52 protein-coding genes and 1 tRNA gene (1 of these 53 cut by a window edge) are annotated in these 56,627 nt (G+C 61.6%); 30 read left to right on the top strand and 23 right to left on the bottom strand.

Annotated features, from left to right (window positions below):
• The 4 genes from BLS57_RS05750 to BLS57_RS05735 form a co-directional block, all read right to left on the bottom strand.
• A protein-coding gene (locus BLS57_RS05750) for a type II and III secretion system protein family protein (RefSeq protein ID WP_093740051.1) crosses the window boundary here: on the bottom strand, positions 1-585 show its 5' end (the start). 852 nt of this gene lie to the left of the window's left edge; the window shows 585 of its 1,437 coding nt (coding positions 1-585); the start codon lies at positions 583-585; the stop codon falls past the left edge of the window.
• A 205-nt stretch (positions 586-790) separates the two neighbouring features.
• Complete coding sequence (gene cpaB / locus BLS57_RS05745) at positions 791-1,651, bottom strand: Flp pilus assembly protein CpaB (RefSeq protein ID WP_093740049.1); 861 nt, start codon at positions 1,649-1,651, stop codon at positions 791-793.
• 144 nt (positions 1,652-1,795) lie between these two features.
• A complete protein-coding gene (locus tag BLS57_RS05740) occupies positions 1,796-1,978 on the bottom strand; it encodes a hypothetical protein (protein WP_093740047.1) in 183 nt (60 codons plus the stop codon).
• A gap of 123 nt (positions 1,979-2,101) precedes the next feature.
• Positions 2,102-2,284 carry a Flp family type IVb pilin gene (locus BLS57_RS05735; RefSeq protein WP_093740045.1) on the bottom strand — a complete coding sequence of 61 codons (183 nt, stop codon included), beginning with the start codon at positions 2,282-2,284 and terminating at the stop codon, positions 2,102-2,104.
• Between the two features lie 362 nt (positions 2,285-2,646).
• On the opposite strand from BLS57_RS05735, the gene BLS57_RS05730 reads away from it, so the two are divergent.
• Positions 2,647-3,480: a lytic transglycosylase domain-containing protein gene (locus BLS57_RS05730; RefSeq protein ID WP_208597522.1), complete on the top strand. Its 834-nt coding sequence runs from the start codon at positions 2,647-2,649 to the stop codon at positions 3,478-3,480.
• Between the two features lie 94 nt (positions 3,481-3,574).
• Here the strand turns inward: BLS57_RS05730 and BLS57_RS05725 are convergent, their stop codons facing one another.
• The 7 genes from BLS57_RS05725 to tldD all read right to left on the bottom strand — a co-directional run bounded on the left by BLS57_RS05725 (position 3,575) and on the right by tldD (position 12,051).
• On the bottom strand, positions 3,575-4,198 hold the full coding sequence (locus BLS57_RS05725) for a CoA transferase subunit B (RefSeq protein ID WP_093740041.1): 624 nt from the start codon (positions 4,196-4,198) through the stop codon (positions 3,575-3,577).
• On the bottom strand, positions 4,198-4,932 hold the full coding sequence (locus BLS57_RS05720) for a CoA transferase subunit A (RefSeq protein ID WP_425274330.1): 735 nt from the start codon (positions 4,930-4,932) through the stop codon (positions 4,198-4,200). Before BLS57_RS05720 ends, BLS57_RS05725 begins: the two co-directional genes overlap by 1 nt.
• A 67-nt stretch (positions 4,933-4,999) precedes the next feature.
• Complete coding sequence (locus BLS57_RS05715; RefSeq protein WP_093740039.1) at positions 5,000-5,587, bottom strand: L,D-transpeptidase; 588 nt, start codon at positions 5,585-5,587, stop codon at positions 5,000-5,002.
• A 147-nt stretch (positions 5,588-5,734) separates the two neighbouring features.
• Positions 5,735-8,407: a type I DNA topoisomerase gene (topA, locus tag BLS57_RS05710; RefSeq protein ID WP_093740037.1), complete on the bottom strand. Its 2,673-nt coding sequence runs from the start codon at positions 8,405-8,407 to the stop codon at positions 5,735-5,737.
• A 279-nt stretch (positions 8,408-8,686) separates the two neighbouring features.
• Entirely contained in the window at positions 8,687-9,856 is a 1,170-nt protein-coding gene (dprA, locus tag BLS57_RS05705) for a DNA-processing protein DprA (protein ID WP_093740035.1), read from the bottom strand.
• Positions 9,857-9,934: 78 nt separating this feature from the next.
• The gene (locus tag BLS57_RS05700; protein WP_093740033.1) at positions 9,935-10,633 is read right to left on the bottom strand and encodes a DUF4336 domain-containing protein; all 699 of its coding nucleotides are present in this window, start codon (positions 10,631-10,633) and stop codon (positions 9,935-9,937) included.
• Positions 10,630-12,051, bottom strand: a complete 1,422-nt coding sequence (gene tldD / locus BLS57_RS05695; protein WP_093740031.1) for a metalloprotease TldD — start codon at positions 12,049-12,051, stop codon at positions 10,630-10,632. The genes BLS57_RS05700 and tldD overlap by 4 nt, the downstream gene beginning before the upstream one ends.
• Positions 12,052-12,230: 179 nt before the next feature.
• Between tldD and coxB the strand changes: the two genes are divergently transcribed.
• From coxB to BLS57_RS05645, 10 genes are all read left to right on the top strand, one after another.
• Complete coding sequence (gene coxB / locus BLS57_RS05690; RefSeq protein ID WP_093740029.1) at positions 12,231-13,148, top strand: cytochrome c oxidase subunit II; 918 nt, start codon at positions 12,231-12,233, stop codon at positions 13,146-13,148.
• A gap of 57 nt (positions 13,149-13,205) precedes the next feature.
• The gene (cyoE, locus tag BLS57_RS05685) at positions 13,206-14,141 is read left to right on the top strand and encodes a heme o synthase (protein WP_093740027.1); all 936 of its coding nucleotides are present in this window, start codon (positions 13,206-13,208) and stop codon (positions 14,139-14,141) included.
• The gene (locus BLS57_RS05680; RefSeq protein WP_093740025.1) at positions 14,141-14,308 is read left to right on the top strand and encodes a cytochrome C oxidase assembly protein; all 168 of its coding nucleotides are present in this window, start codon (positions 14,141-14,143) and stop codon (positions 14,306-14,308) included. The genes cyoE and BLS57_RS05680 overlap by 1 nt, the downstream gene beginning before the upstream one ends.
• On the top strand, positions 14,308-14,883 hold the full coding sequence (locus tag BLS57_RS05675) for a cytochrome c oxidase assembly protein (RefSeq protein WP_093740023.1): 576 nt from the start codon (positions 14,308-14,310) through the stop codon (positions 14,881-14,883). Before BLS57_RS05680 ends, BLS57_RS05675 begins: the two co-directional genes overlap by 1 nt.
• 35 nt (positions 14,884-14,918) lie before the next feature.
• Positions 14,919-15,725 (top strand): cytochrome c oxidase subunit 3, encoded by an 807-nt coding sequence (locus BLS57_RS05670; protein WP_093740021.1) that lies wholly within the window; start codon positions 14,919-14,921, stop codon positions 15,723-15,725.
• A gap of 95 nt (positions 15,726-15,820) precedes the next feature.
• On the top strand, positions 15,821-16,507 hold the full coding sequence (locus BLS57_RS05665) for an SURF1 family protein (protein WP_093740019.1): 687 nt from the start codon (positions 15,821-15,823) through the stop codon (positions 16,505-16,507).
• Positions 16,508-16,511: 4 nt separating this feature from the next.
• Complete coding sequence (gene thrC / locus BLS57_RS05660) at positions 16,512-17,900, top strand: threonine synthase (RefSeq protein WP_093740017.1); 1,389 nt, start codon at positions 16,512-16,514, stop codon at positions 17,898-17,900.
• Positions 17,897-19,159: a M16 family metallopeptidase gene (locus tag BLS57_RS05655; RefSeq protein ID WP_093740015.1), complete on the top strand. Its 1,263-nt coding sequence runs from the start codon at positions 17,897-17,899 to the stop codon at positions 19,157-19,159. The genes thrC and BLS57_RS05655 overlap by 4 nt, the downstream gene beginning before the upstream one ends.
• Positions 19,159-19,743, top strand: a complete 585-nt coding sequence (locus BLS57_RS05650) for a GNAT family N-acetyltransferase (protein ID WP_093740013.1) — start codon at positions 19,159-19,161, stop codon at positions 19,741-19,743. Before BLS57_RS05655 ends, BLS57_RS05650 begins: the two co-directional genes overlap by 1 nt.
• Positions 19,744-19,899: 156 nt before the next feature.
• Positions 19,900-21,315, top strand: a complete 1,416-nt coding sequence (locus tag BLS57_RS05645) for an FAD-binding oxidoreductase (protein ID WP_093740011.1) — start codon at positions 19,900-19,902, stop codon at positions 21,313-21,315.
• A 3-nt stretch (positions 21,316-21,318) separates the two neighbouring features.
• On the opposite strand, the gene BLS57_RS05640 is transcribed toward BLS57_RS05645, so the two are convergent.
• Positions 21,319-21,849, bottom strand: coding sequence for an adenine phosphoribosyltransferase (locus BLS57_RS05640; protein WP_093740009.1), 531 nt, complete (start codon positions 21,847-21,849; stop codon positions 21,319-21,321).
• 159 nt (positions 21,850-22,008) lie between these two features.
• Entirely contained in the window at positions 22,009-22,881 is an 873-nt protein-coding gene (locus tag BLS57_RS05635; protein WP_093740007.1) for an S-methyl-5'-thioadenosine phosphorylase, read from the bottom strand.
• A gap of 168 nt (positions 22,882-23,049) precedes the next feature.
• Between BLS57_RS05635 and BLS57_RS05630 the strand changes: the two genes are divergently transcribed.
• Positions 23,050-24,141, top strand: a complete 1,092-nt coding sequence (locus BLS57_RS05630) for a glycosyltransferase family 2 protein (RefSeq protein WP_167356376.1) — start codon at positions 23,050-23,052, stop codon at positions 24,139-24,141.
• A 125-nt stretch (positions 24,142-24,266) separates the two neighbouring features.
• Positions 24,267-25,898 carry a SulP family inorganic anion transporter gene (locus BLS57_RS05625; RefSeq protein WP_093740003.1) on the top strand — a complete coding sequence of 544 codons (1,632 nt, stop codon included), beginning with the start codon at positions 24,267-24,269 and terminating at the stop codon, positions 25,896-25,898.
• Between the two features lie 216 nt (positions 25,899-26,114).
• On the opposite strand, the gene BLS57_RS05620 is transcribed toward BLS57_RS05625, so the two are convergent.
• On the bottom strand, positions 26,115-26,720 hold the full coding sequence (locus BLS57_RS05620) for a flavin reductase family protein (RefSeq protein WP_093740001.1): 606 nt from the start codon (positions 26,718-26,720) through the stop codon (positions 26,115-26,117).
• Positions 26,721-26,825: 105 nt separating this feature from the next.
• On the opposite strand from BLS57_RS05620, the gene BLS57_RS05615 reads away from it, so the two are divergent.
• Both BLS57_RS05615 and BLS57_RS05610 read left to right on the top strand, forming a co-directional pair.
• Positions 26,826-27,305, top strand: coding sequence for a GNAT family N-acetyltransferase (locus tag BLS57_RS05615; RefSeq protein ID WP_093740358.1), 480 nt, complete (start codon positions 26,826-26,828; stop codon positions 27,303-27,305).
• 50 nt (positions 27,306-27,355) lie between these two features.
• Positions 27,356-28,123 (top strand): EcsC family protein, encoded by a 768-nt coding sequence (locus BLS57_RS05610; protein WP_093739999.1) that lies wholly within the window; start codon positions 27,356-27,358, stop codon positions 28,121-28,123.
• A gap of 57 nt (positions 28,124-28,180) precedes the next feature.
• Here the strand turns inward: BLS57_RS05610 and modC are convergent, their stop codons facing one another.
• From modC to modA, 3 genes are read right to left on the bottom strand one after another with little or no spacing between them, the layout of a single operon-like run.
• Positions 28,181-29,266 carry a molybdenum ABC transporter ATP-binding protein gene (gene modC / locus BLS57_RS05605; protein WP_425274329.1) on the bottom strand — a complete coding sequence of 362 codons (1,086 nt, stop codon included), beginning with the start codon at positions 29,264-29,266 and terminating at the stop codon, positions 28,181-28,183.
• A complete protein-coding gene (modB, locus tag BLS57_RS05600; RefSeq protein ID WP_093739995.1) occupies positions 29,266-29,958 on the bottom strand; it encodes a molybdate ABC transporter permease subunit in 693 nt (230 codons plus the stop codon). The genes modC and modB overlap by 1 nt, the downstream gene beginning before the upstream one ends.
• The gene (modA, locus tag BLS57_RS05595) at positions 29,948-30,685 is read right to left on the bottom strand and encodes a molybdate ABC transporter substrate-binding protein (protein ID WP_093739993.1); all 738 of its coding nucleotides are present in this window, start codon (positions 30,683-30,685) and stop codon (positions 29,948-29,950) included. The genes modB and modA overlap by 11 nt, the downstream gene beginning before the upstream one ends.
• 93 nt (positions 30,686-30,778) lie before the next feature.
• Here modA and BLS57_RS05590 point away from each other — a divergent pair, with 93 nt between their 5' ends.
• From BLS57_RS05590 to ptsP, 5 genes are all read left to right on the top strand, one after another.
• Positions 30,779-31,258, top strand: coding sequence for an NUDIX hydrolase (locus BLS57_RS05590; protein WP_093739991.1), 480 nt, complete (start codon positions 30,779-30,781; stop codon positions 31,256-31,258).
• A gap of 52 nt (positions 31,259-31,310) precedes the next feature.
• Entirely contained in the window at positions 31,311-31,775 is a 465-nt protein-coding gene (locus BLS57_RS05585; RefSeq protein ID WP_093739989.1) for a DUF1178 family protein, read from the top strand.
• 11 nt (positions 31,776-31,786) lie between these two features.
• Positions 31,787-32,431, top strand: a complete 645-nt coding sequence (locus BLS57_RS05580) for an SDR family NAD(P)-dependent oxidoreductase (RefSeq protein ID WP_093739987.1) — start codon at positions 31,787-31,789, stop codon at positions 32,429-32,431.
• Positions 32,432-32,511: 80 nt separating this feature from the next.
• On the top strand, positions 32,512-33,750 hold the full coding sequence (locus tag BLS57_RS05575; RefSeq protein WP_093739985.1) for an aspartate kinase: 1,239 nt from the start codon (positions 32,512-32,514) through the stop codon (positions 33,748-33,750).
• 179 nt (positions 33,751-33,929) lie between these two features.
• On the top strand, positions 33,930-36,173 hold the full coding sequence (ptsP, locus tag BLS57_RS05570; RefSeq protein WP_093739983.1) for a phosphoenolpyruvate--protein phosphotransferase: 2,244 nt from the start codon (positions 33,930-33,932) through the stop codon (positions 36,171-36,173).
• An 84-nt stretch (positions 36,174-36,257) separates the two neighbouring features.
• Here ptsP and BLS57_RS05565 read toward each other — a convergent pair whose 3' ends face one another.
• From BLS57_RS05565 to BLS57_RS05555, 3 genes are all read right to left on the bottom strand, one after another.
• Entirely contained in the window at positions 36,258-38,351 is a 2,094-nt protein-coding gene (locus BLS57_RS05565) for an oxidoreductase (RefSeq protein WP_093739981.1), read from the bottom strand.
• Positions 38,352-38,459: 108 nt separating this feature from the next.
• Complete coding sequence (locus tag BLS57_RS05560) at positions 38,460-39,338, bottom strand: glycosyltransferase (RefSeq protein WP_093739979.1); 879 nt, start codon at positions 39,336-39,338, stop codon at positions 38,460-38,462.
• Entirely contained in the window at positions 39,335-40,054 is a 720-nt protein-coding gene (locus BLS57_RS05555; protein ID WP_244153607.1) for a sulfotransferase family protein, read from the bottom strand. Before BLS57_RS05555 ends, BLS57_RS05560 begins: the two co-directional genes overlap by 4 nt.
• Positions 40,055-40,451: 397 nt before the next feature.
• On the opposite strand from BLS57_RS05555, the gene BLS57_RS05550 reads away from it, so the two are divergent.
• Positions 40,452-42,641, top strand: a complete 2,190-nt coding sequence (locus BLS57_RS05550) for an NADP-dependent isocitrate dehydrogenase (RefSeq protein WP_093739975.1) — start codon at positions 40,452-40,454, stop codon at positions 42,639-42,641.
• Between the two features lie 181 nt (positions 42,642-42,822).
• Here BLS57_RS05550 and BLS57_RS05545 read toward each other — a convergent pair.
• A tRNA-Cys gene (locus BLS57_RS05545) sits at positions 42,823-42,896 on the bottom strand.
• A 142-nt stretch (positions 42,897-43,038) separates the two neighbouring features.
• Here BLS57_RS05545 and BLS57_RS05540 point away from each other — a divergent pair.
• From BLS57_RS05540 to BLS57_RS05515, 6 genes are all read left to right on the top strand, one after another.
• Complete coding sequence (locus BLS57_RS05540) at positions 43,039-43,692, top strand: protein-L-isoaspartate O-methyltransferase family protein (protein WP_093739973.1); 654 nt, start codon at positions 43,039-43,041, stop codon at positions 43,690-43,692.
• A gap of 94 nt (positions 43,693-43,786) precedes the next feature.
• On the top strand, positions 43,787-45,211 hold the full coding sequence (locus BLS57_RS05535) for a TolC family outer membrane protein (protein ID WP_093739971.1): 1,425 nt from the start codon (positions 43,787-43,789) through the stop codon (positions 45,209-45,211).
• A gap of 73 nt (positions 45,212-45,284) precedes the next feature.
• Positions 45,285-46,457, top strand: coding sequence for a hypothetical protein (locus tag BLS57_RS05530; RefSeq protein ID WP_093739969.1), 1,173 nt, complete (start codon positions 45,285-45,287; stop codon positions 46,455-46,457).
• A gap of 114 nt (positions 46,458-46,571) precedes the next feature.
• Complete coding sequence (locus tag BLS57_RS05525) at positions 46,572-47,030, top strand: (2Fe-2S)-binding protein (protein ID WP_093739967.1); 459 nt, start codon at positions 46,572-46,574, stop codon at positions 47,028-47,030.
• 2 nt (positions 47,031-47,032) lie between these two features.
• A complete protein-coding gene (locus BLS57_RS05520; protein WP_093739965.1) occupies positions 47,033-49,273 on the top strand; it encodes a xanthine dehydrogenase family protein molybdopterin-binding subunit in 2,241 nt (746 codons plus the stop codon).
• Positions 49,270-49,851: a hypothetical protein gene (locus tag BLS57_RS05515; RefSeq protein ID WP_093739963.1), complete on the top strand. Its 582-nt coding sequence runs from the start codon at positions 49,270-49,272 to the stop codon at positions 49,849-49,851. Before BLS57_RS05520 ends, BLS57_RS05515 begins: the two co-directional genes overlap by 4 nt.
• A gap of 3 nt (positions 49,852-49,854) precedes the next feature.
• Here the strand turns inward: BLS57_RS05515 and BLS57_RS05510 are convergent, their stop codons facing one another.
• Positions 49,855-50,790 (bottom strand): YihY/virulence factor BrkB family protein, encoded by a 936-nt coding sequence (locus BLS57_RS05510; protein WP_093739961.1) that lies wholly within the window; start codon positions 50,788-50,790, stop codon positions 49,855-49,857.
• Positions 50,791-51,162: 372 nt separating this feature from the next.
• On the opposite strand from BLS57_RS05510, the gene BLS57_RS05505 reads away from it, so the two are divergent.
• Together BLS57_RS05505 and BLS57_RS05500 are read left to right on the top strand one after the other, a co-directional pair.
• Complete coding sequence (locus tag BLS57_RS05505) at positions 51,163-52,125, top strand: alpha/beta fold hydrolase (RefSeq protein ID WP_093739959.1); 963 nt, start codon at positions 51,163-51,165, stop codon at positions 52,123-52,125.
• Between the two features lie 4 nt (positions 52,126-52,129).
• Positions 52,130-54,553, top strand: coding sequence for a tryptophan halogenase family protein (locus BLS57_RS05500; protein ID WP_167356374.1), 2,424 nt, complete (start codon positions 52,130-52,132; stop codon positions 54,551-54,553).
• Here BLS57_RS05500 and grrM read toward each other — a convergent pair.
• A complete protein-coding gene (grrM, locus tag BLS57_RS05495) occupies positions 54,498-55,649 on the bottom strand; it encodes a cyclophane-forming radical SAM/SPASM peptide maturase GrrM/OscB (protein ID WP_167356373.1) in 1,152 nt (383 codons plus the stop codon). The genes BLS57_RS05500 and grrM overlap by 56 nt on opposite strands.
• A gap of 264 nt (positions 55,650-55,913) precedes the next feature.
• Here grrM and BLS57_RS05490 point away from each other — a divergent pair.
• Positions 55,914-56,627: Ig-like domain-containing protein (locus BLS57_RS05490; RefSeq protein ID WP_425274328.1), on the top strand; the 714-nt coding region annotated here is incomplete at its 3' end.

The following is a 56,627-nucleotide window of genomic DNA, read 5'->3' as shown; positions in this document are numbered from 1 at the left end:
GGATTTGGACACGTTGCGCTGCATCTCGGCAAAGCGCACTTTCATCATCACCTGCTGAATGCCACCTACGCTCATCAGATTGCTGACCCGCTCGGGCGCGTAGCGTTCTGCGAGGTCCAGCGCACGTTGCAGCCGCTGGGTAGAGGAGACGACGCCGGACAGCACAATACCGTCATTGGCAGTACGTACTTCGATCCGCTCACCGGGGAGGATCTGGCGCAGGCGTTCTTTGAACTCCGACACATCCGCCGCAACGCGCACATCGACGTTGGTGATCAGCTGGCCCGCGGCATCAAGCAGCGTCAGCGTGGTCAGACCGGGCGACTTGCCCAAGACATAGATCGTACGGTCCGACAGGGAGGAGATATCGGCAATGCCGGGGTTGGCAATGCTGAGTTCCGCGAAGGGAATGTCACTTTCGACCACCACCGCGCGGTTCATGGGGACGTCCAATGTGGAAGCCGTGCCGCGTTTGACCACCCGTAACGTGTCGGCGAGGGCCGTATTGGGCAGGCTCATGGCCAATGGCATGGCGCCCAGCGTCAGCCCCAATAGGGCTGCTTTCAGAAATCTATCGATTTTCATGTGACCTGCCTTTTTGATCACGCCTCGGAATGGGTCTTTGCGCCCTTCGTTTGAGCTACTCTGCGGCAATTCCAATTTTATTGCAAGAATCAAGCGCTTCGCCACCATTCCGCATGTGGGTAATCGGCAACATAGGGGAAAAATGCAAAACGCCGCAGAGGGCTGCGGCGCTTTCTAATGTTCTGAGTAACCGGTTGAAAACCTGTTAGTTTGTGCAGGGGATCGGGATCTCTACCACCTCGGCGCCACGGCGGGTGCGGATGGTGCAGACCTTTTCCTGCGCGACTTCGGCAATGGTCTCTTGTGCCTTGATGCCCAGCAGGGAGCGCTGGTCGACCTCGATGGCTTCGGCCACGGTGTCGTCATTCACGCCAACTAGGGACAGCGACAGTTTACCGGTCGACTGCGCCTGCGCCAAAGCAGCCACCTGCTGCGGGTTCACCGCCACGGTCACGGTTTTGGCGATCGAGGCTTCCTCCATTACCAGCGCATCAGCGCTTTGGTCGATGGCGATAAGCGGTACGGCGGACTCGATGAGCTTAGTGACATCACCATTGCTCGACTGGCTGCCCAGGTTGATCCGGCCTGTCCAGTAAACGTCAACTTTGTCACCGGGGCGCAGGAAGCCCGAAACACCCGAAGAGACATCAACTTTGATGGTAAAGGCGCGCATGCCTTTCGCGAGACGCGAGGTCAGTCCCGAATCTTCGCCGGGCTCCGTGACTTTAACGGCCATGATGGCCTCGTCTTTCTCAATATTCCGCAAGACGACACGCTGTTCTCGGACGTTCTCGGGGAAGAGGTCGCTCTCGGCGAGGAAGCTGCCTTCGGGAATTGCGTTCTCAGGCCATTTTACCTCGCGCACGTCTTCGCGGGTGAGCGGCTGACCGTATTTCAACGGCTTGTCGGCTACCCAGACTGTCTTTGTTGGAACGACTTTAGCCAGCGCAGCCTGCGCTTGGGCATGGGCTGCCTGATATTGTGCAATCTGGTCTTTTGCCAGATATACGGCCCCGCCGGCAAGTGCGATACCTACCAAAAGGACCAGTCCGAATACGGCTCGCATATTGTTACCTCATAACTCGGGGCGGGCGATCCCGCCGGTGTATCCGCAGCATGATAGCTGCGGAATGTGGCGATACTTGGTCGGCATCAGGGCGAAAGCGGGAGAAGGCTGGCAGCAAGAGTAGCTCGTCCAGCTTCAGGTGAATTAGCCGCTGCCGTATTTGGCGATCAAACTGGCACCTAGCTCGTCCAACATACCCACGGCTGAACCATGGATCGTACCCAAAATTAGGAGCCCCAAACTGACAACTGCTGCAGCGATGACGACCCAGTCAACTGTGACAGCACCGTTTTCAGCGTAGATAAAATGAGTGATAGACTTACGCATATGGGTCTCCGTGCGGTGAGCGTATCACCGAAAAAATGCAAAGGGGGCCACGCCCCGGCACAGGAAGTGGCCCCTGCATCTGCCAGGCACAAAGTGGCCCCCTCAGATCGATGGTTCGACGGATTACTGGGCGTCGAGCTGGCTGTCCATGTCACCGGTGATCTGTGTTGTCAGGTTGGTCGCGCTGGTTTCGATGGATGTGAAAGCAGCAACGGCAAGGCCGACAATCGCAGCGGTCAGAACGACCCAGTCAACTGTCACGGCACCGTCTTCGTCTTTGCGGAAGTTTTTGATAAAGTTCATCATGGCATGTCCCTCCAAGGATCATTTGATTTAAGTTCTCAACCTCGCCGTCTTGTCAGGCCCGTTCTCTCACATTGGGCTGTCCGACTTGGTATGGTCCTATATAGCCTCGGGAATGGGGCGCGAATTTGGCGGCAAATGTGACTTTTACCCTCTCGCAACATATTTTTGCGTAGCCAGTGCTAAGCTGTTGTAAACACGTGTATTAGGAGCGGCTTAACAGTTTGAATGCCCCTTTAGACCGTGGTTTTCGGGCAAATTGGGGCGAAATTGCCATGATCTGCCGCCCGATTTGCTGGCCCGATTCCCTGATTCATGGAATATTGCGCAGGTAAGACGCATAAGACGTTGAAGTGAGCAGGCAGATGTATCGTATCTTAGCAGTTATGGCGTTGGGCGCGTTTTGCGGCCTTACTACCGGGAGCGCGGCTTGGGCCGACGGTCCCAAACCTTTTCCCGAGTTTTCTGCAAAACGGATTGCTCCGCCCAAAAGGGGTGCCAAACGCATTACCGTGCAGATTGACCCCGCAGCCCGCGCTGCGGCTGCCGCTGAAGTTGATACTGGCCCCGCGGTGGCTGCCACACCGTCGGGTGCTATTGCACCGCTCAAGCCGGGGCAGTTTGACTGGTTCTGGGATAAGATCTCGCCCGCGGCTGACCGCGCCGGAGCGGGGCGCTTGGGGCCAGCTTTGGCGACACTGGCAGGTGCCGGGCCAAAGATGCCCGCACCGCGCTTGCAGCAGATGCAGGATCTCGCGCGGCAGAATGGGATCGACATCCTGCGCGCCACTGTCGGGACGCGCGTCTCTCCGGCGCTGGTTCTGGCGGTCATTGCCGTCGAATCTTCCGGCCGGACCGAGGCGGTCAGCCGGGCTGGGGCGCAGGGGTTAATGCAACTTATGCCCGATACGGCGGCGCGATTTGGCGTCAGTGACAGTATGATAGCCGGCGAGAACATCAGCGGCGGGGTAAAATACCTGGACTGGCTGATGGGGGAGTTCGACCGCGACCCGATTTTGGTGCTGGCGGGCTATAACGCGGGGGAGGGCTCGGTACGCAAACATGCGGGGGTGCCGCCGTTCGCCGAGACGCGGGATTATGTACCCAAGGTGCTGGCCGCTTTTCAGGTGGCGAAGGGGCTCTGCATGACGCCGCCCGAATTGCTGAGTGACGGCTGCGTTTTTGCGGCGATGAACTGACGGGGGCGCTTGTGGTGCGCCGCCGGGGGATTTCCTCCCCCGGACCCCCTCCAAGTATTTCTGGCCAAAAAGAGGGGGGCGGGGGAGGTTACGCTTAGACGATAGTGGCGTCGGTGGCGGCGCGCAGCTCGTCTTCGGTGACGCCATCGGCGCATTCGACGATTTTCAGGCCACCTTCGACCACATCCAGCACGCCAAGGTTGGTGATGATCCGGTCGACCACGCCTTTACCGGTCAGCGGCAGGGTGCATTCCTTAAGCAGCTTCGATTCACCGGCCTTGTTCTGGTGATCCATGACGACGATCACTTTTCGCACGCCAGCGACGAGGTCCATCGCGCCGCCCATGCCTTTGACCAGCTTGCCGGGAATCATCCAGTTCGCCAGATCGCCATTCTCGGCCACTTCCATGGCACCGAGGATCGCCGCGGCAATCTTGCCACCGCGGATCATGCCAAAGGACATGGCGCTGTCAAAGTATGCGGTGCGGCTCAGCTCGGTGATGGTCTGCTTGCCGGCGTTGATCAGGTCGGGGTCTTCTTCGCCCTCAAAGGGGAAGGGGCCCATGCCCAGCATGCCGTTTTCAGACTGCAGGGTAATGTCCTTGTCGCCCACATAGTTCGCCACCAACGTCGGGATGCCGATGCCGAGGTTCACATACATGCCGTCTTCGAGTTCTTCCGCTGCGCGGGCGGCCATTTGATCTCTATCCCAAGGCATTATGCTTCCTCCCGCTTGCGTGTGGTGACTTTTTCGATGCGTTTCTCGTGCTCGCCTTGGATGATGCGATGCACGTAGATGCCCGGCAGGTGGATGTGGTCGGGGTCGAGGCTGCCGCGGGGGACGATTTCTTCGACCTCAACGATGCAGACCTTGCCGCACATGGCCGCGGGCGGGTTGAAGTTGCGCGCGGTCTTGCGGAAGACGAGGTTGCCGGTGTCGTCGGCTTTCCACGCCTTCACGATCGACAGATCGGCGAAGATGCCTTCTTCGAGGATGTAATCCTCACCGTTGAACTGCTTGACCTCTTTGCCCTCGGCGATCTGGGTGCCGACGCCGGTCTTGGTGTAGAACCCGGGGATGCCCGCGCCGCCGGCGCGCATGCGCTCGGCCAATGTGCCTTGGGGGTTGAACTCTAGCTCCAGCTCGCCGCTCAGATACTGGCGCATGAACTCGGCGTTTTCGCCCACATAGGAGGAGATCATCTTTTTGACCTGCCGCGTTTGCAGCAGAATGCCGATGCCGAAATCATCGACGCCCGCATTGTTAGAAGCGAATGTGAGGTCTTTGGCCCCGTTTTCCTTGATCGCCTGCAAGAGCAATTCAGGAATGCCGCACAGGCCAAAGCCCCCTGCGGCGATCAACATGCCGTCCGACAATACGCCTTCCAGCGCTTCGGCGGCGGATCCATAGATTTTGTTCACGGCGACCTCCCCTTGGTTTCGTCGCGCCATATGTGACGCTGCGCTGCCGCAGTGTCAATTACGTGGAGCTACGCAAGGGAGGCCGCCGTGAGCGGGGTCAGATAATGCGGACTTGGGTGCCGACAGGGCACATGCCGAAAAGCTCTTCGATCTTTTCGTTATAAAGCCCGATGCAGCCGTCCGAGGACCGGCGACCGATCTTGCGCGTGTCATGGGTGCCGTGGATGATATAGGCGGGCCAGCTCAGATACATCGCATGGGTGCCCAGCGGGTTGTCGGGGCCGGGCGGCATGTATTTGTAATGCGGGAAACGCTCCATCATCGACGCAGTGGGGGTCCAATCTGGACCGACCTTCTTGCGCACGATCTTGGTATAGCCGCGCTTGGTCAATTCTTCGGTGGCGGGCACAGAGGTCGGATAGACTTTGTAGGTCTGGCCATCTGCGCTCCAATAATGCAACGCGCGGCTCACGGTGTCGGCCACGATCGCGCCTTTGCCAAGGCTGTCGAAGTGGTCTTGCCAACGCTGGGTCGCAAAGCTCGATGTATTGCGCTGCACAGCGGGTTCATTGGAGAACTCGCGTGCGGCTTGCCCCACTTCCTGAGCGCTCAGGATGGACGGGGTCATCAGTGCCGCGCCGCTGGTCACGAGCACGCGACGCCGGGTGAATTTCATGCCTGACATTTTTGCTGCCTTTCCTATTGGTCTTGCCGGATGGTTGATCGAAGAACCAAAGGGGAAATGCAAATCACATATTCATGATATGCGATGCGATGTCGCAGGGCAGGCGGAACCGCGCCGAAGGGCGCGGCTCGGTCGCTGCAGATCGGCTCAGGCGTCGTCGGCCTTGGCCTCGGCTTTCTTCGCCGCCGGCTTTTTGGCGGTAGTCTTTTTGGCCGGCGCTTTCTTCGCAGCAGGCTTCTTGGTCGCCGCCTTTTTCGCTGCCGGTTTTTTGGCAGGGGCTTTCTTTTTGGTCGCGGCCTTGCGCTTGGCCGGGGATTTGGCGAGCTTTTCTTCGATCAACTCCACCGCACGCTCCATGGTCAGGTCCGCCGGTTCGATCTCTTTCGGGATCGTCGCGTTGACCTTTTCCCACTTCACATAAGGTCCGTATTTGCCTTCCATGACATTGACCGCACCGCCCATATCGGGGTGCTCGCCCATCTCGCGAATTGGCTTGGCGGCCTTGCCGCGCCCGCCACGGCTGGCGACTTTCTCGGCCAGCAGCTGCACGGCGCGGTTCATGCCAACGGTCCAAACCTCGTCGATACCCTCAAGATTGGCATTGGTGCCGCCCCGGTCCGATGTGCTCTCGGCATGTTTGATGTAAGGCCCGTAGCGGCCGATGTTGGCCCAGACCATCACGCCGTCCTCAGGGTGGGGGCCAATCTCACGCGGGAGAGACAGGAGCATGACACCCTGTTCCAGCGTCAGTTCTTCGGGCACCCAATCCTTGGGGATCGACTGGCGCGGAGGCTTTTTGTTCTCTTCCGTCACCGGGCCGCGCTGCACATAGGGACCAAAGCGGCCCTTGAAGATGCGGATCTCTTCGCCCTGATCTTCGCCCAGCAGTTTCCCGTCAGGGGGAATGGCGGAGGCTTCGGCTTCGGGGTCCGGCGGGCCAAAGGGGCGGGTGTAGCGGCATTCGGGGTAGTTCGAGCAGCCGATGAAAGCCCCGCCAGAACGCGCAGTGCGCATGGACAGGCGGCCAATCTCGCAGTTCGGGCAAAGCCGCGGATCGCTGCCGTCTTCGGTGGGCGGGAAGAGATGTGGCTCCAGCACCTCGTTAATCTTTTCCAGCACCTCGGTGATCCGCAGCTCCGAGGTCTCGGCAATCGCCGCCGAGAAATCGCGCCAGAAGCGGCGCAGCACTTCTTTATAGGCGGCATCGCCAGCGCTGACCTTATCAAGCTGGTCTTCCAGATCGGCGGTGAAGTCATAGCCGATGTATTTGCGGAAGTAGTTTTCGAGGAAGGCCGTCACCAGCCGCCCCTTGTCTTCGGGGATCAGGCGGTTGCCGTCCTTGCGGACATATTCGCGGTCCTGAATCGTGGTGACGATGCTGGCATAGGTCGAGGGGCGGCCGATGCCCAATTCTTCCATGCGTTTGACCAGCGTCGCTTCGGTATAGCGCGGCGGCGGCTGGGTGAAGTGTTGCTCGGGCGTGACGCTGCGTTTGTCCATCGCGTCGCCTTGGGAAATCTGCGGCAGACGCTTGTCGTCTTCGTCGACCACATCATCGCGGCCTTCTTCATAGACGCGTAGGAACCCGTCAAAGAGCACAACCTGACCGTTGGCGCGCAGGCCGACTTGACCGTCATCGCTGCCGACCTCCACCGTGGTGCGCTCAAGCCGGGCGCTTTCCATTTGGCAGGCGAGGGTGCGCTTCCAGATCAGATCATAGAGTTTGGCCTGATCGGCGTCGAGTTTCAGCGCTTTGGCGTCCTTGGTCATGTCCGTCGGGCGGATACATTCGTGGGCCTCTTGGGCGTTTTTGGCTTTGTTTTTATAGATCCGCGGCTCTTTGGGCACGTAGTCCGCGCCAAACCGATCCTTGATCGCGTCGCGCGCCATGGTCACGGCTTCGGGGGCCATGTCGATGCCGTCGGTCCGCATGTAAGTGATGTGACCGGCTTCATAAAGACGCTGGGCGGTCGACATGGTCTGGCGCGCGCCCATGGAGAATTTGCGGCTCGCCTCTTGCTGCAGGGTCGAGGTCATGAAGGGGGCCGAGGGGTTGCGGCTGGCCGGTTTCGCCTCGACGTTCATGACTTTCAGCGCACGGCTGGTGATCGCCTGCACGGCCATTTCGGCCTGTGTCGCTTCGGCGAGATCAAAGCGGTCCAGCTTCTTGCCCGCAAGCGAAACGAGACGCGCTTCGAACTCCTGACCACGGGGCGTGGCGAGCAGCGCTTTGACAGACCAGTATTCGCGGGCGCGGAAGGCTTCGATCTCCATCTCACGCTCAACGATCAAGCGCAGGGTGACCGATTGCACCCGGCCCGCGGATTTTGCGCCGGGCAGTTTACGCCAGAGCACCGGCGACAGGTTGAACCCCACCAGATAGTCCAGCGCGCGGCGGGCGAGATAGGCTTCCACCAGCGGCATGTCGACTTGGCGCGGGTTCTCCATCGCCTCGGTCACGGCCTTTTTGGTGATCTGGTTAAAGACCACGCGGCTGACGGGCGTATCTTTCTTGATCGATTTGCGCTTGGTCAGCGCCTCTTGCAGGTGCCAGCTGATCGCTTCGCCTTCGCGGTCGGGGTCAGTCGCGAGGATCAATGCGTTGTCTTTGGCCAGCGCATCGGCAATGGCTTTGACGTGTTTTTTGCTGTCGCTCGCCACTTCCCACTTCATGTCGAAATCGGAATCCGTATCGACCGAACCATCCTTCGGCGGCAGGTCCCGCACGTGGCCGTAGGAGGCGAGGACGGTGTAATCATCGCCCAGATATTTGTTGATCGTTTTGGCCTTGGCGGGGGATTCGACAACGACGACGGGCATAAATACAGGGACCTTGGATCAAAATTTGGGGCGGCTTTGCGCTGTCTCATGTGGGATGGCAGGGGTGTTTGTCAATGACGCTGCTGTGGCGGAGGGCTTTGCGTCAGTCGGATATGCGGCAGGTCATCGGGCAAATCGGGGTTCGCAGATGAGGCAAAGAAGCGCGACTTTGGGGCCAACGGCCAAAGCCAGTTCTCATGGCTGCGTCAGCACTATGGCGGCAAGCTGAACCCTGCAGTCGACATGCCGGTTGCGAGGCAAACCCTGGATTGGAGCGCTTCATCCGGTCCGGTTCAGCAACCCGCCGGGCTGTCGCTCGATCTCACCTTCCAACTCCAGATCGACAAGGACAGGCGCGACCTCGGTGCTGGGCACCTGCAAATCCCGGATCAATTGATCTTCTGCCACCGGGGCCGGGCCGAGGCGCGAGAGTATCTGTGCGTGGAGTTTCGCGACTTGGCGCAGGCTACGGCTTGGCTTCGGTGGGCGCGGCGGTGGTTCGAGCTTTCTATTCGGCTTGTCCGGAGAGCGCTCGAAAGCGTTCTTCTCCAAGTCAGGCAGCATCTCCAACACGTCTGCGGCTGAGCGCACCAGCACCGCACCGTCGCGTATAAGCATATTGCAGCCCGCCGCACGAGCGTCGAGCGGATGGCCCGGCACCGCCAGTACCTCGCGTCCCTGATCCAGTGCGTCACGCGCCGTGATGAGGCTCCCCGAGCGTGCTGCAGCCTCCACCACCAGCGTCGCGCGGCTGAGGCCGGAGATTATGCGATTGCGGCTCGGGAAATGCCGCGCCATCGGGCGCAGGCCCATCGGCTGTTCCGACAAGCGCAGTCCCCGCTCGGCGATTTGTTCGGCGAGGGCGGTGTTCTCGGTGGGGTATATCACGTCGACCCCGCCCGCTTGTACGGCGATAGTGCCCCCGCCGAGCGCGGCGTGATGGGCCGCTGCATCGATGCCCCGCGCCAGCCCAGAGACAACGACGAAGCCTGCCTCCGCGAGATCCTCAGCCAAACGCCGCGCCATGCGCAGCCCCAGTGAAGATGCGTTGCGCGCGCCCACGATCGAGATCATCGGGCGGGTCAGAAGGGACGGATCGCCAATCATCCACAGGAAAGGCGGCGCGTCGGTGAGATCGTTCAGCAGATCGGGGTAGGGCGGCTGGCCTTGCACCAGCAGGCGCGCCCCGGCGGTATGGGCGGCATTCAATTCGGCCTGAACCACGCCTTCAGGACAAATGCGGTAATCAGAAATGCCCGCGGCGCGCGCTACCTCAGGTAGCGCGGCCAGCGCGTTTTGCGCAGTGCCATGTTCGGTCAGCAAACGTTTATACGTCGAAGCGCCGACCCGGCGCGAGCGCAACAGACGAAGACGGGCAAACTGTTCATCTTCCTGGGTGGGTGGGAGTGGGGGGTGAGTGGAAGAAGGATGTAGGTCCTTGTCAGTCATCCCGAGGCTCCGTCCGTTGCAGAATCAGGTATAGGAGCGGTTGGTTAACAGGGAATGAATCTTTTCAGCCGGGGCGGCTCAGACCCACGAAAATATTCTGGCCAAGAACGCCGCGCCGTTTTCGCGCTGCCATGTCCCATGGGCCATCACGACTTTCTCTGCGGGCCACGACAGTATCTTGCGCTTCGCCGCACGCAGCGGGCTGCGGTTGAGAAAGGACCACCGCCATTCCAAGGGTGCATAGCCTTTGCCTTCCACAATCCCCCAAAACTTCGCCCCCCGGCGCTGCCATCCTTTCCAGTGACGCTTCAGGAAGTGATCCGAGAAATTCTCGGACAGGTCGGCAAGGATCACCGTGCGCGAGGGGGCGTGATAAAAGACGATCTCGTCCATAAAAATCGACCCACGCACCCGCACCATATCAAAAACGCCCTGCCAAACTGCGGGCGGTTCGCTGTCGAGCGCGGGTTCAAACGTCAGATCGCGCCGTTTGCGGAGGGTCGATTCCGGCCCCCAAAGTTGCGCTTGCGGCCATCTGGCCTTCCAATCCTGCAGGTAAAGATGGTGGGTCTTATTCGGGCTCACCAGATGCCGCGGGGTGCCGAGTTGGGCGACCGCGGCGGCCAGTTCCTCCGTGAGCGCCACGGGCGACCAGACCCAGAGCGCCCCATCCGGCAGGCGGACGATCACGCTGCGGGTGGGGTAGGGGAAGCCGTGGAAATCGATGATCTCGCCTTCAGCAAGCCAGATATCGGCGCCGATGGCTTCCAGCGTCATGCCGAGGCACCACCCACGGTCAGCCCGCCGATCATCAGCGTCGGCTGGCCCACACCCACTGGCACCCATTGACCCTGTTTGCCGCAATTGCCCATGCCGGGGTCGAGCGTCGGATCATTGCCGATGGCGCGGATCTGTTGCAGGGCGGTAGCCCCGTCGCCGATCAATGTCGCACCTTTGACCGGCGCGCCGACTTTGCCATTCTCGACCCGGTAGGCCTCGGTACAGGAGAACACGAACTTTCCATTGGTAATGTCGACCTGACCGCCACCGAACCCGACCGCATAGATACCGTCCTTGAGGTCCGCCACGATATCGCCGGGGGCCACATCACCGCCGAGCATATAGGTGTTGGTCATGCGCGGCATCGGGATATGCGCATAGGATTGGCGCCGACCGTTCCCGGTAGACGCGCCGCCCATCAGCCGCCCGTTCTGGCGGTCCTGCATATAGCCGACCAGCACGCCGTCTTCGATCAACACATTGCGCGCCGAAGGGGTGCCTTCGTCATCGACCGAGATCGAGCCGCGCCGGTCTGGGATGGTGCCGTCGTCCAGCACGGTGACACCGGGGGCGGCAATGCGCTGGCCCATCAGTCCGGCGAATGCGCTGGAGCCTTTGCGGTTAAAGTCACCTTCCAATCCATGGCCAATGGCTTCGTGCAACAGAATGCCGGGCCAGCCGGGGCCGAGCACCACGTCCATGACACCCGCAGGGGCAGGGACGGCCTCTAGGTTCACGCAAGCAATGCGCAGCGCTTCGCGGACCTTGGCCTGCCAGTCCTCGGGGGCCAGCATCCCATCAAGGCCGATGCGCCCGCCGCCGCCGACACCGCCGCTTTCGCGGCGTCCGCCTTGCTCCACAATGACCGAGACATTGACCCGCGTCATCGGCCGCACATCGCGCACCGAATGGCCTTCGGGGCGAAGGATTTCAACCTCCTGAATGCTGGCGGCGATGGTGGCGCTGACTTGGACAACACGAGAATCAAGGGCGCGGGCATAGGCGTCGATCTCGCGCAAGGTGTCGATTTTGACCGGGAAACTCTGGCCCGCGATGGGGTCTTCGTCCGTATAGAGCCGCGTGTTGCTGGCCTGTGGGGCATCGGCCCATGTGCCGCCGCCATCGCCCACCGCCAGACGCGCGGTCTCTGCGGCGCGGCGCAGTGAGGCTTCGCTCAACTCGGTCGAATGGGCATAGCCCGCAACCTCGCCCCGCACCGCCCGCAGGCCAAAGCCTTCGGCGGCATCATAGCTTGCGGTTTTGAGCCGCCCATCATCGAACACCAGCGCTTCCGAGCGGCGACGTTCAAGGAACAGTTCCCCATCGTCGGCCCCGGCCACGGCATCACGCAACACGCTCAGAGCGGTCTCGCGGTCCAAATCGGCCTCAAACGGGGTAAAAGTGGCACTGCTCATTGGGAATATCCTCACTTGCTGTCACAAAACTTATGTGCGCGTCCCTATGACGCAAGCATGTGACTTTATCTTGTACGCAGAATATGATTGTAAGCTCGCAGGATTACAACGGCACCGCGTCGCAGCCGCGCCTCGGGCGTCTTTTCGGCTTCACAAGGGTCACAAGATCAGGACGACATATGAAACATCTACTCCCTCTTTCCGGTCTCATGGCCAGCTTTGCGGCCCTGCCAGCACTGGCACAGGACAGCCTGCGCATCGACGGGCTTGATGTCATCGGCAGACCTGTTGACGGCGAAACCGGCTTCCAACCCGCCGTGACAGAAGTGGCGCGGGACATCCACAATCTTGATTATCTGATTCTCGTGATTATCACGCTGATCACCCTGTTTGTGACCGGTCTGATCATCTGGGTGATGATCCGTTACAGCAGAAAGCGGAACCCGACGCCGTCGTCGTTCACCCACCACACCCCGATCGAGATCGCCTGGACCATTGGTCCGATTCTCATCCTCGTGCTGATTGGCGCCTATTCGCTGCCGATCCTGTTCCGACAGCAGGAAATTCCTGAGGCCGACATCACGGTCAAGGCGACTGGTAACCAGTGGTATTGGTCCTATGAGTATGTCGACGAAGAGTTCGGCTTTGACAGCTACATGATCGGCGCACCGGCATCGTTGGGCGATGATGACGACGATGTCACCCCCTTCGTGCTGGATGACGCGATGATCGCCAAGCTGGAGCGTGAAGGCTACAGCCGCGAAGACTGGCTGCTGGCCACCGACACCTCCATCGTGCTGCCCGTGGGCAAGACCATCGTGTTCCAGGTGACTTCCAGCGACGTAATCCACTCCTGGACGATCCCAGCCTTCGGCGTAAAGCAGGATGGCGTTCCGGGCCGTCTGGCGGAACTGTGGTTCACCCCTGAGCAAGAGGGCGTCTATTACGGTCAGTGTTCCGAGCTTTGCGGTCAGGCCCACGCCTATATGCCGATCACTGTGAAAGTGGTTTCGGAAGAGGCCTATGCCGAATGGCTGGGCAACGCCAAAGCGGAATACGCGGGCATCGAGCAGCCGCTGACCGTCGCCTCCAAGTAAGTCCGTTCCGCGGGGCGCGCATTTGGCCCGCCCCGTGTTCCACCTGAAAGGTTCGGGATGACTGACATTACCAATACGCCGACAAGTGAGTACGACGCACAGCTGGGGGATTACTTTGCCCTGCTGAAACCGCGCGTCATGTCGCTGGTCGTTTTCACTGCACTGGTGGGGCTGCTGGCCGCACCTGTGGCCGTGAACCCCGTCGTTGGCTTTTCGGCCATCCTGTTCATCGCCATCGGCGGCGGTGCTTCGGGCGCGCTCAACATGTGGTGGGACGCCGACATCGACGCCGTAATGCGCCGCACCCGTGGCCGCCCGATCCCGTCGGGCCGTGTCCAGCCGGGCGAAGCGCTGACGCTTGGCGTGGCGCTGTCGGGCCTGTCGGTGATGATGCTGGGGCTGGCGACGAACTTGCTCGCTGCCGGGATGCTGCTCTTCACAATTCTATTCTACGCCGTTTTCTATACCATGTGGCTCAAGCGTCTAACGCCGCAGAACATCGTCATCGGCGGTGCCGCAGGGGCCTTCCCGCCGGTAATCGGTTGGGTTGCCGCGACAGGAAGCTTCTCGGTCGAAGCATGGCTGATGTTCGCGCTGATCTTCATGTGGACGCCGCCGCATTTCTGGGCGTTGGCCCTGTTCATGCGCTCGGACTATGACGATGCCAAAGTGCCGATGCTGACCGTGACCCACGGCCGCCCGGCAACACGTCTTCATATCTTGGTCTATACCGTTCTGCTGGCCGCGCTGGCGATTGGTACGGCCTTCACCGCGATCGGCGGCATCTTCTACTTCGCCGTGGCCTTGGTTCTGAACGCTGCCTTCCTGATTGGCGCATACCGCATCTGGAACCGCGACGAAGTCATGGCCGAGGGCGACGACTACGCCGAAGAGCGCAAGTTCTTCCGCCTGTCGCTGGCCTATCTTTTCTTGCATTTCGGCGCGATCTTGGGCGAAGCGGCCCTGCGCACCTTTGGTCTGGGGGGCTGGTAATGAGCTTTCGTCCTGAGCATGAACTGCACCAACGCCGCCGGGGCCGCAATGTCGGTGTCGGCCTGATGCTGGCAGCTTTTGTGGTGCTGATTATGGCGCTGACTTATGTCAAAATTACGCAAACCGACTTTGAGCTGCCGCCCAACCAACGTGAGGTGACACAGTAATGGCGCTTTCCGGTCCTCAGAAAACAGTGATGCAAACCGTCAGCGTTGTGGTGCTGATGGGCGGTCTGGCATGGGCCTCCGTGCCGTTTTACGACTGGTTCTGCCGGGTCACCGGCTTTGGCGGCACGCCGGGACAGGTCAGCGCATCTGACGGCGAAGTGCTGGACCAGACGGTCAAAGTGCGTTTCGACGGCTCACTGAACGACGGCATGCCGTGGGAGTTCAAGCCCGTGGTCCGCGAAATGGAAGTCCGCATCGGTGAGACTGCATTGGCCTTCTATGAAGCCTACAACCCCACCGACAAACCGGTGGCGGGGCAGGCGAGCTATAACGTGACGCCCTATACCGCCGGGGCCTTCTTTGAGAAGATCGACTGCTTCTGTTTTACCGAACAGGTGCTTGCACCGGGCGAACGGGTGCAGATGCCGGTAAGCTTCTTTGTTGATCCTGAAATGGTCAACGACCGCGATGGGAAGTTTGTACATACCATCACACTGTCTTATACATTCTACGAAATTGACCTGCCCGAAGGCTATGCCGCCCTCGATCAGGACAGCGCCACAACAACCAATTAACGACCTGATTGAACAAAGGTGAGGGACCCGAAACCATGGCCCATGCAAAGAACCACGACTACCATATTCTAGCCCCATCAAGCTGGCCGCTGCTGGGCTCGCTGGGCGGCTTTGCCATGCTGGGCGGCGCCGTGCTCTGGATGCATGGTGTGACGCCCTATGTCTTCCTCGGCGGCCTGGTGGCCACGCTTTACGTGATGTTCGCATGGTGGTCCGAAGTCGTGACCGAAAGCGAAGTGGGCGATCACACTGGCGTTGTCCGTATCGGCCTGCGCTATGGTTTCATCCTGTTCATCATGTCCGAAGTGATGTTCTTCGTCGCGTGGTTCTGGTCCTTCTTCAAGCAGGCGCTCTACCCGATGTATGAATACGCCGGGACAGAATACATGAAGCCCGAGATCCACGCGGTTGACGCTTTCCACCTGCCGCTGATCAACACGCTGGTGCTGCTGCTGTCGGGCTGTGCCGTGACATGGGCGCACCATGCGCTGGCGCATGAGAACAACCGCAAGGACTTGGTCACCGGTCTGGCCATCGCCGTTGTGTTGGGCGTGCTTTTCACCGCGCTTCAGGCCTACGAATACTACGAGTTGCTGGTCCATGATGACTGGACCTTCGGCGGCGACATGTATTTCTCGAGCTTCTTCATGGCGACAGGCTTCCACGGCTTCCACGTGGTGATCGGCACGATCTTCCTCTTCATCTGCCTGCTGCGCGCCATGCGTGGCCACTTCACCCCCGAACGCCACGTCGGCTTCGAGGCGGCGGCTTGGTACTGGCACTTCGTTGACGTGGTCTGGCTGTTCCTCTTCTTCGCCGTCTACATGTGGGGCACGCCCTGATTGACGGCCGGGGTTGCATCCGCGCCCTACACCACTAAAAACCAAACGCGCGAAGCCCTCTTCGCGCGTTTGTCGTTTCAGCCAGAGAGATTCGCATGCGGCGCAGCCTGTTCTTCATCATCGTCGGTCTTGGCGGGGCAGCGATTCTCGTGTGGCTCGGCCTATGGCAGGTGCAGCGGCTGGCTGAAAAAGAAGCGATCATCGCCGACATCAACGCCCGCATCACTGCCACGCCGGTGGACCTGCCCAGCGATCCTGATCCCGAGGCCGACGCCTATCTACCCGTCACCGTGACCGGAGAGGTCGGGGCCGAAGCGCTGCATGTGCTGGTCAGCCAAAAGCAAAAGGGGGCAGGCTACCGTGTCATCGCGCCCATGACGCTGGAAGGTGGTCGGCGCATCCTCGTCGATCTCGGCTTCACGCCGACGCAGAACAAAGAGACGATCAACCCCCAAGGCCCCGCCACGCTCACCGGCAACCTGCAATGGCCCCAAGAGGTCGACAGCTTCACCCCCGAGCCGGACACCCAAGGCAACATCTGGTTCGCCCGCAACGTGCCGCTAATGGCTCAAACCCTCGACACCGAACCGCTCCTCGTCGTCGCCCGCGACGGCACCGGCCCGGACCCCAAGATCACGCCGCTGCCTGTTGATACCGCCCGCATCCCCAACGATCACTTGCAATATGTGATCACCTGGTTTTCCCTCGCCGCCATCTGGCTGGCGATGACCGTCCTGTTCCTGCGCCGCCGCCGCGCCCCTGCAACGCCGAAAGTCGACTGACCCCATGCGCTATATCTCCACCCGTGGCTCCGCCCCCGTCCTGTCCTTCGAAGAAGCCATGCTGACCGGCCTCGCCCGTGACGGCGGGCTCTATGTGCCCGAAACCATTCCGACACTCAGCGCGGACCAGATCGCGGCCATGCAGGGCCAAAGCTACGAAGAGGTCGCCTTCACCGTCATGCGCCCCTTTATCGGCGAGACCTTCACTGACGACGAATTCCGCGCCATCATCGCCCGCGCCTATGCTGGGTTCGAGCACACCGCCCGCGCGCCTCTGGTCCAACTCGCGCCGAACCACTTCCTGCTGGAACTGTTCCACGGCCCGACACTGGCGTTCAAAGACTTCGCCATGCAACTCATCGGCCAGATGTTCCAAGCCGCTCTGGGCCGCAAGGGCGAGCGCGTCACCATCGTCGGCGCGACATCGGGCGACACTGGCTCGGCTGCGATCGAAGCCTTCAAGGGGCTGGATAACGTTGACGTCTTCATTCTCTACCCGCATGGCCGGGTCTCGGATGTACAGCGCCGCCAGATGACCACGCCGTCGGAATCCAACGTCCACGCGCTGGCCATCGACGGCGATTTCGACGACTGCCAAGCGCGCCTCAAAGATATGTTCAACGACTTCGACTTCCGCGATTCGGTGCGGCTGGCGGGCGTGAACTCGATCAACTGGGGCCGCGTGCTGGCGCAGGTGGTTTACTACTTCACCGCCGCCACCAGCCTCGGCGCTCCGGCGCGTGAAATCAGCTTCACGGTCCCCACCGGCAACTTCGGCGACATCTTCGCAGGCTACATCGCCAAACGCATGGGCCTGCCCATCGCCGATCTGGTCGTCGCCACCAACCAGAACGACATCCTGCACCGCTGCCTCTCGGGGCAGGGCTATCACAAAGGCGGCGTAACGCCTTCGATCAGCCCCTCGATGGACATCCAAGTCTCCTCCAATTTCGAACGCGCCCTCTTCGACGCCTACGACCGCGACGCCGGTGCCGTGGCGCAACTGATGGACGAGTTGGGGCAGGGCGGTTTCGACGTCTCCCAAGGCGCGATGCAGGCTTTGGCCGAGATCTACCGCTCAGGCCGCGCCTCGGAAGAGGAAACCAGTGCCACCATCGCCGACCGCCGCCGCACCACGGGCGAGTTGCTCTGCCCGCATTCCGCCGTTGGCGTGAAAGTCGCGGACGAGCAGCGCGACGCGGCCACCCCGATGGTCACCCTCGCCACCGCCCACCCGGCAAAATTCCCTGACGCTGTAGAGGCGGCCACCGGCATCCGCCCAGCCCTACCGCCCCGCATGTCGGACCTTTTCGACCGCGAAGAGCGTTTCACCCGGCTGCCCAATGACCTCGACGCGCTGAAAGCGCATATCAAAGGAAACCTCCCCGCGTGAGCTTGAATCAGACCACATTGCCAAACGGCTTTCGCATCGTCACCGAAAAGATGGACGGCATGGCCTCCTCGGCCATCGGCGTCTGGGTGAACGCCGGCGCACGCCACGAAACCCCGCAGCAAAACGGCATCGCGCATTTCCTTGAGCATATGGCCTTCAAAGGCACCGCGACCCGCTCCTCGCTGCAAATCGCCGAGGCCATCGAAGACGTGGGCGGCTATATCAACGCTTATACCTCGCGGGAAGTCACCGCCTATTACGCCCGCGTGCTGGAAAACGACGTGGCGCTTGGCCTTGATGTGATCGCCGACATCCTGCGCAACCCGGTGCTTGACCCTTCGGAGGTTGAAGTCGAACGCGGTGTGATCCTGCAAGAGATCGGCCAAGCGCTCGACACGCCCGACGACGTGATCTTCGATTGGCTGCAAGAGCAAGCCTATCCCGACCAGCCCATCGGCCGCACCATCCTTGGACCAAGCGAGCGTGTCTCGGCCTTCTCCCGCGACGATCTGAAACTCTTCATCGCTGACCACTACGGCCCCGAGCAGATGATTCTGTCGGCCGCCGGTGCCGTGGACCACGACAAGATCGTCAAACTGGCGGAAAACCTCTTTGGCGACATGCCCTCGAAGAAACTCTACCAGATCGACAGCGCCCGCTTTGGCGGCGGTGAGTTCCGGCAGGTCAAACAGCTCGAACAGGCGCATTTCGCCCTGGGGTTTGAAAGCCCCGGCTACCGCTCCGATGACATTTACATCGCGCAAATCTACGCCTCGGCCCTTGGTGGCGGCATGTCCTCGCGCCTGTTCCAAGAAATCCGCGAGAACCGCGGCCTCTGCTACACCATCTTTGCCCAAGCCGGCGCCTATGCCGACACCGGGATGACGACGATCTACGCCGGCACCAGCGCCGAGCAACTGCCCGAACTGGCCAATATCACCATCGATGAGATGAAACGCGCCGCCTCCGACATGTCCCCCGCCGAAGTCGCCCGCGCCCGCGCGCAGATGAAAGCCGGGTTGCTCATGGGCCTTGAAAGCCCCTCGAACCGCGCCGAACGTCTGGCCCGCCTGATCCAGATCTGGGACCGTATCCCCCCACTGGAAGAAACCGTGGCCCAGATCGACGCCGTCACCACCGGCGACGTGCGCGATTTTGCCGAACGCATGGCCACCCAAGCCCCGGCAGCGCTGGCGCTCTACGGCCCCGTCGACGCCGCACCGACGCTAGACGACCTGCACAACAGACGCGCCGCCTGATGCTGCTGGGCCGACGCAAACTGCGGATCGAAACCGAACGGCTGACCCTGCGTCCGCCAATCCACGCCGATTTCCGCGCCTGGTCCGCTCTGCGCCGCGCCAGCAACGACTACCTGCGCCCGTGGGAGCCAACTTGGGCTGAGGATCACTTGACCCGCAAGGCCTTCACCAACCGCGTCTACTGGGCGCAGCGCTCGGTATCCTCCGGCAACGCCATGCCGCTGTTCCTGATCCGCCGCAGCGACCAAAACCTCGTCGGCGCGATCACCCTCGACAACATCCGCCGCGGCCCCGCACAATCCGGCACGCTCGGCTATTGGACGGGCGAACCCTTCGCCCGCCAAGGCTACATGCGCGAGGCGATCGAAGCGACGGTGCATCAGGCTTTCACCCGTCTTGACTTGTCACGCATCGAAGCCGCCTGCCTGCCGGAAAACCAAGCATCACGCGGACTGCTCGAGAAATCCGGCTTTAAATACGAAGGCGTAGCGCAAAGCTACCTGCAAATTGACGGCCGCTGGCGCACCCATGTGCTCTATGCCGCCCTCCGCAAGGACCGACGCGGCCGCACGGATGTGGGTTAACGTTCAAGCGGGGCGGTGCACGCCAGCTTAACCCGTTGATAGATCAATTCTTCGCGCCCAAGATTCCCCCTAACTAAAATCTTGGCAAAACACGTCCGCAGGCCCGCGCAACGCTTTACCCTTGCATCCTCTCGCCTCGCGCAGGATCAAGACACTATGACACTCAACCCCGCCGACACCGCCTTCGCCGACACCCTGCGCGCCCAGCTGCCCGATGACATGCTGCGCAGCCCCGAGCCACGCCACCTCGAAGAACCCCGAGGCCGCTATGCCGGGCAGGGCGGTCTATTGGCCCTGCCGCGTGACACCGAGCAAGTTGCCACCCTGATCCGCGCCGCCAATGCCGCCCGCGTGCCTGTCGTCCCATACGGCGGCGGCACCGGCCTCGTCGGTGGCCAGATCAGCAGCGACGGTCCCGCGCCCCTGATCCTGTCGCTCGAACGCCTCAATCGCATCCGCGCCGTGCTGCCCGAAGAGAACGTCATGGTCGCCGAAGCCGGTGTCATCCTCGCCGACGTCCAAACCGCAGCCGAAGACGCCAACCGCCTCTTCCCGCTGTCGCTTGCCGCCGAAGGCACCGCCCGCATCGGCGGCACGCTCTCGACCAACGCTGGCGGCACCGGCGTGCTGCGCTACGGCAACGCCCGCGACCTCTGCCTCGGCCTCGAAGCCGTCCTGCCCGACGGCCAGATCTGGCACGGCCTCACCCGCCTGCGTAAGAACAACACCGGCTACGATCTGCGCCACCTGCTCATCGGCGCCGAAGGCACGCTCGGCATCATCACCGCCGCCGCCCTCAAACTCTACGCCCGCCCCGCCCGCAGCGGCACGGCGCTTCTGGTGGTCGACAGCCCCGCCGCCGCGCTGTCGCTGCTGTCACTGGCGCGCGACCACATGGGCGAAATGATCAGCGCTTTCGAATTGATGCATCGCCAAGGTTACGATTTCCTTAATGAAACCCTGCCCAAAACCCGGCAACCCTTCGTCAGCCCCCCCGAATGGTCCGTCCTGATCGAGATTGGTACGCCGGGCGAGATCGACACCGGCGCCGCCCTCGAAACCCTCTTCGCTGCTGCTTTGGAAGCGGGCCTCGTCTCAGACGGCCTCATCGCGCAAAACGCCCAACAGGCCCAAGACTTCTGGACCATCCGCGAAACCATCCCCGAAGCCAACCGCCTGATCGGCTCGGTCTCCAGCCACGACATCTCCGTGCCTTTGGGCGCAATCCCCGAATTCATCACCCGCGCCACCGAAGCCCTCAACGCCCTAGGCGACTTCCGCATCAACTGCTTCGGCCACGTCGGCGACGGCAACCTGCATTACAACGTCTTCCCCGCGCCGGGCAAAACCCGCGCCGACTACGAAGACCAGCGCGACGCCGTCAAACGGCTCGTCCACGACCTTGTCCATGAATTGGGCGGGTCCTTCAGCGCCGAACACGGCGTGGGCCGCATCAAAGTCGACGACCTCGAACGCTACGGCGACCCCGCCAAACTCGCCGCCATGCGCGCCATCAAGGCAGCACTTGACCCGAAGGGCATCATGAACCCCGGCGCCGTCCTGCGCGGTTAGAGGTCAAAGCCCATCAAAGGCACAAAGCGCATGGACCTCTTTGCCAAGCGCTTCCAACCGCTTGCGCCCGCCCAGTTCCGGCAAATCGATGATAAAGGCGCAAGACACGATCTCGCCGCCTAAACGCTCGATCAGCTTGATCCCAGCCTCCGCCGTGCCGCCGGTAGCCAGCAGATCGTCAACCACCAGAACCTTCTCGCCCGGCTCGATTGCATCATCATGCAACTCAACAATCGCCTCGCCATACTCGAGCTTATAGTCCTGACTGATCACGGTACCGGGCAGCTTGCCCTTCTTGCGGATCGGCACAAAGCCAACGCTCAACTGATGCGCAATCGCCCCGCCCAGAATAAACCCACGGGCCTCAAGCCCGACGACCTTATCAATCGCGATCCCCGCATAGGGATGCAGCATCTGGTCAATCGCCATGCGAAACCCACGCGGATCGGCAAAGAGCGTCGTCACGTCCCGAAACATGATCCCCTCATGCGGGAAATCGACAATCGTGCGAATATAGTCCTGAACCTGTTTCATGCCGCCCTTCCGCGTATTTCAACCCGACCCGTCATAGCGCGCCGCACCCCCGGCGCAAACCCCAATCCGCGCCCGACCAAAAAGGGGGACTACCGCCCCCCTCCCTTCATCCTTTCTCAAATACCGTCCGCAGTCAGCCCCACACGGCACCACCCGCGTTCAGAGCATCCGCCCCGCCACAGCATCCAATTTCGCCACCAGTCCCGGATCCCGCGCATCCGGCTGGGTCAGGATCGCAAACTCCAACGCCCGGTCACAACCATGCGGACAGGGCGCGCGCTCGGCCCCCAACAGCGCCGGCAGACGCGCAACCATCGAGCGCCCCTTGTCCGCATTGCCCATCAAAGTCGCGATGATCTGCGTCACATCCACTTCCCCGTGCTCCGGATGCCAGCTGTCATAATCGGTGATCATCGCGACGGAAGCATAACAAAGCTCCGCCTCGCGGGCCAATTTCGCCTCCGGCATATTGGTCATGCCAATCACATCCGCGCCCCAGCTTTCGCGGTACATCTTGGACTCGGCCAAGGTCGAGAACTGCGGCCCCTCCATCGCCAGATAGGTGCCGCCGCGATGCACATTGATGCCCGCGTCCCGCGCGGCAGTCTCGCAGGCATCGCTCAGGCGCGGGCAGGTCGGATGCGCCACGCTGACATGCGCCACGCAGCCCGGCCCGAAAAAGCTCTTCTCCCGCGCCATCGTCCGGTCGATGAACTGATCGACGATGACAAAATCCCCCGGCGCCATTTCCTCGCGAAACGACCCGCAGGCCGAGACGCTGATCACATCCGTACAGCCCAACCGCTTCAGCGCATCGATATTGGCGCGGTAGGGCACCGAGGTCGGCGTATGCACATGCCCCCGCCCGTGGCGCGGCAAGAACACCATTTCGACCCCATCGAGCGACCCCGTCAGCACCTGATCCGACGGCGCGCCCCATGGCGTCTCAACCGTGACCCAATCTGGGTTCTGCAGCCCATTAATGTCATAGATGCCGGAGCCGCCGATCACGGCGATTTTCGTGTTTGTCATGGGAAACCTGTGGCTTAAAGATTGGGGTAGGGTTGCGAATAGAACCTCACAGAAAACCCTCAATTTCAAGCCCCTTAGCGGGCGCGGTTGACACGAATGCGTCAGCAGGATCAACTGCGCGGCAGCAGTGAAGCCCTGCCGATCAACGTCCGGGTGAGAGGAAGATCCATGTTCTATGCGCCCGCAGACCCTCAGGCGCGGTCCGATTGGGGCGTAGTCTGCACTTGCCGTGAACCGACGCCTCTCGTGCTCGCCTTCGTTGCCCATCACATCGGTCTGGGCGCGCGCGAAGTCTTTCTCTACCTTGATGCCCCGCAGCCCGATCTTGAGGCAGCATTGGCCGAGATCCCGCAAGTCCGGATGCAGATCTGTGATGAGGCTTATTGGCAGAGCCGGAAAAACCAACGGCCTGATGCGGTGGAGCATCGGCAGTTGGTAAACGCATATGAAGCCTATGGCCGCGCAGAGGTCGCATGGCTTGCCCATTTCGACACGGATGAGTTTCTGCACGCGGATATGGATGTGGCGCTTTTGCTCAAGGCACAGCCGCCTGAGGTCGACTACCTTCTTATCGAGCCGCGCGAGCGGGCCTTTGTCGAAGGACAAGCGCAAATGGATCTCTTTGACGGGGTCTTTCGCCGACCGACGCCAGATGCTTGGGGCGGTGCACGCTATTTCTTCGAACCCGCATGGCGGTATCTGCGGCGGGGGGTCCTGGGCCACCCCATAGGCAAGAGCTTCATGCGCACCGGGCAGGCGCTGACCCCCGGTATTCACACCCCGCGCCGCCCGGTGGCCGAGCGTAGTAAACGGTTGCGGGGCTGGTCGCTTTTGCGCGCGCGGCTGCTGCATTTCGACGGGCTGACCGCCCTGCATTGGACCGCCAAGCTGCGCCGTGCGGCACTGGCCGGGGCCGATCAAAGGTTCCTCAAAGGCGCCGGGCGCGACAGTCACCGCGCCCGTCAGATTGCGCTGATGCGGCGGTTTTCGCATCGCAAGAGACGGGCTTTGCGCATGCATGACGATCTTAAAGTCGTGCCGCGCGACCAGTTGGAGCGGCTCTTGGCCCTAGGGTTGATCGAGACCCATTCGATCGACCCCGCGCGAGACATCGCAGCGCTGAACCTCTCGGTCGAGGTTAACCTCAGCCGCGCGGCATTTGACCGCGCCTTGGTGGCCGACAACCCCGATATTGCCGAATGGCTGCCGGATGACGCAGCGCCGTCCACGCCCGCCAACAAGCTGTTGCACACGCCTTAAACCCGCTCGTTGGAAGGTCAAAACGCTTCCAATCGGCGCAAAACTGCTCTAGGTGCTGCGCAAAAGCGCCCGCATGCCCTGTGGTGGCGCCAATATCCGTTTCTCGATAGTCAAAGGACGCCCCTATGCGCGCCACGCTGCACAATTTTGCTAAGAACCTCGATGTGACCGACCTGCGCTGGATGCCCGACGATGGGTTTTCCATCGGGCGGCTGCGCATCGAGTTGCTCTCGGGGCTGACGGTCGCGCTGGCGCTGGTGCCCGAAGCGGTGGCCTTTGCCTTTGTCGCAGGGGTGCACCCGCTGGTTGGCCTCTATGCTGCCTTCATCGTCGGGTTAATCACTGCCTTGATCGGGGGCCGCCCCGGCATGATCTCCGGCGCGACAGGCGCGCTGGCGGTGGTCATGGTCGCCTTGGTGGCGCAGCATGGGGTCGAGTATCTCTTTGCCACCGTGGTGCTGATGGGGCTTTTGCAGATATTCGCGGGCGTCATGCAATGGGGCAAGTTCATCCGGCTGGTGCCGCATCCGGTGATGCTGGGCTTTGTAAACGGTCTGGCGATTGTGATTTTCCTTGCGCAGATGAGCCAGTTCAAAGTGCCCGGCACGATGGTTGATACAGGCCACGGCATGGGCGGCGGTGAATGGCTCTCGGGCCAGCCGCTTTACCTGATGCTGGCGCTGGTTGCCGCGACCATGGCGATCATCTGGATCACCCCGCGCATTACCAAGCTCATTCCCGCACCGCTGGCCGGGATCGGCGTGATTGCGGCTCTGGTCATCGGCTTCGGCCTCGATGTGCCGCGCGTTGGGGATCTCGCCTCGATCCAAGGCGGTCTGCCTGAGTTCCACATTCCCATGGTGCCGCTGACGTGGGCGACCTTCGAGATCATTCTGCCCTATGCAGTGATCCTCGCGGCCATTGGCCTGATTGAATCGCTGCTAACTCTGAACCTTGTGGGCGATCTGACGGGCAAGCGCGGCGGAGCGAGCCAGGAATGTATTGCCCAAGGTGTTGCCAATACCGTGACCGGTGTTTTTGGCGGCATGGGCGGCTGTGCCATGATCGGCCAGTCGATGATCAACGTGAAATCCGGCGGGCGCACCCGCGTGGCCGGCATCGCGGCAGCGGTGTTCCTGCTGCTGTTCATCCTTGTCGGCTCCTCGGTGATCGAACTGATCCCGCTGGCCGCGCTAGTGGGCGTGATGTTCATGGTCGTGATCGGCACCTTCGCGTGGAACTCGCTGACCATCCTGCGCAAAGTACCGTTGATGGATGCCTTCGTGATCCTGCTGGTGACTGTGGTCACGGTGATGGAAGACCTTGCCGTCGCGGTGGTCGTGGGCGTGATCGTTTCGGCATTGGCCTATGCGTGGAACAACGCGCGCCGCATCCATGCCTCGACCCGCGATTCCGCAACAGAGCAGGGCGCTAAGGTCTATGAGATCCACGGCCCGTTGTTCTTTGGCTCGTCCGATGGCTTTTCTGAGCTGTTCGACGTGGAGGATGACCCCGAGGTTGTGATCGTCGACTTCGCTGACAGCCGCGTGGTGGATCAATCCGCGCTGCAGGCCATTGAGGCGATGGCAGCCAAATACGAGGCGGCGGGCAAACGTTTGCAGCTGCGCCACTTGAGCCGAGATTGCCACCGTCTGCTAACTAAGGCCGGACACCTCATGGTCGATAGCGACGATGATCCCGATTACGAATTGGCGGTCGATTACGACGTGCGCACCGGCGTTCTGGGCGGACACTAAAAGAAAACCCGGCGCTTATTGAAAGCGCCGGGTCTCTTGCACCACTCCAGCCCGGAATCAAGCCGCAGGCGCCGGGCCATCGCCTGCCCGCCCGGACGGGTAGGCGATTTAGTGAGGCTAGGCGCCCCTCCAAGAACGCACATCACGGCTGAGCCATAAAGTGGCAGTATCACCTGTCAGTTCGCCGACCCGAGGGCAGGCGCTGGCCCTCATCCCTCAATCATCAGGCCGCTTCAACTCAAACACCTCACGCACCGCCGTATAATCACGGTACCCCAAACGCGACAGCGGGTGGAACTGCGTCACGTCAAACCGCCCGTCCACCACGCAATCATCGCGCAGATGCACACCGATCACCTCGCCAAAGACCACAAAGTTCGCCTCCCCCGGCAGCTGCACGATCTGCGTCACCTTGCACTCCATATTCGCCGGCGCATTCGCCACCCGCGCACAGGCGATCTGCTCGCACTCCGCCTTCACGATCCCGGCGCGCTCAAACTCATCGGTGCCATGTGGCAACCCGGCGGAGGTCACATTCATCACATCCCGCGCGGCATATTCCACGATGTTCACGCAAAACACCCCGGTCTCGCGGATGTTGGCTACAGAATCCTTGGTCCCATCCACATCGTCTTTGGCGCTGGTCGAGGCAAACATCACCTGCGGCGGCACATAGGCCACAGCGTTGAAAAACGAATAGGGCGCCAGATTATCGCGGCCCTGCCCATCACGGCTGGAGATCCAGCCAATCGGGCGCGGGCTGACGAGGGCATTAAAGGGGTTATGCGGCAGACCATGGCCGTCTTCGGGACGATAAAACATGAACACTCCTTGATGGTTTGCACCTATGGCTAGCCTCATGCTACGTCCAACGCCACCCGCAATTCCTCCCGAAAGCCCCCGGCCTTGCATCAATCCCCCTACAAGATGACCCCGGAGGCGCCCGATGACCATTGGGAGGTCGAGGCGCTCTATGACACCTGTTTCGCCCCGGGGCGGGAGGCGCTGTCCTCTTACCGCCTGCGTGACGGCGTGCCGCCCGTGGCCGGGCTGAGCCATGTCGCGCGCGACAGCGGCGGTATCCTCGCCGGTGCAATCCGATATTGGCCCATCCGCATTGGCGCGGCAGAAGCGCTGCTCTTGGGCCCCGTCGCCGTCCACCCGACCCGACAGGGCGAAGGGCTGGGCGCTGCACTGGTGGAAACCTCTCTGGCCCAAGCCGCCCCCCTCGGCTGGGAGCGCGTGATGCTGGTGGGCGATGCGCCTTACTACAGCCGCTTCGGCTTCACCCTGCTGCAAGACGTCGAAATGCCGCCCCCCACAAACCCCGCCCGCGTGCTGGGCCGCGCCATCACGCCCGAGGCGTGGACAGGCATCACCGGGAAAGTCAGCCGCTGGCGCGATTGATTTTCCCCGCACCCCGACCCACATTGAGGGCAAGGTAATGAGGGACCCCCATGCAGATCGAAAGCAACCTGCCCAGCACCATCGACGTCGACGCCCGGCTCGATGACATCGCCCGCCGCTACAAACAGGCCGGCGGCGTGGGTATCCATGTGCTCAACCTCATCGGCGGCAGCGCCGACGGGCTGATCGACCGCTTGCCATCCCCGGTGCGCCGCAACCTCGAAGGCGCCACGATGAAGGCCCTGAACCACGCTATGCAGGCCGCCCATTCCAGCCGCAGCTATGTGAAAGACCAGCAAGGCTGGCTGAACCAAGCCGTCTCCACCGCCATGGGCGCCGCCGGCGGGGCAGGGGGCTTGCCCACGGCGCTTGCCGAACTGCCGGTGACGACAACCCTACTCCTGCGCGTAATCCAAGGCGTCGCTGCCGAACACGGTTTTGACCCAGCCGCGGAAAACGTGCAGTTCGACTGCGTCCACGTCTTCACCGCCGCAGGCCCACTGGCTGAGGATGACAGCGCCGATCTGGGGTTCCTCACTGTACGCATGGCCCTCACCGGTCGCGCCATGAACGCCGTCATCGCCCGCGTCGCCCCGCGCCTTGCCGTGGTGCTCGGCCAAAAGCTCGCCGCCCAGGCCGTCCCGGTCCTCGGCGCGGTCGCAGGTGCGGCGACAAACTACGCCTACACGAGCTACTACCAGGACATGGCCCATGTGCATTTCGGCATGCGCAAACTGGCCATCGACGCCGACATCCCCCAAGAAGAACTTGTCGCCCGCTTGCGTCAGAAAATGGGCAAAACACCCCCCAAACTCTGACCCTATATTCTTTTTGGCCAGAAATACTTCGGGGGGGCCGGGGGGCTGGCCCCCCGCCTAGCGCCCGATGCTTCCCGGCGCCACGGTCGTCGCCTTAATAATCGCAAAGCAGTCCACCCCGTCCCGCAGCCCTAAATCCTGCACCGCCCGCGCCGTCACCCGCGCCAGCAGCCGATCGCTGCCCGCCCTCAAAGCAATCGCCGCCCCCGGCCCATCGCCCGGATGCACCGCCTCAACCCGCACGGGTAGGACATTGACCGAAGACAGCCCCACGGGCCGGTCCCGCGACAAGATCACATCCTGCGCCAAAACCCGCAGCCGCACCCGCGCCCCCACCGGCGCCTGCACGCCCGGCAGTTCCAACTGACCTGCACTGATGGCCAGAGTCGACAGCCCATCGTCGGCATGGGCGATGACATCGGCTTCCAGCACCGCGCCAGCTTCGCGCACGCCCAAAAGCGGCACGGCGGCGGGGTCGGCCATCACGTCGAACAGCGCACCTTGTGCTTTGATCCGCCCATCTTGCAGCAGCACCAAACGGTCGGCCAGCCGCGCAACCTCGTCGACCGCGTGACTGACATAGAGAATCGGCAGCCGCAGATCGCCGTCGCGGAGGCGTTCCAGATAGGGCAGGATTTCCTGTTTGCGCGGGCCATCAAGGCTGGCCAAAGGCTCGTCCATCAACAGCATCCGAGGGTGGCTGAGCAGCGCCCGTCCAAGCGCCACGCGCTGCTTCTCACCTCCAGAGAGGGTGGCGGGCGCACGGTCCAGCAGCCCTTCCAGCCCCAGCAGCGCCACCACGTCGTCAAACCCGGCACCCGTGCTTCCGCGCGGGGCATAGCGTGCGCCAAAGTTCAGGTTCTTGCGCACATCCAGATGGGGAAACAGCCGCGCGTCCTGAAAGACATAGCCCAGTCGTCGCCGATGCGGGGGCACCCAGACGCCGCGCTTAGCGTCGAAGAGCACTTTGTCGTCCAGCACCACACGTCCCTCACCGGGACGCAGGAGCCCCGCGACGGCGCTGATCACCGTGGTTTTGCCCGCGCCCGAACGCCCGAAAAGCGCCGTAATCCCGGCGCCGGCGTCGAACTCAAGATCGAGGTCTATCCCTGAGAACCGGTGGTGCAGCGCGACCTCCAGCATCAGCGCGCCCCCGAAATGCGTTTGGCCACGCGCCGCGCCAGCGCCTCAGAGACCAGCACCGCCACCAGCGCCACCACCCCGGCCAAAGCCGCCATCGCCAGTGCCCGGTTCTCACCGCCCGGCACTTGCAGCGCGGTCCAGATCGCACTGGGCAGGGTCTGGGTCTGACCGGGTATATTGGCGACAAAGGTGATCGTGGCCCCAAACTCGCCCATCGCCTTGGCAAACCCCATGACCGCCCCCGCCAAAATGCCCGGCAGGATCAGCGGCAGGGTCACGCGGGCAAATACGCTGACCCGCGGCGCGCCCAGAGTGGCGGCGGCGGCTTCAATCTTGGGATCGACAGCCTCAATCGCCAGCCGCATGGCGCGGACCATCAGCGGAAAGCCCATGATGATCGCCGCCAGCACCGCGCCCGTCCAATGAAAGGCAAGACCGATGCCAAGGCTCTCCAACAGCCGCCCCAGCGGCGCGTTGCGGCCAAAGGCCAAGAGCAGCAGATAGCCCGTCACCACCGGCGGCAGGACCAGCGGCAGATGTACCAGTGCGCTCAACAGCCCTTTGCCGCGAAATTCTTTGCGCGCCAATATCCACGCCACCCAAAGCGCCAATGGCAGCGACAGCAGCATCGCCACGCTGGCCACCCGCAGCGACAGCAGCAAGGCGTCCCAAGCGGCGGCATCAAGAGCCATGGGCAGCCTTGAGAAAACCGTGGTCGACAAGGATCGCCTGTGCTTCGTCGGTCAAAAGGAAGTCAACCAGCGCGGCCCCCTTGGGGGTCAGAGCGGCGGCGGGATAGGTGATCGGGTCGTGCGTCTCGTCGGAAATCTCCAACACCACCCGTACTTCTGGCTCGGCCTGTGCATCACTGGCATAGACCACCCCCAAGGGCGCGTCGCCCCGGGCCACCAGTGCCAGCGCGGCGCGGACGTTGTCGGTCTCAGCCAGCCGAGCATGCAAGTTGTCCCAAAGCCCCGCCTGCTGCATCCACTGCTGCGCGTAGACCCCGGCTGGCACCGCTTCGCGTTGACCCATTGCAAGCCGCCCGCTGTCGCCCAACCTTGCACTGATCTCACCCTCCGAAAGCGGCGCGGCACCCGCAGGCGCGATCAGCACCAGACGGTTGCGGGCGATGACCTGCGGCGTTGCACTCAACCGCCCTTGGCCCTCCAGCCAGTCCATCCAATCGCTGCTCGCCAGCACCACCACATCCGCGGGCGCCCCAGCGGCCACCTGACGCGCCATGGTGCCCGAGCCGCCATAGGCCAGGGACAGGGGCGCGGGGAAGGCCGCGGCAATCTCCTCCAACGCGCCGCGCAGGCTGGCGGCGGCAAAGACCGTGACAGGTGTTTCCGCCCCGGCGCGCAGGGGCGCGGCGAGGCTGCAAATTAGGCTAAAAAGGACGGCGATACGGCTCATATCCGCACTATCTTTGATGCGCCGGGGCGGGGCAAGCGCATATGGTGAAGAGGCCGGTGCCACGCTAGGCTCAACGCAGGTAACGAGACAACTATGACAAAACAGATGCCGATCACGCTGAACGGGGCGGGCAAGGGAGAGTTGCGGCTACAGTTCGCAGCGCTCTGCTGGCGGCGCAAAAAGGGCAAGCTGCAAGTGCTGCTCGTCACCTCACGCGGGCGCAGGCGCTGGATCGTGCCCAAAGGCTGGCCGATGGAAGGGAAAACACCGCCCGACTGTGCGCTGGTCGAGGCTTGGGAAGAAGCGGGCGTGCAGGGCAAAGCGGCCGCGCAGCCGGTGGGAAGCTATAGCTATACCAAGGCCGGGCCGCAGGGGCCGCTGCCCTGTCTGGCGATGCTCTATCCGGTGAAGGTCAAGGCGCTGGCGAAACACTACCCGGAACGGGGCCAGCGGCAGCGCCAATGGTGTTCGCGCAAGAAGGCGGCACGTTTGGTGGACAATGCCGATCTGGCAGGGTTGATCCGGGACTTTGAACCTGAGGCACCGGCGGAAGAACGAAGCCCATCCGCTTGACCTCCCCGCCGCCTAAGCCCATTTAATAAGTAGAGTTTCAAGGACCGGGCAAATGATCCGTTATGCGTTGAAATGCGAGGCCGGACACGGTTTCGACAGTTGGTTCCAGTCGGCGGCGGCCTATGACAGCCTCGCCCGTGCGGGGCATCTAAGCTGTGCGGTCTGCGGCTCTTCCGACGTGAGCAAATCGCTCATGGCGCCGCGTGTGACCTCGGGCGATGCCCCAGAGCAGCAGACGGTCCCAGCCAAAACGGACAAGCCCGCCGACACCGTCCCCGTGCTGTCCAAACCCCAAAGCGAAGTCGAAAAGGCCCTCGCCACCCTACGCCGCAAGGTTGTGGAAAGCTCGGACTACGTCGGCAAGAATTTCGTCAAAGAGGCCCGCGATATGCACGAGGGCCGCAGCCCCGAACGGTCGATCTACGGCGAGGCGCGGCTCGATCAGGCCCGTGCTTTGATGGAAGAAGGCGTGCCGCTGATGCCGCTGCCGTTCAAGCCCAAACGCGAACTTTCCTAAAGGACAGGCCAATGACCACCGTCATCACCGGCGCAAGCCGCGGCATCGGAGCGGCTTTGGCCGCACAGTACAAGGCTGCGGGGGAAGAGGTGATCGGCACCGCACGTGGGGCAGGGGCCGAGGCCGTGCTGGATGTGACCGACCCGGCCAGCCACGCGGCTTTTGCGGCAACGCTGGAAGGCCGGGCGGTCGATCTGCTGATCTGCAACGCGGGCGTCTACCTCGACAAGGGCGATGATCTGCAAACGGGTTTCGGTCCTGACCTTTGGGCGCAGAGCTTTGCTACCAATGTCACCGGCGTTTTCCTGACCGTGCAAAGCCTGCTCGACAACCTTCGCGCCGCGCAGTGGGCAAAGATTGCGATCATCGCTTCGCAGATGGGGGCCTCTACCAACGCGCCGGGCGGCAGCTACATCTACCGCGCCTCCAAAGCGGCGGCGATCAATCTGGGGCGCAATCTGGCGGTTGACCTGAAGCCCGACGGCATCGCCGTGGGCATCTACCACCCTGGCTGGGTGCAGACGGATATGGGCGGGGCGTCGGGCGACATCACGGCGCAGGCCTCGGCCCAAGGGCTGGCGGGGCGCATCGACGCGCTCAACCTCGGCAACACCGGCGCTTTTGAGACGTGGGACGGGCGGACGCATCCCTTCTGATCGCCTTGGCCTAATGAAATAGGCTTGCCCTTGCCCCGCACTGGCCTTAGACCGCGCTGGACTGTTGCGCGGGGGACAAAATGCCTGTTCTGGTTATGAAATTCGGTGGGACTTCGGTCGCCACGCTGGACCGTATCCGCCGCGCTGCGAAGCGCGTGGGGGTTGAGGTCGCCAAAGGCTATGACGTGATCGTCATCGTCTCGGCCATGTCGGGTGAGACCAACAAGCTGGTGGGTTTCGTCAACGAGACCTCCCCGCTTTATGACGCGCGCGAGTATGACGCCATCGTATCGAGCGGCGAGAATGTTACCGCCGGGCTGATGGCGCTGACGTTGCAGGAAATGGACGTCCCCGCACGGTCTTGGCAAGGCTGGCAGGTGCCGGTGCGCACCACCGATGCGCATTCCGCTGCCCGGATCGAAGAGATTCCCACCGACAACATCACCGCCAAATTCGGCGAAGGCATGAAGGTCGCCGTGGTCGCGGGGTTCCAGGGCATCAGCCCGCAGGGCCGGATCACCACGTTGGGCCGGGGCGGGTCGGACACGACCGCCGTTGCCTTTGCCGCGGCCTTTGGCGCGGAACGCTGTGACATTTATACGGACGTCGACGGTGTCTATACCACCGACCCACGGGTCGAGGCTAAGGCGCGCAAACTGGACAAGATTTCGTTTGAGGAAATGCTGGAACTGGCCTCGCTTGGGGCGAAAGTCTTGCAAACCCGCTCGGTCGAACTGGCGATGCGGTATAAGGTCAAGCTGCGGGTGCTCAGCAGTTTCGAGGAACAATCGGACAGCGCTGGTACGCTCGTCTGCGATGAGGAGGAAATCATGGAAAGCAATGTGGTGGCCGGGGTCGCGTTTTCCCGTGATGAAGCGAAACTGACACTGATGTCCGTGGCCGACCGTCCCGGCATCGCGGCGACGATCTTTACCGCGCTCAGCGAGGCGGGGGTTAACGTCGATATGATCGTGCAGAACATCTCGGAAGAGGGGCGCACCGATATGACGTGGTCTTGCCCCGTCGATCAGGTGATCCGCGCCGAAAAGGCGATGCAAAAGGCCCATGAAGATGGGGTCATCAACTATCAAGAGCTGGTGGCTGACAAAGGCGTGGCCAAGGTCTCGGTCGTGGGCATTGGGATGCGCAGCCACACAGGCGTTGCCGCCAAGATGTTCAAGGTGCTGTCGGATGAAGGCATCAACATCAAGGTCATCACCACGTCTGAGATTAAGATCAGCGTGCTGATTGACCGCAAGTATATGGAACTGGCCGTGCAAGCGCTGCACGACGCGTTTGAGCTCGACAAAGCCGCTTGAACCACGCCGCTGGTCCGGGGCCGCAGCGGCTTCGGACCGGCTCCCCTCGGCGGCAAGCTGCCGGGAAAAGCCGCAATCTTCGGAGCGCCGCGCGCGCCCGAACCGGTTTTCCGCAAATTGCGTTTCTATCTTTGCGTGAGTGCGCTAAACCCTGAACCAGAGGGACAGGGACTGATCCAATGGCCGAACGTGTTGAAACAGAAAGCCGAAAGCTGCTGGGGCGTCTACGCGATGCCATGGCGGGCGATGTCGCGGGGCAAGCGCGGCTGGATAAGATCACTCATCTGATCGCCAACTCCATGGGCTGCGAGGTCTGCTCGATCTATCTGTTCCGCGATGAAGACACGCTGGAGCTTTGTGCCACCGAAGGTCTGAATGCCGCTGCGGTCCATGAAACACGGATGAAGCTGGGCGAAGGTCTGGTTGGCCGCGTCGCCAAACGCCGCTCGGTCATCAACACGCCGAATGCGCCTCAGGCCACCGGCTTCCGCTTTATGCCCGAAACCGGGGAGGAGATTTATTCCTCTTTCCTCGGCGTCCCGGTGCAGCGTCTGGGCGAGACCCTTGGTGTCTTGGTCGTCCAGTCCAAACAGGCGCGGGAATTCTCGGCGGACGAGGTTTATGCGCTGGAAGTCGTGGCTATGGTGCTGGCCGAAATGGCTGAGCTTGGCGCTTTTGTGGGCGAGGGTGCGGCCATGTCCGCGCGTCACAGCCAGCCGGTTTTGTTCCGCGGCACCGTGGCGCAGGAGGGTGTGGCCGAGGGCCATGTCTGGCTGCATGAGCCTCGCGTGGTCGTCTCGAACCCCATTGCCGATGATCCCGAGCGCGAGACCGAGCGTCTGACCGAAGCGGTCGAGCAACTCCGCGTGAGCGTGGATCAACTGCTGAACCTCACCGCCGACAAAGAGCAGCAACAGGTGCTCGAAGCCTACCGCATGTTCGCCAATTCCAAAGGCTGGATGCGGCGCATGGTAGAGGATATTCAAAGCGGGCTGAGCGCCGAAGCGGCGGTAGAAAAAGAACAGTCCATGGCCCGCGCCCGGCTGGGACAGGTCAGCGACGCCTACCTGCGCGAACGCCTGTCTGACCTCGACGACCTGTCGAACCGTTTGCTGCGCAACCTTACTGGTCAGGGCAGCAACACCGGCGCCGAAATGCCGGTCGACCCGATCCTTGTGGCGCGCAATATTGGCCCGGCGGAATTGCTGGACTATGGCCGGTCGCTGCGCGGCATCGTGCTCGAAGGCGGCTCGGTCGGGAGCCACGCGGCCATCGTGGCCCGCGCGCTGGCGATCCCGCTGATCGTGCACTCCAACCGCATCACCAACGACGCCTTGAACGGCGACCACATTATGATCGACGGCGAACAGGGTGTCGTGCATCTGCGCCCGGATGAAACCGTCGCCGCCGCCTTTCGCGACAAAATCGCCATGCAGGCCGCGGCGCAGGAACGCTACGCCTCGATCCGCGACAAACCGGCTGAGACAAAATGCGGACGCATTATCAGCCTGCAGATGAATGCGGGTCTGATGGCCGATCTGCCCTCGCTCGAAGGCTCGGGGGCCGAAGGGGTGGGGCTGTTCCGCACCGAATTGCAATTCCTCGTCCGCAACCAGATGCCGCGCCGGACCGAACTGGCGGCACTTTATGCCCGCGTGCTGGACGCGGCGCACGGCAAGAAAGTGATCTTCCGCACGCTCGACATCGGGTCGGACAAGGTGCTGCCCTATATGAAGCCCAATGACGAGCCGAACCCCGCGCTCGGCTGGCGCGCGATTCGGGTGGGGCTCGACAAGCCCGGCGTGATGCGGATGCAGCTACAGGCGCTGATCCGTGCCGCTGCGGGCCGCCCTTTGTCTGTGATGTTCCCCTTTGTCGCGCAATTCGAAGAGTTCCGCGCCGCGCGGGCCGAGATGGACAAGGCGATGGAGCGCGAGCGTATCCTTGGCCATCAACTGCCCGAAAAACTCGAAATCGGCGCGATGCTGGAGACGCCCAGCCTCGCCTTTGCGCCGAAGAAATTCTTTGAAGAGGTCGAGTTTTTGTCGATTGGGGGCAATGACCTCAAACAGTTCTTCTTTGCCGCCGACCGTGAAAACGAGCGCGTGCGCAAGCGCTATGACACGCTGAATGTGTCGTTCCTGACCTTCCTCGAAGGCATCGTAGATCGCTGCGCGGAGACCGGCACGGCGCTGTCCTTCTGCGGCGAAGACGCAGGCCGCCCGGTCGAGGCGCTGTGTTTCGCGGCGATCGGGTTGAACACGCTGTCGATGCGTCCCGCCTCCATCGGGCCGGTCAAAAGCCTGTTGCGGCGTTGTAACCTTGATGACGTGCGCGAGGTGATCCACGCCGCGCGCGAGCGGGGCGAGATGTCGGTGCGCGGGGCGGTGATGGATTACGTGCGGCAGCAGCACCAGACCTGAGGCGAGGCAGGGTCGCCGCGGGGCGGCGAACGAGGGACGCTGTCCCTCGCGCTCCCTGAAGTATTTCAGGCCAAAAAGAGCAGATCAGAGTTGCAGGCGCAGGGCCGCGTCGGTGGCGTTGTCTTCGCGCAGCGGCTCGGGGGGCGTGTCATGCTCAATATATTGAGCGTAGGCATGGCCAGATTGCACCGCCATGGCGATCAGGGACGGGGCGAGGCAATCTCCGATCCGGGTGATGGTTTTGATCCCGGCGTCTGCCCAGTCCTGTTTGCGGGTCTGGAGGTCGTGCCAAAGCGCATCTTGCGGGGCGCGGGCTGTGACCATGACGAGAGTCGCACAAGGGATTTCGCGTGTCGGGCCGCCATAGACGCAAGAGAGGGTCAGGCTGTCGGGGCCCATGTCGGCGAGATTTGAGAGGGGGATGATTTGCACCTTTTTCTCGATCAGGCGGCGCTGGATGCGGGCCTGCTCTAGGGTCTTGTCCGACCAAGGGGAGACCACCGGGGCGGGGGTGACAAAGATCACCTCGTGTCCGGCGTTGGCCAGAAGTTCGGCCAGCACGCTGGCCATATAGAAGCGGTCATCGTCGAAAATTACCACGGGGCCATCTGCGGTCACTGCTGCTGCGCCTGTGTGCATCAGATCGTCGGGGGTTAGAACCCGCGTGGGGTCGAGGAAGGGCAGGGGCAGGCGGTTCGCCCGTCCGCGCCCATCCCGGCGCCAGCGTGATCCTGTGGCCAGAGCGATGTGGGGCATGCCGTAGTCCAAAAGGTCCTCTGCGGTCAGCGGGCTTTGCAGATAGAGTTCGGCATTCGGGCGTTGTTGCAACAGCCAGAGCCGCGTGTCCCGCACTCGGCCCCAGGCGGCCAGACCGGGCAGGGCGGCTTCGCGGGTGACGCGCCCGCCCCATGCTGTATCGGCTTCGGCCAGCATCACGTCAGCGCCGCGTTGGCTCAGCGCACGCGCCGCTTCCAGCCCTGCGGGGCCGCCGCCGACGATCAGTACGGGCTCGGGTGTTTTCAGCGGGGCGATCTTCTCGGGGTGCCAGCCACGGCGCCATTCTTCGCCCGTTGCCGGGTTTTGGGTGCAACGAATCGGGGTTTCTGTATTGTCGCCCATGACGCAGATGTTGCAGCCGATACATTCGCGGATCGCCTCGACCTCGCCTGTGCGGATTTTCTCGGGCAGGAAAGGGTCTGCGATCGATGGGCGCGCGGCGCCGATCAGGTCTAGGTGGCCTTGGCGCACTAGCTTTAGCATCGTGTCGGGCGAGGTATAGCGGCCCACGCCTACCACGGGTTTGCTCGTTACCGATTTCACGAACCGAGTGTAGTCGTCCTGAAACCCCTCGGGAGCAAAACGCGAGGTTTGGCTGTCGTTGGACCAGTCCGACAGGTTTACATCCCAAAGGTCCGGCTCTTCGGCCAGCGCTTCGATCACGTCCCGCGCTTCGGCGTCGTGCTGCATGCCATTCGCGCCCAGCAGTTCATCCACCGCCAGCCGCACCGCCAAGGCACAGCGGTCGCCCACAACCTCACGCGTGTCGGCGATGACCTCGCGAAACAGGCGCAGGCGGTTGGTCAGGGAGCCGCCGTATTCATCCGTGCGCTGGTTGTGGCGCAGCAGGAGGAACTGGTGCAGCAAGGTCATCTCATGTCCGGCATAGGCGTAGATAATGTCAAACCCGGCATCCATCGCGCGTTTCGCGGCTGCCACATGCCAGCGGCGGAACTCGGCGATATCGGCCTTGTCCATCGCGCGCGCCTGTACCGGATCATCACCGCCCACCGGGGCTGCCGAGGGCGCCAGTGGCACCCGGCGGCTGTAGCGGTTGGCGGTGTGCATCCCGTTATGTGCAAGCTGGATCGCGGCAAGGCTGCCGTGTTCGTGGACCGCTTCGGTCACAAGTCGCAGTGCCGGGATATCGGCCTCAGACCACAGGCGCGCTTCATTGGCCGGGGTAAGGTCTGAGCTGGGGTGGATCTCGGTCTCCTGAGTCGAGACGACCCCCCAGCCGCCCTCGGCCTTGATCCCGCGAAACCGGGCCTCGGAACGGGGGTAGCGGTAGCCCATGCCGGTGCAATGAGGCACTTGGTAGAAACGGTTGCGGGTGGTGAGCGGGCCGATTTTGACCGGCTCGAAAAGTGCCGCGAATGGGCCTGGGTTGGGGTCTGACATAGGGCGCCTGCCTGCTGTTAAGGGCGGGCTGGCGCCCGGTGTTGTCAGAGGCTTAGCAGGGGCGCGCGCGGGCTGTAAACCGCAGTTGGAGGGGCGGTTAGGGAGCCGTCACGCGGCCAGATGGGGCCTCGCCGCGGTGGGTAGGGTGCCGACATACTGCAAGCCGGGGGCGGGGACAGGTTTGAACGGCTCACCCTTCAGCCTTTCAAACTCTGCACGAAAGCCGGGATTGGGCCGGTTGTCCGGGGCTACATTGGTGGAAACGCCGCCGTGGACTTGGTGAAATACGCCTTCGCCTAACAGGTTAATGGGCCGCACCCCCGGAGATGCGAGGACGCGGTTGCGGAATTCGTGATTGCAAAGCCCTCCGCCCGGGCTCTGAAAGCGGATGTCATAGCCGCCAAGGTCGAGGAAGAATGTTCGCGACATCGCAAGCCAGCTGCACTCAGGTGGGAAGGGGCCAAGGAAGCCGCCGTGTGAGGACGGGGCGATGACCGACACGTCAAAGAGCCTGTAGCCATCTTCGCGCCAGTTAATCTCGGCCAGCAACGCATCTTCCGTGGCCTGGTCATAGCCGCGCAGCATCGAGAAATTTTGCACCTCCGGGCCGAGATGCCATGCGCGGGCGCAGACAAAGGCTTTAGCGTCCAGACGCAGCGCATCAAGGGTAAGGCGCACCAGCCCGGGCGAAGCCATGCGCGCGCCATCGACGATTACGGCTAGCGCCTCTCCCTGCGCCATCTTGGCTCCAAGATTCATGGCCTCGACCGGTGAGACACTGTCAGTCGCGTGATAATGATAGCGGAAATTGGGTCCATGGGATGTGACTACCGCCGGGTCCAACGGTTGGGGGGAGCCATTGTCGATGGCGATGACTTCGTAATCCTGTGCCGCCACGCCGCGCTGATAAGCGGGGCTGAGGCTATAGAGCGTGCGGGCCGCTTCACGGGTCATGTTGAAGAAGATAACGACGATAGAAAGCTTCATGATTTTTCTCCTACTGGAGGTGTTGCGCCGTAGCCGAATTGTTCGGCCACTGGCGCACAAAGCGACCAAACCCACTCCGCGCGCGGGTCTGTCATCTCGACGGCACCCGCAGCCCGGGCAGGGTTGATCTTGTTTTCTAGCTGGGCGGCCGCTGCCAACTGCTCCGACGTGTTCCCAAGAAAAGCAGTGACCTGCGTGCTGACGGTTTTCGGTGTGGTGCACAGGTCTTCAAAGCGGATCTCCAGCCAGCGTTCGGCCCCTAACTGACGGCAGATATGTGCCACCCTCCGGACTTGGTACAGCCATGTGATCGCGTTGTGCTGCCATTCTGCATCGCGCTCGATCGACTTTTCAGAGCGGCCCACCTCGCGGTAGGCAGCCGTAAGGACGGCCCGACCCACCGGGTTGTTAAAGCGTGACGTCATATGGCTGCGGCGCAGGCTGCTGGATACCGGGTGACGCAGCAGGTGGATAATCTTTGCGCGGGGAAATGCTGCCAAGACGTCGGGCAGGATCAGCATGGTTTCGGGCAGCTTCCATCCCCATAGCTGTTGTTTCGTCACGTCGGCGGCGCTTAGGACGTGGCGCGCGTGATCTCGCAAACTTTCGGAGCTCTCGCGGTCTGCACCAGTCCCCCCACAACGCGCGATGGCCCGTTGATAAATCGGTTGAACCCATTCGACTGAATCGCCTGATGCGTTGATCTCATTGCCCAAGAAAATCCCTGTGTCTTGCGCAAGTTGGCTCAAGAGCCGTGTGCCAGACCCCCCGCGTCCCAAGAGCACGACCGGACGGTCCAGCACTGTCGGGTCAATATCGCCTTCAGTGCCCGCGCCAGTCGCGCCGAGGGGCAGCCCTCGCGTTCCTGAGTCCTCTTTCAGATCCCCCTCGTGACCTGCATCACCTTGCAACAAAACAAATTCCCTCCTGCCACCCTTTACGGGATGAGGCTAGTTCGGAGAATTTTAATAAAAGGTTAACAAGCCACCGAAGCGGCATACCTCTACCGAGGCCACCAAAGCGTCAGGGAAACCATCGCATACTGCGGTATACCGTCGACCTTCTCTGTCGCTTCGGTTATCAGGGGCCAAATGCAGCATTTGGGAGCATATCATGTCCGATATCATCTATACGAAAGTTGACGAAGCACCGGAGCTGGCCTCTGCCTCGTTCCTGCCGATCATTCAGAAATTCGCCAAAGCCGCTGGCGTCAGCGTTGGCACGAAAGACATCAGCCTCGCGGGCCGTATCCTCGCGACCTTCCCCGAGCATTTGAGCGAAGAACAGCGCCAGTCCGACGATCTGGCCGAGCTGGGCCGTCTGGTGAAAACGCCCGAAGCGAACGTCATCAAGCTGCCGAACATCTCCGCTTCCGTGCCGCAGCTGGTCGCCGCGATCAAAGAGCTTCAGGCCCAAGGCTACGCGCTGCCCGATTACCCCGAAGCCCCCAAGACCGACGAAGAAAAGGCCGTGCGCGCCAAATATGACGGGATCAAAGGTTCCGCCGTGAACCCGGTTCTCCGCGAAGGCAACTCCGACCGCCGCGCCGCGAAACCGGTGAAAAGCTTTGCTCAGTCCAACCCGCACCGCATGGGCGATTGGGCGTCGGACAGCAAAACGCATGTGTCGTCCATGTCGGGCAATGACTTCTTCTCGAACGAAGTGTCTGCCACGCTCGACAAAGCCTCTGGCGCGAAGATCGTGCTTGAGACAGCGGGGGGCGAGACGGTTCTGAAAGAGGGCCTCGAGTATCCCGAAGGGACCGTCGTTGACGCGACCTTCATGAGTGCCGCGGCGCTCAAAGACTTCCTCGCCTCCGAGATCAAAAAGTCCAAAGAAGACGGCATCCTCTTCTCGCTGCACCTCAAGGCCACGATGATGAAGGTCTCTGACCCGATCCTCTTTGGCCATGCGGTCAAAGCCTACCTCGCGCCAGTGTTTGAAAAGCACGGGGACAAGCTGAAGGAACTGGGCGTGAACCCGAACTCCGGCCTTGGCGATCTGCTGGAGCGCGTGAAGGGCAACGACGAGATCATGGCCGACATCGACGCCTGCATGGATGAGCGCCCGCCGATGTATATGGTCGATTCCGACAAGGGCATCACGAACTTGCATGTCTCTTCCGACGTCATCATCGACGCCTCCATGCCCGCGCTGATCCGCGCCGGCGGCAAGGGCTGGGGTCCGGACGGCAAGGAGCATGACGCGAACTGCGTGATCCCCGACAATTCTTACGCCCCGGTCTATGACGAGGCGATCAACTTCTTCAAAGAAAACGGCAAGCTGAACCCCGCCACCGCAGGCACGGTGCAGAACATCGGCCTGATGGCGCAGAAGGCCGAGGAATACGGCTCCCACCCGACCACCTTTGAACTGTCGGACGCGGGCACCGTGAAAATGATCCTCGACGACGGCACCGTGCTGCACGAGCACAAGGTCGAGGCCGGTGACATCTGGCGCTCCTCCTCGGCCCGCAAGGCGCCGATTGAGGATTGGGTGAACCTCGCCATCTCGCGTCAAAAGGCCGAAGGCTGCCGCGCGATCTTCTGGCTCGACGCAAACCGCGCCCATGATGCCGAACTGATCTCCTATGTGAAGCCGATCTTGGAAGCCCAAGGCGTGGCCGACAAGTTCGAGATCATGGCCCCCCGCGAAGCCACCCGCGCCTCGCTCGAGACCATCACCAAAGGCGAGAACACCATCGCCATCACCGGCAACGTGCTGCGCGACTACCTCACCGATCTCTTCCCGATCCTCGAATTGGCGACCTCGGCCAAGATGCTGTCGATCGTAAAGTTGATGAACGGCGGCGGGTTGTTTGAAACCGGGGCAGGCGGCTCGGCCCCCAAACACGTGCAGCAGTTGGTCGAGCAAAACCACCTGCGGTGGGACAGCTTGGGCGAGTTCTGTGCTCTTGGCGAGAGCCTGAAGTTCCTCGCCGATGCGCGCGACAACGCCAAGGCGCGGGTGCTGGGCAATGCGGTGGAAACCGCGACGCAAGGCATCCTCGACAATGGTCGCTCCCCCTCGCGCAAGGTCGGTGAGCCCGACAACCGCGACAGCCACTACTGGTTCGCCCGCTACTGGGCCGAAGCGGTGGCGGCACAGAGCGAAGACGCAGAGCTCGCCGCGCATTTCGCCCCGATCGCGAAAGAACTGGCAGAGAAAGAAGCCGATATCCTGTCCGAGCTCGCAGCGGCACAGGGCCAAGCGGTTGACCTCGGTGGCTATTACCACACCGACGCAGGCAAAACTGCCAGCGTGATGCGTCCATCCCAGACGCTGAACAGCATTATCGGGTAATTAGCCTGATGGAAGAAACCGACGCGCACCTCTTTGGGTGCGCGTCGGGACATATAAAGCCCTATCGCGCAATGGCTTGCACCTGTTGCGCCATAGACCACCGCAGCCTATGCGCATCGAGTCGACAAAACCTACCAGCACAGCCGATAGGTGTTACGTCAGAATGTTTAGGTAAATTAGGTGGAGGCGAGTACCGGAATCGAACCGGTGTACACGGATTTGCAATCCGCTGCGTAACCACTCCGCCAACTCGCCGCCTAGTGGTTGGCGCACTGCTACCGGATCGCGGGGGGGGCCGCAAGACCCATATGCGCGTGAAAATCACTGCGGGCCGTTGCCGCTGGCCCGGCAATGTGGCACATCAGTTTTCAGACACCAGAACATATGAGTTTCGTTGATGAGTGATTTCGCCGCCCGCCGCACCACTATGGTAGATACGCAGGTCCGCCCGTCGGATGTGACTAAATTTCCGATCATCAATGCCATGCTGACCGTGCCGCGCGAAGACTTCGTGCCCGCCGCCCAACGCGAGGCGGCTTATCTGGGCGAAAACCTTGATCTGGGGCAGGGGCGTGTGGTGCTTGATCCGCGCACGCTGGCCAAGATGCTCGACCATCTGGACATCACGAATGACGAGCTGGTGCTCGATGTGGGCTGTGCCATGGGCTATTCCAGCGCCGTGATCGCGCATATGGCCGAGGCTGTGGTGGCGGTCGAGGAAGATGAAGCCATGGCGACCGAGGCGCAAGAAGCGCTGGCCGAGGTTGGGTCGGACAACGTCATCGTACACGTCGGCCCCTTGGCCGAGGGCGCGCCGCAGCACGGCCCCTATGACGCGGTGATCGTGCAGGGCGCGGTCGAGGAAGTACCGGCAGGTTTGGTCGAGCAAATCAAAGACGGCGGCCGCATTGCCTGTCTCTTCATGGAAGAAGGGCTCGGCGAGGTGCGTGTCGGCTATAAGCAGAACGATCAGATTTCCTGGCGCTCCGAATTCAACGCCGGTGCGCCGGTGCTGCGCGGGTTCGAGCGGCAGGTGGCTTTCCAGCTTTAACCTGCGTACAAACGCGGCGGGAGGCACTGGGCACGGCTGTCAGCAAAGATTGATGGCGGGCCTCTAATACAGGTACATCAAAGGCGGCAAAGCCATGCGCGTAACCAGTTTTAAGACTTCTTTCAAACGTATCGCCTTGGCGCTTCCGCTGGGCCTTGCCTTGTCGCTGCCGCAGCCCGCGTCGGCAGAAACGCTGGCCGATGCGCTGGTCGGGGCCTATGAGCATTCCGGACTGCTTGAGCAGAACCGCGCTCTTCTGCGCGCCGCCGATGAAGATGTCGCGGCTGCAAAGGCCGCGCTGAGGCCGGTCTTGAGCTGGGCCGGCAGTCTGACGCAGAACTTCGGAACGTCACGTAGTTCGTCGCTCTCGGGTGCCCAATCGACCGACAGTCTGAAAGCCTCGATCAGTCTGATTGGCGAGCTGTTGCTCTTTGATTTCGGCACGAGTGAATACAAGATCGAAGGGGCCAAGGAAACGGTCTTGGCGACGCGCCAGACCCTTCTGGAAATTGAGCAGCAAATCCTTTTGCGCGCGGTCACGGCCTATATGGGCGTGATCGAAGCCTCCGAAACGGTATCGCTGCGCAACAACAATCTGCGGCTGCTGACACAGGAACTGCGCGCCGCGCGCGACCGGTTTGAAGTGGGCGAGGTAACCCGCACAGATGTTGCACTTGCCGAAGCGCAGCTGGCCAATGCCCGCAGTGGATTAGCCGCCGCCGAGGGCGCATTGCTCCGCGCGGTGGAAGAATATCGCGCCGCCGTGGGCCATCAGCCGGGCCAACTGAAAGGCCCGCCAAACCTGCCCGATGTCGGGGGCAATCTGGCGTCTGCCAAAGGCTTGGCCGTGCGCCTGCACCCCTCTATTCTCGCCGCCCAGCATCAGGTTGCCGCCGCCGATCTGGCTGTGAAAGCAAGCGAATCCTCCATGGCGCCGCAGGTCAAGCTGAAGGGGCAATATGGGCTGACAGAGACCTTTAACAGCGATGCTTACACCCGCAGCGGCAGCGTTGGTGTCGAGGTTGGGCAGATCATCTACCAAGGCGGAGCACTGTCTTCGGCCCTGCGCCGCGCGATGGCGCAGCGGGATGCGCAACGCGCCAACCTGCATGTCGTGCGGATGAAAGTGGAGCAGGACGTGGGCAACGCCTATGCCGCACTGACCTCAGCGCAGGCGCAGCTTGAAGCCTCCGACCGTCAAATCCGGGCCGCGCGCATCGCTTTCCGTGGCGTGCGTGAAGAGGCCACGCTCGGCGCTCGGACCACCCTTGATGTGCTGGACGCCGAACAGGCGCTGCTCGATGCGGAAACCACCCGCGTGGCCGCCCGCGCGAGCCTTTATGTCGCGGCCTATTCGGTGCTCGCGGCCAAGGGCCAGTTGACCGCCCGCGACCTGCGTCTGCCGGTTCAGCTTTACGATGCCGCGGCTTACTACAGCCACGTCAAGGACGGGCCTGCGCTCTACTCCAAACAAGGGCAGGCGCTGGACCGTGTGTTGCGCGCGCTGCAAAAAGAATGACAATTTTTAGCGCCCCATTGTGAGAATCCTCCGCCGCGGTTAAACTAGGCTGTGAGGAAAGAGTGGTAGATATATGTCCGAACCCGTCTCAAACGCGGAAGTAGAAGACGTTCTGTCTTCGATTCGCCGTCTGGTGTCCGAAGACAAGCGCCCTTTGCAGAGGTCCAATTCTGCCCCGGAACGGGTGGAGCCGCCTGTTGCGCCAAAAAGCGCGGCACCTGAAGCTGACGCAGAGATCACTGCACCAGCGCCGGATCCTTCTGTCACTTCCGGCGATTTTGCACCGCATGTGCCTCAGCAGCCGACCGCAAGCGCCGACAAAGCAACGGGTGATCCCTCCCCGAAAGAGCGCCCCTTTTTCTCGGCCCGCAAACCGATAACACCACCTCGTGTAAAGGCGCCTGAAACGGCAGCCGACAGGCTGGTGCTGACCCCGGCCTTGCGCGTGGCCACCTCTGACGGAAAGGACCGTCCGCAGGCCACCGCATCGCAGGAGGTCGAAGAGAAGGCCGGCCCCGAGATCTCGCCCTTCGACTATGACATGCTGCATGACGATCCAGCCGATCTGCATGCCGAAGACTACGCCGCGCCAGAGGATGCTCCGGCGCAACCCGAGGCCGACCCGTCAGCCCAAGACAGCAGAGCAGAGCCGGCCGTGGCAGAGCCCGACCAGCCGTTTGCCTCCGCGCGTTTCACACATACCGAGCCCCCCAAAGCCGAGCGCAAACTCAGCGACAAGATCGCGGCGCTGGAGACGGCCATTGGTCAGATTTCTGACAATTGGGAGCCCGACAGCCCCGGGGATGATGACTATTCCGGCACCGAACCTCCGGCCATGGCTTGGGAAGACGAGGTTGAGGATGAGGTCGAAGCGTTCCAGCCCGAAGCGTTCCAGCCCGAAGCGCCCCAGCCCGAAGCCCCTCGTGCAGAGGCCGAGCCAGAGGCGTCAGAAGCCCCGGCGTTCCGCCGTCCCGCGCCCGAGATCGAGGAGCAGGTCCGCCGTTTTGCCGACAGCGGCCCGCGCGCACCAGAGCCTGCGCCCCGCACTGCGGAAGCCGCACCAGATGCGGCAGGCGGCCTTGGCGTCGAAGACCAGTTCCTCGACGAAGAAGCCCTGCGGGATCTGGTGACCGAGATTGTCCGCGCCGAGCTGCAAGGTGCTTTGGGCGAACGCATCACCCGCAACGTGCGCAAGCTGGTCCGCCGCGAGATCCACCGCGCGATGACGGCACAAGACCTCGAGTAAACCCACCACGGCGCTGCCGCGATTTTTGTGACGCCACGCCAAGTTACCCGCGCGGACCTTGTGATGGCCGCAGCGATAGCTACATTGAATCCAAGGGTTTCAAAGGGGCGCATCATGGAATTGACGGTAAACGGCACAGTCCATGAGGTGGACGTCGAAGACGACATGCCGCTTTTGTGGGTACTCCGTGACGAATTGGGCATCACCGGCCCGAAGTATGGCTGCGGCATCGCGCAATGCGGCGCGTGCACCGTGCATATCGACGGGATGGCGGTCCGTTCCTGCCAGTTGCGCGCAGGCGATGTCGACGGCGATGTAACCACGATCGAAGGGCTCGGCACGCCAGAGGCTTTGCATGTGGTCCAAGCCGCTTGGGTCAAACATCAGGTCGCGCAATGCGGCTACTGCCAATCCGGCCAGATCATGCAGGCGGCCTCTTTCCTCGACCTCAACCCCGACCCGACCGACGACCAGATCGACGCCGCGATGAGCGGCAACCTCTGCCGCTGCGGCACCTATCCCCGCATCCGCGCCGCCGTGCATGACGCCGCCGCGCAGTTGCGAGGGGCTTGAGCATGTCGCGCCTTGGCACCATCACCCGCCGCAGTTTCCTCGTCGGCTCCGCTGCCATTGCCGGGGGCGTGGCCTTTGGCACCTACCTTTATAAACGCGAGTTGGACAATCCGCTGCTCGACGGGCTGGCGCCGGGCGCTGCGGCGATCACGCCTTACGTCAAAGTGGACGCCAGCGGCGTCACCCTCATCACCCCCCGCGCTGATGTGGGGCAGGGGGCTTACTCTATCCAAGCCCATATGATCGCTGAGGAATTGGACGTCGACCTCGCTGAGGTCACGATCACCCCCGGCCCTCCGTCGCCGGTGTATTACAACGGTGTTGTCAGCGCCGAAGGCATGCCCATCGCCGCCACCTCGGAAACCTTTCTTGCCCGCACGGGCCGGGGTGCGGCGGATGTGGCGGGCAAGCTTCTGGGCCTGCAACTCACCGGCGGCAGTTCTACCGTGCCCGATATGTACGACCGTTTGCGCACAGCAGGGGCGGTGGCGCGTGAAACGCTGATCGCCGCCGCGATGGCGCAAACCGGCCTGCCGCGTGACCAGCTTAAGACCGAGGCAGGCGCCGTGGTCCTCCCCGATGGCGCGCGACTGGCCTATCAAGACCTCGCCGCCGCGGCGGCTGAGATTGACCCGGTCACCGACGTCACTCTGCGCGACCCGTCCGACTGGAAGCATCTGGGCAAGCCGCAGATGCGCACCGATGTGCTGGCCAAATCCACCGGCACCCAGACCTATGGCATCGACATGGTGATGGAGGGCATGGTTTACGCCACCACCCGCACCAACCCCGCACAGGGCGGCGCGATCAAAGGCTTCGACGCAGGCCGCGCCGAAAAGATGCGCGGCGTCAAAGAGGTGTTGCCGATCACCGGCGGCGTGGCGGTCGTGGCCGACAACACATGGCGCGCCTTTCAGGCCGTGCAGGCGGTGGACTGCGACTGGGGGCCATCGCCCTATACCGGCAACACGGCAGACCAGTTCGAGGCCGTCGCCGCCGCCTTTACCGAAGACACCCAAGACAGCCAGTTCCGCGACGATGGTGATGTCACCGCCGCGCTCTCCGAAGGCGAAGTGCTTAGCGTCGAATATCGCATCCCCTATCTCGCTCACGCCCCGCTGGAGCCGATGAGCGTGCTGGTGAAGCTGGAGAAAACCCGCGTCGACATCTGGACCGCCACGCAAATCCCGCGTTTCATGCAGGCCAATGTCGCCCGCCTCACCGGGATCGACGCCGAGAATGTGCATATCCATGTGCTCATGGCAGGCGGCAGCTTCGGGCGGCGGCTCGAAGACGACTATGTCATGCGCGCCGTCGAAGTCGCCCAGCAGATGCCCGGCACCCCGGTCAAAATGGTCTGGTCCCGCGAAGAAGACTTCACCCACGACTTTCCCCGCCCGCTGGCCATGGCCCGCGCGCAGGGCAAAGTTGCGGATGGCCAGCTTGCCGCCTTCGACCTCGCCATCGCTGCGCCCTCGGTTATGGAATCGCAGCTTAAGCGGGTGCATCAGCCGGTCTTTGGCCCCGACGTCGCCATCGTCGCGGGCGCATGGGACCAGCCCTTCGCCATCCCCGACTACCGCGTCACCGGGCACCGGGTGCCCGCGATGGTCCCGGTCAGCTCATGGCGCTCGGTCGGCGCCTCGGGCAACGCCTTTTTGCACGAAAGCTTCATGGACGAGATGTGCCACGCCGCCGGGGCCGACCCGCTGGAGGAACGTCTGCGGCTCTGCACCCACGACCCCTCGCGCAAGGTGCTTGAGGCCGTGGGTGAGATGTCCGACTGGGGCGCGGACCTCGGGCCGGGCCGGGGCCGGGGGCTGGCGTTCTGCCTGTCCTTCGGCGTGCCCGTGGCCGAGGTGGTCGAGGTCATCCAGACCGACGCGGGCCTGCGCATCGACAAGGTCTTTGTCGCCGCCGAAGTGGGCCGCGTGCTTGACCCGGTGAACTTTGAGGCACAGCTTTCGGGCGGTGTGATCTGGGGCTTGGGCCATGCGATGAACTGCGAACTGACCTACAAAGACGGCGTGCCGCAGCAGGACAACTACCACCTCTATTCCGGTCTGCGCCTCTATCAGACCCCTAAGATCGAAGTGCGCGGGCTGGAAAACGGCGGCAAGCTGCGCGGCGTGGGCGAGCCGGGCGTGCCGCCCGGGGCACCTGCACTGGCCAACGCGATCTTTGCCGCCACAGGCCAGCGCATCCGCGATTTGCCGCTCTCCAATTCCGTGGATTTCGCATGAAATACCTGACCCTTTGCGCCGCCCTGCTGGCCGCCCCCGCCGCCGCCCAAGAGACGCCGCAGAACGCCACCCGCGAAGAGGGCCTTGCGGCATGGGAGCGCATCTTCACCGTCACCTCGCACCCGCGTTGTACCAATTGCCATGTAGGCGACAGCGGCCAACCGATGTGGGAAGGGCTGGGCTACAAGCCAGACGCGGTGCACGGCATGAACGTCCAAGCGGGCGAAAGCAGGATCGGGGCGGAAAGCATCACCTGTGACGCCTGCCATGTGACCTCTGCCGCGGCAAACACCGTGCCCCATGCCCCACCGCATATCGACGACGCTTGGCGGCTACCGCCCGTCGAACTGGATTGGCTCGGCAAAACCTCCGCCGAGGTTTGCGCCCAGTTGCGCGACCCCGACACCAACGACGGCCATGACATCGCCTCGCTCGTCGATCACCTGCGCAACTCTGCTTTCGTTGCTTGGGGCTTCACGCCGGGGGCAGGGCGGTCCGCGCCCGAAGGCTCGCTGGACGCGCTGGTCCATGATGTGAACCTCTGGGGCGCAGCAGGCACACCCTGTGCGACGAATTAACCCTCAGTCACTCATCGCCCGTGCCAGCCGCCTGATGCGCAGCGCGCGGTTTAATTCTCCGCCAAAGATCAGCACCAGAGCGGCGAGATACATGAAATACAGCGCCGCGATGATCCCGGCCATACCAGCATAATAGCTCGCATAGGTCCCAAAGCTGCGCAGGTAGTAGGAAAACGCCATGGCCAGCAGTGTCCATGCAATCGCCGTGACAACCACGCCGGGCCAGATGTTGTTGAACCGCGTGCGGCGGGCCGGCAGGATCACATGGGCGGCAAAGAGCGACACCAGCAGGATCGTCGCCGACACCGGAAACCGCACAAGGCTGACAGTCACCGAACGCGGATCAAACCCCGGCATCAACATATGCAGCCAAGAGCCCGCACGTGGCGCCAGCACCAAGAGATAGCCGACGATGACCAAGATCAGACTGGCCAAAAGCACCATGGCAACCTGCACCGCATAGATCGTAAAAACCGACCGCGTCTCGCGCAGCCCATACGCCCGGTTCAGCCCAACCCGGATACCATCGACCCCGCCCACGGCAAACCAGATGGTGAGCAAGATACCGACGCTCAGCAGATCGCCCCGCGGCACGGTCATCACTTTCTCCACCTCGGTCACGATCGGATCGATCAGCGCGGGCGGCACGATGGCAATCAGGAAATGGATCAGATCATCCGCCATCGACCGGTCCCCAACAAAGGCCGTCAGCGAACTGGTAAAGATCAAAAACGGAAAGATCGCCAAGAGCGCCCGGAAGGCCACATTGCCTGCCATGCCAAAGGCATCATCGCTCCACAGCCGCAACACCGCCTCATGCAGCACCGCACGCCCGACTCGCCAGCCGGTGCCGTGAAACAGATCCTCGGGGTTCTCACTGAGAATCCCATGGGTCATCACGACTTCGCGCTTCTGGTCATGAGCCGGTCTGGCGTCCATCCTCTGCCCCGTGTTTGGCTTGCTGCCTAAGCTAGTGCGCCACGCATCCGCTTGCCACTGTCAAACCGGCGGACTGGCAAAACCGGGCCGAGCGGCCAATTGCGCGCAGATCACATCGCACCACTTGACTACTGCCGGGTTCGGAAGAAGGGGGCGAAAAATATAACGTGGAAAGACTTAATCCTTTGCAGTTAGTCTTTGCAATTATTCCGACTGGGTCCAACGCAGCTGCGGAGATACGCAAAGAAAAGAGAAGCCAGACACAGGTGCAGGCTTTGAAGAAAATGGCCCCGTAGACCAAGGGCCAACCATCGACTAGCATCTAAACTACCAACTCGGAGGGGGCGTACTTACGGTCGTATTCGTTTAATAATGCGGAATAGAAAGCCGAGGAAACTCACAACTATGCCTGTTTGCCGGAGAAAAATGGTCAAAGTTAGTCACGGGCATGCACTGTATTGTATCGATCAAGGCCCCGCGGACGCGACTTCAGCGGCACTTTTCCTACACGGAGGTCCTGGCGGACAAACACCGCAACATTTGATCGACATCATTCCAAAGAATTACAGGGCAGTTGGGTTTGATCAGAGAGGCTGCGGCAGGTCCCGTCCTGAGCGTTCGATCACGGAAAATACGACCTGGCACACGCTCAAAGACATAGAGCAAATTCGTCATGAGCTTGGCATCCAAGCGTTCAAGATCATTGCGGGCTCCTGGGGCGCTGCGCTAGCGCTTCTTTATGCCGCATCGAATCCGGGCCGGGTCGAAAAGCTGATACTATACAGCCCATTTCTCGGTTCCCCGAAGGACACCGAGCATTTTTTGTTCGCCACGCGCAAGGAATACCCGATCGACTGGGGCCGTTTTTTTCACCAGAACGAGATCTTGGACAGTAAAAGTCTGATAGAGCAATTCAGTAGTGCGATCTTAGGAAGCCCCAGCCCGGAGCAAAGTGCTGCCTGTCAGGCTTGGGTCGAATATGAACTGTTCGCGGGTTCGAATGGAAAAGAAACCAAGATTGATCGAAGTCTTATCTTATCCGGTTTTCATTTGAGATACGCAGCAATCTCATGTCATTATTTCCGAAATGGTTTCTTTCTAAATGGATATGATCTTTTGGACTTAACCAATCGTGTGCAAGCGCCAACTGTTATTTTGCAGGGTGGCAGAGATTTGGTGTCGCGTCCTGAAGCTGCAGTGCAGCTCGCTCAGGACCTGCCAGTTGCAGAACTACGTCTCTTACACGAAGCTGGCCACTGTGGCGGCGGCTCACCGATTGAAGAGGCACTCCTCGCCGTGCTGGCTGACGAATTTAAACAGAATGAAGAGGCATAACGCCATGCGGGAAGTCTTAATCGTGGGCGGCGGTACCGCTGGTTGGATAACGGCATTGACGCTGCAGAAATTTGTTCCGGAAGCGCGCACAGGTCCAATCAAATATACGGTGGTCGAGCCTTCCGATATTGGTCGGATCGGCGTTGGCGAGGCGACCATTCCCAGCCTAAAACAAACGCTAGCGCGACTTGGTTTGTCAGAGCGCAAGCTTCTCAGGAGAACTGGCGCGACCTTTAAGCACGGAATTCGTTTCACGGATTGGCGGAAAGGCCCGGACGGGGGCGGAGACGTCTATTTTCACCCGTTTGAACGCAACGTGAGCGGCAAGTTTGAACGGTTCAGCCCGTATCACCCGGCAAAATCGACGCAAGCCGTGTTCGACGTTGCGGTAAGTGAAATTGCTACGCTTGTTGGTTCACAACAGTTGCCCGACATTTTCAGCCGGTTTCAAGGCGTTCAAACGGATCTATGCGACCGGATGTTGCCCCCGAAGACAGCTGACATGCCCGAGTATGATGGTGTGGTGCAGTATGCATACCACCTAGACGCTGAAGCCCTTGGTGATTGGTTGAAAGAGGAAGGGATCGCGCGTGGCATTTCGGTTATAGATGCGGCTGTGGTTGACGTTGAACGTACCGAAAACGGCAATATTGCGCAGGTCCTTACTCGGGACAAGACTTGGATAAAGGCTGATTTCTTTGTAGATTGCACCGGTTTTCGGTCTGTTCTGATGCGGGGCGCGCTTGAAGCAGAATTTAAAGATTACGGCAGGCATTTGCTTTGTGATCGGGCAGTGGCGGCGCGGCTTCCGTCCCGCAATCAAGAGCCTCGACCGTTCACCACCGCCAGTGCCCGGCGACATGGCTGGACCTGGGACCTGGATCTGTCCCATAGGCGAGGTATGGGGTATGTCTATTCCAGTGGACATATCAGTGATGATGAGGCGGAGGCCTTCTTGCGTGCGGCTAGTGGCCAAGGCGATGCGCCTTTGGAGGTCCGCCAGCTGAAAATGGAAACAGGCAGACTGCAGCAATTTTGGATCGGGAATTGCGCGGCAGTCGGGCTAGCTTCGGGGTTCCTTGAACCGCTGGAATCTACGGGAATTGGCTTGATTGAGATCGGGGCCTACCAACTGGCGAGCACGTTGATATTCGGCGACAATGGGGCAGCGGCCCGTGAGTATAGCCGCAGAATGCGCAATGTTTTTGATGATGCCGCGGATTTCGTCGTTCTGCATTATATCTTGTCTGAGCGCCGAGATACTGACTTTTGGGTAGAGGCTACGGCCGATGCGCGGCTAACGGATGGATTGCGTGATAAGCTGGAACAATGGCAATTTCGAGAGCCTAATGCTGAAGATGACGGCAGCCTGCCGCGTATTTTCGGGTTCGAAAGTGTGCGGTCTGTTCTATACGGTATGGGAAGGCGTCCGAACTTGCCGCGTGCTCAGTCTATCGAGGCAGCGCAGGCGCTGAAGCGGCTCGTGCGTCAAGGCGTAGGGCGCGCAGTATCGCAGCTCCCCCGACATTCAGAAGTTCTGGCCGACCTAGTGCAGGAAATTGCGGCTCCGGAACACAGCAGCATGGTTCCAAGCAGTGAAGAGGTGGTAGCCGCCGGGCCCGGCGACGGTAAAACTCCGATCAAGTTTCGACCAAACGATATCGAGCGGGTTTCGATATCGAAGGGATCAATGTCCCCTTCTAAAGAAAAACGGGAGGATTATCAGGCAGAGGCGCTTGTACCCGCGGGCCCGTGGCGCGAACTGACTTCAGCGGAAAAAGATGCACTGGCGGCCCCGAAGGACGCACCCATGGGGCAACTTATCGACGTCCTGCGCTTTCCTGCCAAATCCATAGTGGAAGAAATGCGCAACCTTTTTTCCCGCCCCGGTGCTAATGCTATCGACCTGCCTAGTACCGCCGAATATCGGACGCTGCTGGAACGTCTCACCGCGGAGCTTGCACCGTATTGTACAGGAGAAATGCGTTGCCTTGGTGTGATCACTCATCCGCCAAATATGGAAACAGTCACCCGACAAGGCCCGGCTGAGCCATTGATCGGGTTACACGTTGATAGCTGGTCGCGGACAATGCTTGGCGAACGGCAGAGCGTCCCCAACCGGCTGTGCATTAACATCGGGTCAAAGCCGCGGTATCTGCTTCTTGCTCCGATCACGATAGACGAAATGGCTCTGGAAACTGGCTTAGCTGAAAAAGAATTGCAGCGTATGAACCCCACTGACGTAGGTCGGCTCTACTTGCGCCAGCGTCCACAAGCGCCGATTCTTCGGATTAGAATTGAACCCGGCGAAGCATATATCGCGCCTACAGAAAACGTTGTACACGACGGAGCTTCTACGGGAGCGACAGATGTTAGTCTGACGTTTCTTGGGCGGTTTCGGTCAATTCCCACTCCGCAACCCGCCTAGCCTGATGGGCTTCCGCTATGATCTCGTGAACAGTGTCTAGCATAGTCTTACGCGTGAGCCGACAGAAATTTGTCTCTGTCCCCGCAAGATTGCCCAGTTCAAAGTATTTATTGGAGGGGACCCCTCCGCCGCAGGTATCAAAGTAACCGCAAGTCTGTTTGCAGTTATAGATGCCTTCTTTGATGTCGCGATTAAGTGACGCGAATGGTTCTGTTTCGTATAATTTTTCAAACACAATATCAGAGACATGACCGATTTTGAAATCGTTGTAATGCTCTGAAACTACATCAACGAATTCCGGCGAGAATGTATAAAGGTTGCCCTCGGCATCTACGGACAGAATCGACAACGCGTTGCTCTCGGTACAGTTAGGTGCCTCACGGTCGAACCAACTGCCAATGCTTTGTGACACGTTATCAAATTCTCGCACGCGTAACGGATTGCGATCCGCTCGGATGCGACGATAGATCTGTTTTAGGAACGTCTTATAAGCAGATTCTATGGTTTTACCACGCATGGTTGAGGTTTCGTTAATTGATTCCTCTTCGTCTATGTTGAACCCCACATTGTAACATCCCAGCGATTTAAAAAAATCGTAGAGTTCATCGGCGTGGTTTAGAGCTGGGGCGGTTAAAACCGCGATGCAAGTGAACGGAATATTTGCTTCTTGTAGCTTTTTCACTCCGGCCAAGGCCTTCGCATGGCTGCCTTTTCCGGACCGCGTCATTCGGTTTTGGTCGTGCAGCCAAGCGGGTCCGTCGATGCTGACCCCTATTTGAACGTTCCAGTCTTGAAAGAGCGCTATGTGATCATCGTTGATCAGCATGGCATTGGTCTGCAAATGGTGATCGAGGCGGACTGTTTTCGGGCAGAACTCTTTGAGGGCCTGAAACGCTTCACGATAGTAGTCTGCTGGCAGGGCGAGGGGCTCGCCCGCGTGCCAAAGTATCGTAAGTTGCTCTCCTAACAGATCTGCGCGTTTCAAGTTTTCGAACAGCGGTTTGAAGAGGGCAACATCAAAGCGTGACTTATCAGTGCGGAAGGGAAGGTAGCAGTAGCTGCAATTGATGTTACAGAAGCGTGTGGATTGCACCATCAGCAGCTCCAGCGGGCTCGTCCGACCGGGTCGGAGGGCTCCTCGAAACCAACGTCTGACAGGTAGCTTTTGGGCTGACTTGCTCATTTGGAGGCCGCGCGTAGCTGGGCAGATATCGTCATGAAATGCCGGTCATGCGGTGTTCTACCTCTGCGTGAAAGGACAAACATACGTTGACAAGAGCATAGGCGATGGTCAACCCTCGAATAAAAATGCAGGCAATAGGACAACTGGTAGCTGAATTAATTCGGTAGGGGGATTGGCATGCCGTGGCATTTTAACAACTGGAACAATTGGTATAACTGGTACAACTTCTCCAATACTTACTTAAATCCAGCCCCTGACAGCGCCAGCACTACTGAAGACAGCAATACATCATTCAACGTTCTTTCAAACGACTCCTCAAGTAGCTCTAAGTTTGTGACTCACGTTAATGGCGCGACGATAGCGATTGGCGATGTTATTGTGCTCTCTGGGGGGGGCGAGCTGGTATACGACGGATCCGGTAATTTCACCTTTGACACAAGCGACGGCTACGATTGGCTTGCTGAAGGCGAGTCCACGACCGAAACGTTTCAATATACAGTTCAAAATTCACAAGGGCTGGTCCGCGTCGAGACAGTAACGATCAACGTGACCGGCACGAATGACGGGCCGGTGGCCTCTGCCGATAGCGGTGGCACGGACGAAGACACTGCGGTGGTGCTGGATGTGCTGGCCAATGACAGCGATCCGGATGCCTCTGACACGCTGACGGTGAGTTCGGCGAGCGTGCAGTCCGGTCTTGGAACGGTGAGTGTGGCCGCGGACGGCAGTTCGATCAGCTACGACCCCGGCACGGCCTATAACAGTCTCGCGGTGGGCGAGACGGCGACGGTGGAGATCCTCTACGAGATCAGCGACGGCAATGGCGGGACCTCCTCGGCCTTGGTCACGGTGACGGTGACCGGCACGAATGACGGGCCGGTGGCCTCTGCC

Source organism: Sulfitobacter delicatus, assembly GCF_900102535.1.
GTDB classification, from domain to species: domain Bacteria; phylum Pseudomonadota; class Alphaproteobacteria; order Rhodobacterales; family Rhodobacteraceae; genus Sulfitobacter; species Sulfitobacter delicatus.
This window is presented reverse-complemented; position numbering and strand designations above follow the sequence as displayed.

Excerpts from the sequence above, each read along its gene's own strand:
- cpaB (WP_093740049.1), bottom strand. The coding sequence starts at position 1,651 with ATGCGAGCCGTATTCGGACTGGTCCTTTTGGTAGGTATCGCACTTGCC.
- BLS57_RS05740 (WP_093740047.1), bottom strand. The coding sequence starts at position 1,978 with ATGCGTAAGTCTATCACTCATTTTATCTACGCTGAAAACGGTGCTGTC.
- BLS57_RS05735 (WP_093740045.1), bottom strand. The coding sequence starts at position 2,284 with ATGATGAACTTTATCAAAAACTTCCGCAAAGACGAAGACGGTGCCGTG.
- BLS57_RS05730 (WP_208597522.1), top strand. The coding sequence starts at position 2,647 with ATGTATCGTATCTTAGCAGTTATGGCGTTGGGCGCGTTTTGCGGCCTT.
- BLS57_RS05725 (WP_093740041.1), bottom strand. The coding sequence starts at position 4,198 with ATGCCTTGGGATAGAGATCAAATGGCCGCCCGCGCAGCGGAAGAACTC.
- BLS57_RS05720 (WP_425274330.1), bottom strand. The coding sequence starts at position 4,932 with ATGGCGCGACGAAACCAAGGGGAGGTCGCCGTGAACAAAATCTATGGA.
- BLS57_RS05715 (WP_093740039.1), bottom strand. The coding sequence starts at position 5,587 with ATGTCAGGCATGAAATTCACCCGGCGTCGCGTGCTCGTGACCAGCGGC.
- topA (WP_093740037.1), bottom strand. The coding sequence starts at position 8,407 with ATGCCCGTCGTCGTTGTCGAATCCCCCGCCAAGGCCAAAACGATCAAC.
- dprA (WP_093740035.1), bottom strand. The coding sequence starts at position 9,856 with ATGACTGACAAGGACCTACATCCTTCTTCCACTCACCCCCCACTCCCA.
- BLS57_RS05700 (WP_093740033.1), bottom strand. The coding sequence starts at position 10,633 with ATGACGCTGGAAGCCATCGGCGCCGATATCTGGCTTGCTGAAGGCGAG.
- tldD (WP_093740031.1), bottom strand. The coding sequence starts at position 12,051 with ATGAGCAGTGCCACTTTTACCCCGTTTGAGGCCGATTTGGACCGCGAG.
- coxB (WP_093740029.1), top strand. The coding sequence starts at position 12,231 with ATGAAACATCTACTCCCTCTTTCCGGTCTCATGGCCAGCTTTGCGGCC.
- cyoE (WP_093740027.1), top strand. The coding sequence starts at position 13,206 with ATGACTGACATTACCAATACGCCGACAAGTGAGTACGACGCACAGCTG.
- BLS57_RS05680 (WP_093740025.1), top strand. The coding sequence starts at position 14,141 with ATGAGCTTTCGTCCTGAGCATGAACTGCACCAACGCCGCCGGGGCCGC.
- BLS57_RS05675 (WP_093740023.1), top strand. The coding sequence starts at position 14,308 with ATGGCGCTTTCCGGTCCTCAGAAAACAGTGATGCAAACCGTCAGCGTT.
- BLS57_RS05670 (WP_093740021.1), top strand. The coding sequence starts at position 14,919 with ATGGCCCATGCAAAGAACCACGACTACCATATTCTAGCCCCATCAAGC.
- BLS57_RS05665 (WP_093740019.1), top strand. The coding sequence starts at position 15,821 with ATGCGGCGCAGCCTGTTCTTCATCATCGTCGGTCTTGGCGGGGCAGCG.
- thrC (WP_093740017.1), top strand. The coding sequence starts at position 16,512 with ATGCGCTATATCTCCACCCGTGGCTCCGCCCCCGTCCTGTCCTTCGAA.
- BLS57_RS05650 (WP_093740013.1), top strand. The coding sequence starts at position 19,159 with ATGCTGCTGGGCCGACGCAAACTGCGGATCGAAACCGAACGGCTGACC.
- BLS57_RS05645 (WP_093740011.1), top strand. The coding sequence starts at position 19,900 with ATGACACTCAACCCCGCCGACACCGCCTTCGCCGACACCCTGCGCGCC.
- BLS57_RS05640 (WP_093740009.1), bottom strand. The coding sequence starts at position 21,849 with ATGAAACAGGTTCAGGACTATATTCGCACGATTGTCGATTTCCCGCAT.
- BLS57_RS05635 (WP_093740007.1), bottom strand. The coding sequence starts at position 22,881 with ATGACAAACACGAAAATCGCCGTGATCGGCGGCTCCGGCATCTATGAC.
- BLS57_RS05630 (WP_167356376.1), top strand. The coding sequence starts at position 23,050 with ATGTTCTATGCGCCCGCAGACCCTCAGGCGCGGTCCGATTGGGGCGTA.
- BLS57_RS05625 (WP_093740003.1), top strand. The coding sequence starts at position 24,267 with ATGCGCGCCACGCTGCACAATTTTGCTAAGAACCTCGATGTGACCGAC.
- BLS57_RS05620 (WP_093740001.1), bottom strand. The coding sequence starts at position 26,720 with ATGTTTTATCGTCCCGAAGACGGCCATGGTCTGCCGCATAACCCCTTT.
- BLS57_RS05615 (WP_093740358.1), top strand. The coding sequence starts at position 26,826 with ATGACCCCGGAGGCGCCCGATGACCATTGGGAGGTCGAGGCGCTCTAT.
- BLS57_RS05610 (WP_093739999.1), top strand. The coding sequence starts at position 27,356 with ATGCAGATCGAAAGCAACCTGCCCAGCACCATCGACGTCGACGCCCGG.
- modC (WP_425274329.1), bottom strand. The coding sequence starts at position 29,266 with ATGCTGGAGGTCGCGCTGCACCACCGGTTCTCAGGGATAGACCTCGAT.
- modB (WP_093739995.1), bottom strand. The coding sequence starts at position 29,958 with ATGGCTCTTGATGCCGCCGCTTGGGACGCCTTGCTGCTGTCGCTGCGG.
- modA (WP_093739993.1), bottom strand. The coding sequence starts at position 30,685 with ATGAGCCGTATCGCCGTCCTTTTTAGCCTAATTTGCAGCCTCGCCGCG.
- BLS57_RS05590 (WP_093739991.1), top strand. The coding sequence starts at position 30,779 with ATGACAAAACAGATGCCGATCACGCTGAACGGGGCGGGCAAGGGAGAG.
- BLS57_RS05585 (WP_093739989.1), top strand. The coding sequence starts at position 31,311 with ATGATCCGTTATGCGTTGAAATGCGAGGCCGGACACGGTTTCGACAGT.
- BLS57_RS05580 (WP_093739987.1), top strand. The coding sequence starts at position 31,787 with ATGACCACCGTCATCACCGGCGCAAGCCGCGGCATCGGAGCGGCTTTG.
- BLS57_RS05575 (WP_093739985.1), top strand. The coding sequence starts at position 32,512 with ATGCCTGTTCTGGTTATGAAATTCGGTGGGACTTCGGTCGCCACGCTG.
- ptsP (WP_093739983.1), top strand. The coding sequence starts at position 33,930 with ATGGCCGAACGTGTTGAAACAGAAAGCCGAAAGCTGCTGGGGCGTCTA.
- BLS57_RS05565 (WP_093739981.1), bottom strand. The coding sequence starts at position 38,351 with ATGTCAGACCCCAACCCAGGCCCATTCGCGGCACTTTTCGAGCCGGTC.
- BLS57_RS05560 (WP_093739979.1), bottom strand. The coding sequence starts at position 39,338 with ATGAAGCTTTCTATCGTCGTTATCTTCTTCAACATGACCCGTGAAGCG.
- BLS57_RS05550 (WP_093739975.1), top strand. The coding sequence starts at position 40,452 with ATGTCCGATATCATCTATACGAAAGTTGACGAAGCACCGGAGCTGGCC.
- BLS57_RS05540 (WP_093739973.1), top strand. The coding sequence starts at position 43,039 with ATGAGTGATTTCGCCGCCCGCCGCACCACTATGGTAGATACGCAGGTC.
- BLS57_RS05535 (WP_093739971.1), top strand. The coding sequence starts at position 43,787 with ATGCGCGTAACCAGTTTTAAGACTTCTTTCAAACGTATCGCCTTGGCG.
- BLS57_RS05530 (WP_093739969.1), top strand. The coding sequence starts at position 45,285 with ATGTCCGAACCCGTCTCAAACGCGGAAGTAGAAGACGTTCTGTCTTCG.
- BLS57_RS05525 (WP_093739967.1), top strand. The coding sequence starts at position 46,572 with ATGGAATTGACGGTAAACGGCACAGTCCATGAGGTGGACGTCGAAGAC.
- BLS57_RS05520 (WP_093739965.1), top strand. The coding sequence starts at position 47,033 with ATGTCGCGCCTTGGCACCATCACCCGCCGCAGTTTCCTCGTCGGCTCC.
- BLS57_RS05515 (WP_093739963.1), top strand. The coding sequence starts at position 49,270 with ATGAAATACCTGACCCTTTGCGCCGCCCTGCTGGCCGCCCCCGCCGCC.
- BLS57_RS05510 (WP_093739961.1), bottom strand. The coding sequence starts at position 50,790 with ATGGACGCCAGACCGGCTCATGACCAGAAGCGCGAAGTCGTGATGACC.
- BLS57_RS05505 (WP_093739959.1), top strand. The coding sequence starts at position 51,163 with ATGCGGAATAGAAAGCCGAGGAAACTCACAACTATGCCTGTTTGCCGG.
- BLS57_RS05500 (WP_167356374.1), top strand. The coding sequence starts at position 52,130 with ATGCGGGAAGTCTTAATCGTGGGCGGCGGTACCGCTGGTTGGATAACG.
- grrM (WP_167356373.1), bottom strand. The coding sequence starts at position 55,649 with ATGGTGCAATCCACACGCTTCTGTAACATCAATTGCAGCTACTGCTAC.